Annotated in this window: 38 protein-coding genes, 1 tRNA gene and 1 CRISPR repeat array; of the genes, 19 read left to right on the top strand and 20 right to left on the bottom strand. The window is 47.1% G+C overall.

Annotated elements, in window-relative coordinates; genetic code table 11:
- Positions 1–149: 149 nt before the first annotated feature.
- Positions 150–1,040: direct repeats of the CRISPR family, unit length 47 nt; unit sequence GTTGTGATTTGCTTTCAGATTGTATCTTCGTAATGATTGCTCACAAC.
- A 98-nt stretch (positions 1,041–1,138) separates the two neighbouring features.
- From cas2 to IM638_15095, 7 genes are all read right to left on the bottom strand, one after another.
- Positions 1,139–1,471, bottom strand: a complete 333-nt coding sequence (cas2, locus tag IM638_15125) for a CRISPR-associated endonuclease Cas2 (protein MCA6364368.1) — start codon at positions 1,469–1,471, stop codon at positions 1,139–1,141.
- Entirely contained in the window at positions 1,468–2,400 is a 933-nt protein-coding gene (gene cas1 / locus IM638_15120; protein MCA6364367.1) for a type II CRISPR-associated endonuclease Cas1, read from the bottom strand. Before cas1 ends, cas2 begins: the two co-directional genes overlap by 4 nt.
- Positions 2,393–6,061, bottom strand: coding sequence for a type II CRISPR RNA-guided endonuclease Cas9 (cas9, locus tag IM638_15115; GenBank protein ID MCA6364366.1), 3,669 nt, complete (start codon positions 6,059–6,061; stop codon positions 2,393–2,395). The genes cas1 and cas9 overlap by 8 nt, the downstream gene beginning before the upstream one ends.
- A 357-nt stretch (positions 6,062–6,418) precedes the next feature.
- Positions 6,419–6,489 (bottom strand) — tRNA-Tyr (locus tag IM638_15110).
- Between the two features lie 95 nt (positions 6,490–6,584).
- The gene (locus IM638_15105; GenBank protein MCA6364365.1) at positions 6,585–8,996 is read right to left on the bottom strand and encodes a UvrD-helicase domain-containing protein; all 2,412 of its coding nucleotides are present in this window, start codon (positions 8,994–8,996) and stop codon (positions 6,585–6,587) included.
- Between the two features lie 182 nt (positions 8,997–9,178).
- Positions 9,179–9,859 carry a hypothetical protein gene (locus IM638_15100; GenBank protein MCA6364364.1) on the bottom strand — a complete coding sequence of 227 codons (681 nt, stop codon included), beginning with the start codon at positions 9,857–9,859 and terminating at the stop codon, positions 9,179–9,181.
- Positions 9,813–10,262 carry a YbjN domain-containing protein gene (locus IM638_15095; protein ID MCA6364363.1) on the bottom strand — a complete coding sequence of 150 codons (450 nt, stop codon included), beginning with the start codon at positions 10,260–10,262 and terminating at the stop codon, positions 9,813–9,815. The genes IM638_15100 and IM638_15095 overlap by 47 nt, the downstream gene beginning before the upstream one ends.
- A gap of 156 nt (positions 10,263–10,418) precedes the next feature.
- Between IM638_15095 and IM638_15090 the strand changes: the two genes are divergently transcribed.
- The 8 genes from IM638_15090 to IM638_15055 all read left to right on the top strand — a co-directional run bounded on the left by IM638_15090 (position 10,419) and on the right by IM638_15055 (position 21,279).
- Complete coding sequence (locus tag IM638_15090) at positions 10,419–11,120, top strand: ABC transporter ATP-binding protein (protein MCA6364362.1); 702 nt, start codon at positions 10,419–10,421, stop codon at positions 11,118–11,120.
- A 231-nt stretch (positions 11,121–11,351) separates the two neighbouring features.
- Positions 11,352–12,074 (top strand): Abi family protein, encoded by a 723-nt coding sequence (locus IM638_15085; protein MCA6364361.1) that lies wholly within the window; start codon positions 11,352–11,354, stop codon positions 12,072–12,074.
- A gap of 135 nt (positions 12,075–12,209) precedes the next feature.
- Entirely contained in the window at positions 12,210–12,758 is a 549-nt protein-coding gene (locus IM638_15080; protein ID MCA6364360.1) for a cob(I)yrinic acid a,c-diamide adenosyltransferase, read from the top strand.
- 215 nt (positions 12,759–12,973) lie between these two features.
- Positions 12,974–13,195, top strand: coding sequence for a DUF2795 domain-containing protein (locus tag IM638_15075; GenBank protein ID MCA6364359.1), 222 nt, complete (start codon positions 12,974–12,976; stop codon positions 13,193–13,195).
- A gap of 276 nt (positions 13,196–13,471) precedes the next feature.
- Positions 13,472–16,834: a preprotein translocase subunit SecA gene (gene secA, locus IM638_15070; protein MCA6364358.1), complete on the top strand. Its 3,363-nt coding sequence runs from the start codon at positions 13,472–13,474 to the stop codon at positions 16,832–16,834.
- Between the two features lie 193 nt (positions 16,835–17,027).
- A complete protein-coding gene (locus IM638_15065) occupies positions 17,028–19,709 on the top strand; it encodes a gliding motility-associated C-terminal domain-containing protein (protein ID MCA6364357.1) in 2,682 nt (893 codons plus the stop codon).
- Positions 19,710–19,771: 62 nt separating this feature from the next.
- The gene (locus tag IM638_15060; GenBank protein MCA6364356.1) at positions 19,772–20,521 is read left to right on the top strand and encodes an ABC transporter permease; all 750 of its coding nucleotides are present in this window, start codon (positions 19,772–19,774) and stop codon (positions 20,519–20,521) included.
- Positions 20,518–21,279 carry an ABC transporter ATP-binding protein gene (locus tag IM638_15055; GenBank protein MCA6364355.1) on the top strand — a complete coding sequence of 254 codons (762 nt, stop codon included), beginning with the start codon at positions 20,518–20,520 and terminating at the stop codon, positions 21,277–21,279. The genes IM638_15060 and IM638_15055 overlap by 4 nt, the downstream gene beginning before the upstream one ends.
- A gap of 2 nt (positions 21,280–21,281) precedes the next feature.
- On the opposite strand, the gene IM638_15050 is transcribed toward IM638_15055, so the two are convergent.
- The 3 genes from IM638_15050 to IM638_15040 form a co-directional block, all read right to left on the bottom strand.
- The gene (locus IM638_15050) at positions 21,282–21,497 is read right to left on the bottom strand and encodes a type II toxin-antitoxin system RelE/ParE family toxin (protein ID MCA6364354.1); all 216 of its coding nucleotides are present in this window, start codon (positions 21,495–21,497) and stop codon (positions 21,282–21,284) included.
- A gap of 44 nt (positions 21,498–21,541) precedes the next feature.
- Positions 21,542–21,730 carry a hypothetical protein gene (locus tag IM638_15045; protein MCA6364353.1) on the bottom strand — a complete coding sequence of 63 codons (189 nt, stop codon included), beginning with the start codon at positions 21,728–21,730 and terminating at the stop codon, positions 21,542–21,544.
- A 130-nt stretch (positions 21,731–21,860) separates the two neighbouring features.
- Entirely contained in the window at positions 21,861–23,081 is a 1,221-nt protein-coding gene (locus IM638_15040; protein ID MCA6364352.1) for a hypothetical protein, read from the bottom strand.
- 168 nt (positions 23,082–23,249) lie between these two features.
- On the opposite strand from IM638_15040, the gene IM638_15035 reads away from it, so the two are divergent.
- Positions 23,250–23,738, top strand: coding sequence for a hypothetical protein (locus IM638_15035; protein ID MCA6364351.1), 489 nt, complete (start codon positions 23,250–23,252; stop codon positions 23,736–23,738).
- Between the two features lie 6 nt (positions 23,739–23,744).
- Here IM638_15035 and IM638_15030 read toward each other — a convergent pair whose 3' ends face one another.
- Complete coding sequence (locus tag IM638_15030; GenBank protein MCA6364350.1) at positions 23,745–24,680, bottom strand: LysR family transcriptional regulator; 936 nt, start codon at positions 24,678–24,680, stop codon at positions 23,745–23,747.
- Between the two features lie 235 nt (positions 24,681–24,915).
- On the opposite strand from IM638_15030, the gene katG reads away from it, so the two are divergent.
- Positions 24,916–27,087: a catalase/peroxidase HPI gene (gene katG, locus IM638_15025; GenBank protein ID MCA6364349.1), complete on the top strand. Its 2,172-nt coding sequence runs from the start codon at positions 24,916–24,918 to the stop codon at positions 27,085–27,087.
- Between the two features lie 74 nt (positions 27,088–27,161).
- Here the strand turns inward: katG and IM638_15020 are convergent, their stop codons facing one another.
- The 3 genes from IM638_15020 to IM638_15010 form a co-directional block, all read right to left on the bottom strand.
- Complete coding sequence (locus IM638_15020; protein ID MCA6364348.1) at positions 27,162–27,752, bottom strand: Crp/Fnr family transcriptional regulator; 591 nt, start codon at positions 27,750–27,752, stop codon at positions 27,162–27,164.
- A 5-nt stretch (positions 27,753–27,757) separates the two neighbouring features.
- A complete protein-coding gene (locus tag IM638_15015; protein ID MCA6364347.1) occupies positions 27,758–28,246 on the bottom strand; it encodes a regulatory protein RecX in 489 nt (162 codons plus the stop codon).
- 66 nt (positions 28,247–28,312) lie between these two features.
- Entirely contained in the window at positions 28,313–30,361 is a 2,049-nt protein-coding gene (locus IM638_15010; protein MCA6364346.1) for a M13 family metallopeptidase, read from the bottom strand.
- A gap of 192 nt (positions 30,362–30,553) precedes the next feature.
- Between IM638_15010 and IM638_15005 the strand changes: the two genes are divergently transcribed.
- From IM638_15005 to IM638_14990, 4 genes are all read left to right on the top strand, one after another.
- Positions 30,554–31,276 (top strand): CPBP family intramembrane metalloprotease, encoded by a 723-nt coding sequence (locus tag IM638_15005; GenBank protein MCA6364345.1) that lies wholly within the window; start codon positions 30,554–30,556, stop codon positions 31,274–31,276.
- A 15-nt stretch (positions 31,277–31,291) separates the two neighbouring features.
- The gene (locus IM638_15000; GenBank protein MCA6364344.1) at positions 31,292–32,815 is read left to right on the top strand and encodes an amidohydrolase family protein; all 1,524 of its coding nucleotides are present in this window, start codon (positions 31,292–31,294) and stop codon (positions 32,813–32,815) included.
- A 239-nt stretch (positions 32,816–33,054) separates the two neighbouring features.
- Positions 33,055–33,378, top strand: a complete 324-nt coding sequence (locus IM638_14995; GenBank protein MCA6364343.1) for a hypothetical protein — start codon at positions 33,055–33,057, stop codon at positions 33,376–33,378.
- A 204-nt stretch (positions 33,379–33,582) separates the two neighbouring features.
- Positions 33,583–35,994, top strand: coding sequence for a T9SS type A sorting domain-containing protein (locus tag IM638_14990; GenBank protein MCA6364342.1), 2,412 nt, complete (start codon positions 33,583–33,585; stop codon positions 35,992–35,994).
- A 109-nt stretch (positions 35,995–36,103) separates the two neighbouring features.
- Here the strand turns inward: IM638_14990 and IM638_14985 are convergent, their stop codons facing one another.
- The 3 genes from IM638_14985 to IM638_14975 all read right to left on the bottom strand — a co-directional run bounded on the left by IM638_14985 (position 36,104) and on the right by IM638_14975 (position 39,308).
- A complete protein-coding gene (locus IM638_14985; protein MCA6364341.1) occupies positions 36,104–37,048 on the bottom strand; it encodes a carboxypeptidase regulatory-like domain-containing protein in 945 nt (314 codons plus the stop codon).
- A gap of 155 nt (positions 37,049–37,203) precedes the next feature.
- Positions 37,204–38,655, bottom strand: coding sequence for a glycosyltransferase family 39 protein (locus IM638_14980; GenBank protein MCA6364340.1), 1,452 nt, complete (start codon positions 38,653–38,655; stop codon positions 37,204–37,206).
- Positions 38,655–39,308, bottom strand: coding sequence for an MBL fold metallo-hydrolase (locus IM638_14975; GenBank protein ID MCA6364339.1), 654 nt, complete (start codon positions 39,306–39,308; stop codon positions 38,655–38,657). The genes IM638_14980 and IM638_14975 overlap by 1 nt, the downstream gene beginning before the upstream one ends.
- A gap of 132 nt (positions 39,309–39,440) precedes the next feature.
- On the opposite strand from IM638_14975, the gene IM638_14970 reads away from it, so the two are divergent.
- Positions 39,441–42,761 carry a PD40 domain-containing protein gene (locus tag IM638_14970; GenBank protein MCA6364338.1) on the top strand — a complete coding sequence of 1,107 codons (3,321 nt, stop codon included), beginning with the start codon at positions 39,441–39,443 and terminating at the stop codon, positions 42,759–42,761.
- Positions 42,762–42,767: 6 nt separating this feature from the next.
- A complete protein-coding gene (locus tag IM638_14965; GenBank protein MCA6364337.1) occupies positions 42,768–43,988 on the top strand; it encodes an amidohydrolase in 1,221 nt (406 codons plus the stop codon).
- Positions 43,989–44,046: 58 nt separating this feature from the next.
- Here IM638_14965 and IM638_14960 read toward each other — a convergent pair whose 3' ends face one another.
- Together IM638_14960 and IM638_14955 are read right to left on the bottom strand one after the other, a co-directional pair.
- On the bottom strand, positions 44,047–44,847 hold the full coding sequence (locus tag IM638_14960) for a nucleotidyl transferase AbiEii/AbiGii toxin family protein (protein ID MCA6364336.1): 801 nt from the start codon (positions 44,845–44,847) through the stop codon (positions 44,047–44,049).
- 2 nt (positions 44,848–44,849) lie between these two features.
- Positions 44,850–45,662 (bottom strand): type IV toxin-antitoxin system AbiEi family antitoxin, encoded by an 813-nt coding sequence (locus tag IM638_14955; protein ID MCA6364335.1) that lies wholly within the window; start codon positions 45,660–45,662, stop codon positions 44,850–44,852.
- A gap of 251 nt (positions 45,663–45,913) precedes the next feature.
- Between IM638_14955 and IM638_14950 the strand changes: the two genes are divergently transcribed.
- From IM638_14950 to IM638_14940, 3 genes are read left to right on the top strand one after another with little or no spacing between them, the layout of a single operon-like run.
- Positions 45,914–46,495 (top strand): 7-carboxy-7-deazaguanine synthase QueE, encoded by a 582-nt coding sequence (locus IM638_14950; protein MCA6364334.1) that lies wholly within the window; start codon positions 45,914–45,916, stop codon positions 46,493–46,495.
- Position 46,496: 1 nt separating this feature from the next.
- Complete coding sequence (locus tag IM638_14945; GenBank protein MCA6364333.1) at positions 46,497–48,461, top strand: PD40 domain-containing protein; 1,965 nt, start codon at positions 46,497–46,499, stop codon at positions 48,459–48,461.
- Positions 48,462–48,470: 9 nt separating this feature from the next.
- Positions 48,471–49,244 (top strand): class I SAM-dependent methyltransferase, encoded by a 774-nt coding sequence (locus tag IM638_14940; GenBank protein ID MCA6364332.1) that lies wholly within the window; start codon positions 48,471–48,473, stop codon positions 49,242–49,244.
- 62 nt (positions 49,245–49,306) lie between these two features.
- Here the strand turns inward: IM638_14940 and IM638_14935 are convergent.
- The coding region (locus tag IM638_14935) for a hypothetical protein (protein ID MCA6364331.1) at positions 49,307–49,582 on the bottom strand (276 nt) is incomplete at its 5' end.

Raw genomic sequence — 49,582 nt, 5'->3', positions numbered from 1 at the left:
GATTTGCTTTCAGATTGTATATTCGTAATGATTGCTCACAACCTTTAATCCACTTGCGTTTGTCGGTTTCTTGTTGTGATTTGCTTTCAGATTGTATCTTCGTAATGATTGCTCACAACGAATCGCATAAAGGGTATGCACATGGTTGAGTTGTGATTTGCTTTCAGATTGGATCTTCGTAATGATTGCTCACAACGCGATGCGTTAAGGTTCGATACACGCAGACGTTGTGATTTGCTTTCAGATTGTATCTTCGTAATGATTGCTCACAACTGCGAATTCTTAACCAAGCATCAGGTGCAAGTTGTGATTTGCTTTCAGATTGTATCTTCGTAATGATTGCTCACAACGCTGCAATACTTCAAACAGAAAACGGCAGAGTTGTGATTTGCTTTCAGATTGTATCTTCGTAATGATTGCTCACAACAAATAATCCGTTTGTAAATTACTGGCGCAAGTTGTGATTTGCTTTCAGATTGTATCTTCGTAATGATTGCTCACAACCTTCCTCCTGCAATAAATTTCATATCTGTAGTTGTGATTTGCTTTCAGATTGTATCTTCGTAATGATTGCTCACAACTTAACTAATGAATATACCACAGAATACTTTGTTGTGATTTGCTTTCAGATTGTATCTTCGTAATGATTGCTCACAACATAGCCGCCGAAATCAAAAGGCAAGCAGAAGTTGTGATTTGCTTTCAGATTGTATCTTCGTAATGATTGCTCACAACTACGATGTCAGCGGTTTCATTCAGGTTTTGTTGTGATTTGCTTTCAGATTGTATCTTCGTAATGATTGCTCACAACAGCCGCTGGTCTGTTGTTGAAGCAATTCCGGTTGTGATTTGCTTTCAGATTGTATCTTCGTAATGATTGCTCACAACACTCCATATCCGCAATTGCATTCAGCAGCGTTGTGATTTGCTTTCAGATTGTATCTTCGTAATGATTGCTCACAACAGTACAATGATCTGCCTACTGAGTTAATCGTTGTGATTTGCTTTCAGATTGTATCTTCGTAATGATTGCTCACAACAGAGGTGGGTTTAAAACTTTGAAGATCAAAAGATTAAGGCTGAAAACAGGATTGAAAAATCAGCCTGCCGAACCGGGGTATCCGCCCCGGTTCGGCATTTAAAACAATTCCAGCTGCTGGGAAACGGGTAACGGCGTATGCGGGTCGCGGCCAAAAAACACTTCCATCATCCCAAGTTGTTTATCGGTGATGGTTAAAATTCCCACCTTCCCTTTCGAAGGAAGCATCTTTTTTACGCGTTTTATATGTACTTCGGCATTTTCGCGGCTGGGGCAGTGCCGTGTGTAAATGGAAAACTGAAACATGGTAAATCCGTCTTCCAGCAATTCTTTGCGGAATTTAGCCGCCACCTTACGGTCTTTCTGTGTTTCGGTGGGTAAATCGAAAAAAACAAGAATCCACAATATGCGATAGGCGTTTAGGCGCATCATTTCAATTCGGGGTACACAATTTTTCGGGCCTCACCCATAAAACAACGGGCTAATGAAGCCGTTGTACGTTGCAGACCCACCATGAGCGGACTCGACTCCCCGTCAAGCTCCACGTCAATAACCGGAATACCCAGAAGCTCCTGTTTTATTTCTTTGGTGAGTTCCTGAAAGTCGGTTCCCGAACGGGTAATCTTCACCACTATTTCGTCCACAAAAGGGCGGTAGGGTTCCATAATATCGTCGGCCAGACAATAGGCATTGTATTTATTCCGGTGATGGATGCCCAGTGTGGGTAACAAACCGGAGCTTACCAGACCACGTGCTACCACAGCCCGCAGCAGCGCATAGCCATAATTGAGCAGGTTGTTGGGCGCAATGCCATTCCGTTCGCGCAGAAACCCCCATTCGTGCGGAAAAAGATTTTTCCAGTACCAGGCGGCCGCACGGGCTTCGTGGTTTTGCTGATCGCCCGAAAGCACGTTGCTGCTCCAGTATTTCATATTGTCAACCGGTTTCCCGAGTTTGGCCAGTAATGCAGCCTGATTGGCAATTTTTGCCGATACGGTTTGTTGCCAAAGATTTTTCTTCAACGGTTGGGAGGCGTCAATCTGCGCCCTGAAACGCTCGGTTTGCAGGGTATTTCCCGCAAGCGGAAGCAGCATGCCCGACGGCAGGCGCGTATCATCGCAGGTAATTACTGCTGCATTATTATCCAGAAGTGCGCCCAATAGAGCCTGTGTAATTGTAATTTGTTTGTGATCGAGCACCACTACGCCTATGTCTTCAACCGGAATTGTTTTAACAGCTTCTTTTTTGAACGTTTCGGGCAGTGTGTCGTTTTTTTCCACTTCGGGCAAACGGATTACCAGCTGCGCATGGCGCAGCGAGAGGTAGGTGGGATTACCGAAATAGAGGGTACGTTTAATCATTGGTTAGCGAGATACGGCCGAGCCGGTCGATCTTTACTTTTATACCAGTCATTGTACTTTTGCTGGCTTGGATAGCTCTTCCTGCTTGTTTATCAGCAACAGATTCGCGTGGCTCTGTTTCATAATGATGCTGAAACCAATAATTTCCAGATGTTAGTTTACGTACCCTGAATAAATGTTTAGCAAGTATAGTAAGATCATTACTTCTTAGTGCTTCATTTAAAGCATCCCCGTCTAATCCAAAAACAAAAAGGTCGTTTGCTTTCATACTTAGTTTGTATGACCAGTTTGCATCTGGCAATTTTTCAAGAAACTCCTGCGATATATTTTCTTTCTGAGCAACTTTCTCCCACACATCTGCAGGGTTTTTAATAATTGCAGGAAGTCCTTTCAATTCTCGCTGTACCGCATGAAAGAAAGTAGCGACATGCTCCTGAATGCTGCCGTCTTTATCTATGTATAATGCAATATGGTGATTTGATCCGGGCTTTACGAAACCAATGTATTCGTCCTTTTCATTTTTCCATATTGGCTCTACAACATCAAGACCGGTAAACATTCTCACCCTTTTTACCTGAATATTTTTTTCTTTATTCAGCCAAACCGGGTTGCCTTGGAGGTCACCAAATGCTTTCTTAACGTTGTTTTCGTGCTTTTCCAAATGCTCACGTACAACATCACGTACAGCTTTATCCACAATCCATTTTACATCATCCGGCTTCGTGATTTGTGAAAGCGAGTAGGAAAGTACATACTGCCATTCATTCAGCTCAACGTGCGTTAATTTTTTCGTTTGCTTTTTATCTAACCAAATTGGTTCGGAAAAAGCTTTTGTGGCATTCCCGTTATGTGCTTTAAGTCTGTCCTGAACGAGTTTTTTATGTGCAGCGTTTGCTATTAAATGTGCAAGTTCAAAACGGTGATCAAGCTTCCAGCGTTTAGGAACTTTAATCTTTCCGTAAACACTTTCTTCGTGCAAAGGACCTCTGGGAACCGGAATGTTTTTTTGCACCACCTTTAGTTCACCGGCTACTTTGGCCATGCGTTTGGCTTTTGCCGTTACTTTACGCCCTTGTTTGTAAGAAACTAAAATTTGTTCTGCGGCTGCTGATACTTCTGCGGGTTTAAAAATTCGTTCGCCTGCAATAAATGTTTTAAGCCCCATATCGCCCGATGCTTTCAGTGCATCTTGTTTGCTTTCATTTTTACCGGCAACAACAGTTTGGTTTAAATCATTCAGCCGCTTAATAATTTTTGCATTTGTACAGGCTACAACCAACGCATCAATGGCATGGTGGCGATGATCGTCGCGCTTTGACCAATCTTTTATGCGCTCAACTTTAATAATATTACCCTGTTTGTCTTTTTGGTCGCGCATTTCGGTCTGGCCAACTGCACGGTAGCGTTCAAGCTGAAGCTGTTCAAGTATTTCATTGTAGCCCCATTGGTCGCGCAAATAGTCGGTTACGCCGCCGCTTGATGCATGCACATTGCGACAAACCGCATCTAAAATTTCGCGTGCTTTTTTGGCGATGTATTGGGTTTGTCTTAACTGGCGATCAATAAAACCCGACGGAATTTTATCGCCGGTCATCAATAATTTATCGCGTTTGGCCCGGCCAATCTTTTTGGTTTTATAGGTTTTTTCAACTAGTTCAATAAACTGATCGAACTCCGGTTTCGACTGCATAAATTCATAAGCAGTTTGTTGGTTCTTCCCGTTTTCGCCAGAGTTTAACTCGCGTCTGCAAAATGTTTTGTTTGAATAACTATCGTCAAATAAACGTGAACGCGGAATAATATGTTCGATATCGTATTGATTGCTGAATAATGCAGAAAGAGAAACCTGTTTGTTCGGCTCGTAGGGTGAAATACCTTCAAACTCAAGCCATAGTCTGTATTTATCAAGGTCTCTTTTAGAAACGAATGATTTTTGAAATTCAGGATGCTGTAATAATTGTTTTCTCAACTTTTCATTTTCCCGTTCCCGTTCATTAATTCCATTATAGGCATCATTCCGTTCATCTTTACTTTGTTTCAGTTCACGGGCAAGCTCAACGCGTATTTCATCGGGGCGGCCAAATTCAGGCGCTTCCAAAATTGCATTAACCAAATGAATCATTTGATTCAAAATTTTCTCAACTACCGGCTGCCGCAAACTATTTTTGGGAAGCAGACATAATTTTTCTTCAAGATCACGTTTCAGATTTTCATCTTTCGTTCTGCTGTCCGAATGGTTGTACCCGGCAAGAGCACAAGCCTCGCTGTATTTTTTTCCTTGCTGTAAATAAGGCAAGATGTTTCGAATTGCCCGTGCGCTTTTATTTCCGTGCCCGCCTCGCGTAAAATCGAGTTTTAATAATTGCTCGGCTTCTTCTTCCGAAAGGGGGAAGTCACTTTGCAATTTGAGTTTTAAGTCGGTCAAGTCTTTCTCTTGAGATGAATAAATTAAATGCCAAAGTTTGTACAGCGGCTCCTGTTCATAAGAAGGTGTTATGCGCTGACGATCAATTTTAATGAGTTCACCTGTAGTCGTATCTGCATATTCTTCCTGATACTGCTCAATAGTTAGCTCAAAACGGGTGAGCGATTCAGCCGAAGGATTGTCTTTGAGAATATTCAAGATCGCCGCTTTGGTGGTGTTGCCCTGTATTCCTTTTTTACGAATTTGCTCATTGGGCGTATAACCGTCATTTTTACCAATTTTCAGTAATTTGAACAGTTCCGTTGGTGAAAGATTGGAATTGACATTAAGATAATCGAATAGTATTTTTTTCTGTTCGTTACTGATCTGATATTCTGAACCGGTTTTGTGTTTTATCGTAATATTATTAATGCTTTCCCAGAGTTTACATACTTGAAATAAAGGCGCACTTCGGGGAGTAACCTTAGGTCCGGCAAATAGTTTTTTAGTTCCTTTTTCATACCACTTGCCTTCAAATTCGCATACTGAAACCAGTTCTTTCTTTGATTTTAAAGGTCGCTGATAATAGATAATGCGGTTACGTATTTCGTTTTTTAAAACATCATTCAGCAATTCACCGTAGTATTCCGATTGTTTGTTCCAAATAAGATCAAACTCCTGCATGTAGGCCTCACGCGGAAATACTTCGCCTTTAATTGGTTTGTTGGGATCTTCAAGAAGTTGTTTATGAAAAAACTTACCAACTGTTAACCCCAGTTCAGTAATTGTTTTGAAGCGTGTATTCACTTCGGCAACATACTGCGTTTGCTTAGTATCGTTTGCATCATCAGTTCGGCTTCCTTTATATCCGCGTTTCTGATTCAGGTGCAGCCAAATACGGCCTAATTCCTGAAGTGTTATTTTTTCGGTTACCGCTTTGTGGCGTAAGCCATATAGTTCAACCGATGTTAATGAAAATAATGTCGCATCAGGCACCGCATTTATTTTTTCCAATGCTGCTTTAAGCGCAAATTTCCGAAGTTGGTAGCGGTCGTAGCCTTTACGTTGTGTTCGCTTTAATGTGCGTTTCTGATGTTTTGAAATAGCATTGCCCTGCGAAAACTCATCGCGCTCATCATCAAACAATGGAATGATGCGAACGCCGGTTCCCAGAATTTTAGCCGCGTTTTCTGTTTGTTCAATATATGCCCAGCCAATGGAGGCAACGCCAAGATCGAGACCAAGAATTTTTGTCATAAATTTTATGTGTAGGTGCTGCTAAACTATCACTAATTATTTTAAAAACAATCCATAATTTTATGGGAATAAAAATCCTTTGATTTGGGGATAAGAAAAAGCAAGAATTTTCTTGCTTAATTCATATCAGCTTATAACTTTGTATCACAATCTGAAAGCAATTCACAATAAGGATTATTCCGCTGTGAAAACAGTTTAGGGAGTCCCGGCCAAAAGCCGGGATTGTCTTTTAAATAAAGAGGGGAGAAGTTGATGTAAAATCTGAAAGCAATTCACAACCAACTCACATGAAATCGTAAATCGTCTCCGAGTACATTTCTGTAGTTGTTACTTCTCCGCCTCCTTAAAATATAAAAGTGTTGATTGTAAGATTCGAACTTACATCCTGAGCCTAGATATCCCATATTCTTCCATTAAACTAAATCAACACAATGCAAACATAGCAAAAAAATACGATTTATGTGAGTTGAGGAATGTGTTAAATTTAAAATGTTATATTAAATTGATTATCAGTATTATAAAATCACCCCACAATCTCCAGCTTCGCAAACTTGAGCAGCAGCTGCTTTTGTCCGGCTGCATCAAAATGCACGGTGGCTTTCGTATTCGGGAAAGCACCTTCGAGTCCTGTCACTTTGCCGCGGCCAAACCGGTCGTGCTGCACGGTCATGCCTACGGCGAGGCTTTTGAGGTGGCTGTTGTCGAGCGGGGCGGTGGGAGTGTTTACGGTGCTGGTTACTTTTACCAGGTTCTTTTTGGGAGCGGGGCCATTGCTAACGTTTACCTGTGGCGTAGCTGCGCCCTGCTGCGCACCACGGCGCTGGAACACGGGTGAAGCCTGAGCGCCGCCGCCATTAAACTCGGTGCGGGCGGCGCTGTTGGCGTACTCCATAAAATCCGTGTCAATTTCTTCAATGAAGCGGCTTGGCTCGCAGGTGGTGAGGTTGCCCCAGCGGTAGCGTGTGCTGGCAAAGGTGAGCATGCAACGCTTCTCGGCGCGCGTAATGGCCACGTAAAACAGGCGGCGCTCTTCTTCCAGATCGGCGCGTGAATTTACGCTCATGGCTGAGGGGAAGAGGTTTTCTTCCATGCCCACAATATACACGTAGCCAAACTCAAGGCCCTTGGCGGCGTGTATGGTCATGAGCGATACTTTGTCCATATCGGCGTCGGGCGCTTTGGTGTCGGCATCAGTAAGCAGGGCAATGTCCTGCATGAACTGATCGAGTGTGCGCAGCGGACCTGTATTGGCTTCGTCATGCAACTCGGCCTGCTGTTCCAGTTCAATGCGTTGCAGCTCGGGGTCGTTTTGCTCCACCAGATCAATGGGCGGGGCATTTTCGCCATCCGAAAATTCTTTCAGGCCGTTGAGCAGTTCCTGCACGTTCTCGTAGCGGCTAACGCCTTCGGGCGTTTTGTCGGAATACAGTTCGCGCAGCAAACCGGAGTGGCTGGCAATGTGGTGGCCAAGGTCGTAGGCATTCTGCACCTGCAGCATTACGCCAAAGCTCTTGATCATGGCCACAAAGTCCTGTATCTTCTGTACCGTGCCGCTGTTTACCTGCAGGCCGAATTCGGCAATGTTTTCGCACACGGTAAACAGGCTCACATCATTGTCGCGGGCGGCAATGGTAATTTTATCAAGCGTGGTATCGCCGATTCCGCGCGCGGGATAGTTGATAATGCGTTTCAGCGCCTCCTCATCGTGCGGATTGATGCACATGCGGTAGTAAGCGAGCATGTCTTTTACTTCCTTGCGCTGATAAAATGAAGTGCCGCCGTAAATGCGGTAAGGAATATTGAGCCGGCGCAGGGCTTCTTCCATGCTACGGCTCTGCGCATTGGTACGGTACAAAATGGCGAACTCTTTATTGTGCAACTGGTGCTGCATTTTGAGTTCGAAAATATGCCGCGCCACCAGCTGACCTTCTTCATTGTCGGTGGCGGCTTTCATCAAACCAATTTTATCGCCGTCGGCATTGGCCGTCCATACATTTTTCTCCAGCTGTTCGCGGTTGTTTTTAATTACGGCGTTGGCTGCTTTTACAATGTGTTGTGTGCTGCGGTAATTCTGTTCGAGTTTTACGGTTTTAAGATCAGGATAATCGCGCTCAAAGCTGAGGATGTTTTGAATATTGGCGCCGCGGAATGCGTAAATCGACTGCGCGTCATCGCCCACCACACAAATATTCTGAAACCTGGCGGCAAGCTGTTTTACAATTACATACTGTGAGAAGTTGGTATCCTGATACTCATCCACCATAATGTAGCGGAACTTGTCCTGATACTTGTTAAGCACTTCCGGAAAATCGCGCAGGAGAATATTGGTATTAAAGAGCAGGTCGTCGAAATCCATTGCGCCGGCTTTGAAGCAGCGCCTGGCGTATTGCTCGTAAATGATGCCGATTTTTGGCTTTCCGCTTTGCCGGTCTTCTTCAATTACATTGTTGTTTTGAAGATAGGCCTGCGCAGAAATCAGGTTGTTTTTTGCGGCCGAAATCCGGCTGAGCACCATTGCCGGTTTATATACTTTGTCATCAAGTCCCTGTTCCTTGAGAATGGTTTTGATGAGGCTCTTTGAATCGTCGGTATCGTAAATGGTGAAGTTGGCGGGATAGCCTAATTTTTCGGCCTCTGCGCGCAGGATACGCGCAAACACGGAGTGGAAAGTGCCCATCCAGATATTTCGTGCTTCGCCTTTAGACACAATACGGCCAATACGCTCTTTCATTTCGCGCGCGGCTTTGTTGGTAAAGGTGAGGGCAAGTATGTTAAACGGATCCGCACCGAGGCGGATGAGGTGGGCAATGCGGTAAGTGAGCACGCGCGTTTTGCCTGAGCCGGCGCCCGCCACAATCATCAAAGGCCCGTCGGTAGCAGTTACAGCTTCGCGCTGTATCTCGTTGAGTTCGTCGAGGTAATTATCGTTCACGATGTAAAATTAGGCACAAAAGCCCGATTCGGTTTCATCGTGTGAACATCATTGTGCAGGTTGTGGAAAAATTGGGGAATAAATCACTTGTCGCGGCGTGATGCATCACGCCGCGCCTTTGATGCACTATGCATTGTCTTTGACAATCAATCCCTGTATATATCTACAGGAAAAATCGTGTTTAATCAAGCGCCGTCTTCCAAATCCTCAAAACGTATAGGAGGTCCAATTGGTGGGAGCTTTGATTTTAACGTATCAATTAACGGGCTTTGGGGCAATGAACCATCCTGAGAAGGAATCATAGGATACTGATGATGTAAACTGTAAAAAAAATTTAATATACTGAGCTGAGGCTGTTTGCCGCTGATATTAATGCGGTCAGAATATTCAGTAATGTAGCAACGTGATTTTTTTTGGCCGTTTGGAGTGTAAATATAAATCTCAGCATAAGCAGCATCGATACAAAGTGATGACGTAGTATCGTTATCCAGACAGTATGGACAAGTATAGTTATCGGGTAAAGCAGGAATAAGCGATTTTATTTGATTAAGAATTGAGTCAGGAAAAAGTGTTTTATGAACATAGGCTGAATCTTTGAAATTGGTATATACCTGCGAAAGCCCATTACTGTCAATTATTATTCCCCCATAAGATCCGTGATTATAGATCCACGCAAAATCAATTTTAATAAACGCCTTTTCTTCAGATTTCGCAGGTTGATTTTTTTCTGGATTGCAGCTTAGCGTTACTAATAAAAACAAACACATCACCCCAATTAAACGGGATAATGTGTTTGCATTTATTGTATATGCGAAAAGCTTACCCACGTCCGCCTTCCACCGGCTTGGGCGTCCAGCAGCCTTCATACTTGAAGCTGAGTTTGGCCAGATAATCATTGCAGTAGTAGGAAACACGGTCAAGCGTAGCGTCAATCTCGCTCTGGTCGATGTTTTCCGTTTCGCGCAGGTTGAGCACATACAGCCAGTCGTTGCGTTTGGCAATCCAGCAGCCTACCAGTTTGTAGTTTATTTCCAGAATATCGAGCAGGAACTCTTCGCGGCGAAGATCAGCCACCAGGCAAAGCGGACTCATTACCTGTAAATAATATTTTTCGGGTCTGTCCTGAAAGGTGAATACATCAATCCATACATCTGCTTTCTGGCTGCGGTACGACCATTGGCCGGGTTTTTCGTTGCGGCATTGGGCGGGGTCTAATTTCAAACCGGCTAAGCTGGCTTCGATGAGCGGAGTAATTTGTTCAATGTTCATGTGTGGATTTTTTGTGTGCGTAATGAATGGATTGAATGGCCAAATTAATTGAACGCAACCGGAAAGGCAATGTAAACCGAAATAATTTTAGGTGAAATGTGATAATTTTTGGCCAATAAACCGCTTACCTTTATGCCAATGGCCGATGCACAGTTAATTATCAGTTTGCGCAATATTGCCCGCTCGTATTCGCTGGGCGGTGAAATTATTTATGCGTTGCGCAGCATTTCGCTTGATATTTACAAGAACGAATACGTGGCGCTTATGGGCCCTTCGGGTTCGGGCAAATCTACACTCATGAATGTGCTGGGCTGTTTGGATACGCCCTCAGACGGCGAGTATGTGCTCAACGGCAAATCGGTGGCCAATATGAATGACAATGAGCTTGCGGCGGTGCGCAACAAGGAAATTGGTTTTGTATTCCAAACCTTTAACCTTTTGCCGCGCAGCACCGCGCTGGAAAATGTAATGCTGCCGCTGGTGTATGCCGGTATGAGCCGCAGCGAACGCCAGCAACGCGCCGAACTTGCCCTCGAAAAAGTAGGCCTGAAAGACCGCATGCACCACCGCCCCAACGAACTCTCCGGCGGCCAGCGCCAGCGTGTGGCCATTGCCCGCGCATTGGTAAACGATCCCGCCATCATCCTCGCCGACGAACCCACCGGCAACCTCGATTCACGCACCTCCATTGAAATTATGGGCATGTTTGAAACCATTCATCAGGCCGGCAATACCATTATCGTCGTTACCCACGAAGAAGACATTGCCCGCCACGCCCACCGTATTGTGCGCGTGAAAGATGGTTTGATAGAAAGTGATGAATTGAACCCGCAGATTCAGCGGGCACTGGCGAAATAAAAAGCAAAGACCCGGACGAGCCGGGTCTTTTAAAAGCTGCCGAAGCAACTTGATCTTTTGTCTGATTACGTTGGCCGGAGCCAAGAGGCTTTATCAGATCGCACACACAAATATATAACTTTTTCCGTTTCTTATTCAGAGATGTAAAAACTTTTTAACAGATTTAGTTGATTAAGCATTTGTAAATGACTATATCCCTGCATTCATTTATTATTATGCTTTTAAATCAATATGCAGTACAAGGATTACGAACAATTTCTCTCACAGGAGCGCATGAACCGCTACTTGTTTGCCTGTAAATATGACAAAAATAAGGCAAAAAAACTATATCGCATTAATCTTAAACTAAGTAAATCATTTCTCCCTTTATTCAGTCTTTTTGAAGTAGGCCTTCGCAATGTAATTCACAGGGAGTTAACGATGCATTTTAATGATCCCGACTGGATTCTCAACCAGCAAAACGGGTTTATGATTTCATCTTCTTTAGGGGTGAAAAAAGTAAACGGCAGAGTAATACCAGAGCGTTTTCTTTATGACGAAGTTGAGAAAGCAAAACAACGTTTAAAGCGATCGGCCAGTAAACCTCCGCTTACTTCGGGACGCGTAATTGCAGAGCAAACTTTCGGGTTCTGGACAATTATGTTTGATAAACGCTATTTCCATACACTCAAGCAAGTTCCGTTAAAAGCTTTCCCACATGCTCCGGCCGGAACCAATGAAATCATTCTCATGCCCAAACTCCGGCAGATACGTGATTTCAGAAACCGGATCAGCCATCACGAACCGGTATGCTTTAACCGTATTGGGAATAGTTGTCCGCAGGCCGCTACCGATATACGCAGGTTGATATACGAACTTGGAGGATGGATTAATCCCGGATTCAGAGCCTATCTTTCACGTATTGATTCCGGCTATACTGGCATTCAGCTCAAGCTGCTTACTGATTTGAATTAATTGTTGAAAAGCCCGGATTGTCAGAGACCATAAAACACCGGATTTTTCGGCACTCTCGCCCGCAGTGTATATCTTCGGGGTGCAGAACAGCCGCGGCGAACAAACTGCCGGGCGCTTTGTTGTGCAACAGTAGTTATGAAGATTTACACCAAAACAGGCGATAAAGGCCAGACCTCGCTCATAGGCGGTACACGCGTGCCCAAACATCACATCCGCATTGAAGCATACGGCACGGTTGATGAACTCAACTCGTGGATCGGCGTGTTGCGCGATTCCATTGCGGAAGAAGCCGTAACCGCGTTGCTGATTGAAATTCAGGACCGGCTCTTTACAATGGGTTCGCTGCTGGCTGCCGATCCGGAAAAGTCGAAAATGAAACTGCCCGAACTGGAAGCGGCCGACATTTCACGCCTCGAACAGGCTATTGATGCCATGAACGAGCATTTGCCGCCTATGCGCAGCTTTGTGTTGCCGGGCGGTCACATAACTGTATCGCACTGCCACGTGGCCCGCTGTGTGTGCCGGCGTGCCGAGCGCAACGTTACTCACCTCAGCGAAACAGCCGGAGTAAGTGCCCTGATTACGCAATATTTAAACCGGCTTTCCGACTATCTTTTTGTGCTTTCGCGGAAGCTTACACATGATCTGGGTGCAACGGAAACACCCTGGAAACCAAGAATGTGAGCCGTAAGAAGTACGTGTTTTTGTTGAAAACTACTTAATTGTTTGATTATCATAACAATAGGTATTCGTAAAATTTAGAGGCGGCTGTACTTTCGCCTGCATAAAATTTTACTTTTGCACGAATATTGAGGAGAAACAGCATCTGCTTTTGCATGATGTAACATTTCAATTAAATCCTCGTTGTAACAAAACAAAACATTTAATACCCTTCGCGTATGTATTGGACCCTTGAACTTGCTTCTTATCTTGAAGATGCTCCCTGGCCGGCTACGAAAGAGGAATTAATCGACTACGCCATCCGCTCCGGTGCGCCGATGGAAGTGATTGAGAACCTGCAGGAAATTGAAGACGAAGGCGAAGCCTACGAATCAATCGAAGAAATCTGGCCCGATTACCCGACTAAAGAAGACTTCTTCTTCAACGAAGACGAATACTAACATCTTCTTTTAACTTCTTGAAAATCAGGTTACCGCTGATGCGGTGCAACAGGGAAACCCGTGCAGGTTTCCCTGTCGTGTTTGCTGCCATTTAGGCTTAACCCGATGGCGGAGGCGGTAAGTTTGTCAGCTATTCCACCGAATATCTTACCCGGAACGATCATTGATGAACACCTGCAACGTGTTTTCGCCGGAACGTCCGGCAGAAAATGCTACTTTTGCAATCCTGCGCGCAAGCCGGTGTAAGGCTTTGGCGGCAGTTTACAAGTTACGCTCATGTTCGATAACATCGTTAAAAGTATTTCCAAACTCCTGGGCGGTTCCAAATCGGAACGCGATGTAAAGGAGGTAATGCCTTATGTGACTAAAACCCTGGGTTTTGCCGATGAACTCCGGTCGCTTACCATCGATCAGCTTCGCGGTAAAACAACTGAGTTTCGCAAACGTATCAACGAATACATAGGCACGGAAGAGGCCGAAATTGCCCGGCTCAAGGCAAAGGCCGAAAACCCCGAAACCCCGATCGAAGAACAGGAGCGTTTGTTTGCCGAGGCCGACAGCATTGAAAAAGACCTGCTCAAGAAAATTGAGGAAGTGCTGCTCGAAATACTTCCCGAGGCTTTTGCCGTGGTAAAAGAAACCTCGCGCCGCCTGGCCGAAAACGACGAACTGGTGGTGGCCGCCACCGAACACGACCGCAACCTCGCCGTTAAACGTCCGCACATCCGCATTGAAGGCGATAAAGCCATCTGGAAAAATTCGTGGATGGCTGCCGGCGTGGAAGTGAAGTGGAACATGGTGCATTACGATGTACAGCTTATTGGCGGTACCGTGCTGCACCAGGGCAAAATTGCCGAAATGGCTACCGGCGAAGGTAAAACCCTCGTTGCTACATTGCCCGTTTACCTCAACGCCCTTGCCGGCCGCGGTGTACACGTGGTTACCGTTAACAACTACCTCGCCCGGCGCGACTCCGAGTGGAACGGCCCGCTGTTTGAATTCCTCGGCCTTACGGTTGATTGCATCGACATGCACGAGTCGAACTCGTTCCCGCGCCGACAGGCCTACCTTGCTGATATTACCTACGGCACCAACAACGAATTTGGCTTCGATTACCTGCGCGACAACATGGCCCGCGGACCCGAAGAGCTTGTACAGCGCAAACATCACTTCGCCATTGTGGATGAGGTGGATTCCGTGCTTATCGACGATGCGCGTACGCCGCTCATCATTGCCGGTCCCACACCCAAAGGCGATAACCACATGTTTCACGAGCTCAAGCCGCGCGTGGAAACATTGGTAAACGCGCAACGCTCGTACCTCAACACCATTCTGGCCGACGCCAAAAAACTTTTTGCCGAAGCCGAGAGCAATAAAGAAAAGGAAAAAGAAGCAGGTATGGCCCTGCTGCGCTGCTACCGCGGTTTACCCAAAAACAAAGCCCTCATCAAGTTCCTCAGCGAACAGGGTGTTAAGGCCCTGCTGCAGAAGACCGAAAACTTCTACATGCAGGATCAGCAGCGCGAAATGCATAAAGTGGATGCCGAACTTTATTTCGTGATCGATGAGAAACACAATACCATCGAACTCACTGAAAAAGGCATCGACCTTATTTCAAAAAATCTCGAAGATCATCACTTCTTTGTTCTGCCCGACCTTGCCGCCGAACTCGTGGAACTCGAACGCAAGCACAGCGACGAGAAAGAACGCCTTGTAGCCAAAGAAGAATTCATCCGCGATTACAACATCAAGTCGGAACGCGTACACTCCATGCAGCAGTTGCTCAAAGCCTACTGCCTGTTTGAAAAAGATGTGGAGTATGTGGTGATGAACGGCAAGGTGCAGATTGTGGACGAGCAGACCGGCCGTATTCTTGATGGCCGCCGTTATTCCGACGGATTGCATCAGGCTATTGAATCGAAAGAGAATGTAAAGGTAGAGGCGGCCACGCAAACCTACGCCACCATTACACTTCAGAATTACTTCCGTATGTATCACAAGCTGGCCGGTATGACCGGTACGGCCGAAACGGAAGCGCAGGAATTCTGGACAATCTATAAACTCGACGTAGTTACTATTCCCACCAACAAGCCCATTGTGCGTAAAGACCGCGAAGACCTGGTGTATAAAACCAAGCGCGAGAAGTACAATGCGGTGATTGATGAAATTGTGAAGTGTGTGGGCGAAGGCCGTCCGGTGCTGGTGGGTACTACCTCGGTAGAAATTTCGGAGTTGCTGAGCCGTATGCTCAAACTCCGCAACATCAAGCACAATGTACTTAACGCCAAACAGCACCAGCGCGAGGCCGAAATTGTTGCCGAAGCCGGTTTGCCGGGCACGGTAACCATTGCCACCAACATGGCCGGCCGTGGTACCGACATTAAGCTCGGGCCCGGTGTGCGCGAGGCGGGTGGTTTGGCCATTATTGGTACGGAGCGCCACGAAAGCCGCCGTGTGGACCGCCAGCTGCGCGGCCGCGCCGGTCGTCAGGGCGATACCGGTACTTCACAGTTCTTTGTGTCGCTTGAAGATGATCTCATGCGCTTGTTCGGTTCCGACCGTATTGCACGCATGATGGACCGCATGGGCCTGAAAGAAGGCGAGGTGATCCAGCACAGCATGATTACCAAATCAATTGAGCGCGCGCAGAAGAAAGTGGAAGAAAACCACTTCGGCACACGTAAGCGTTTGATTGAGTATGATGATGTGATGAATGCGCAGCGCGAAGTAATTTATAAGCGACGCCGCAATGCCTTGTTTGGCGAACGCTTGCAGCTCGACATTGCCAACATGGTACACGATGTGTGCGATGCAATGGTGACTGAAGCCCACGACGCGCAAAACTTCAGCCAGTTTGAGCTCGACTGCCTGCGTTTGTTCGGCATCGAAGCGCCCATGACAGCCGATGAATTCATGGCCTCGAAACCGGCCGATGTTACGGCAACCGTTTACGAACACGTGCTTGAGCATTACCGCAGGAAATCGGCCGAAATGGCTGCGCAATTCTGGCCGGTGGTGAAAAACGTGTACGAAACACAGGCCGCACAATACGAGAACATTGTTACACCCGTAACCGACGGCATCAAAACCATGCACGCCGTAGCCAACCTGAAAAAATGCTACGAAACGCAGGGCCGCGAAATGATCACCACCATTGAAAAAGGCACCATCCTTTCAATGATTGATGATGCCTGGAAAGAACACCTGCGCGAAATGGACGACCTGAAGCAGAGCGTGCAGAATGCGGTGTACGAACAGAAAGACCCGCTGCTCATTTACAAGTTCGAATCATTCGACCTGTTCAAACGCATGGCCGGCGAAACCAACCGCGAAATAGTATCGTTCCTCTATCACGGTGCGCCGCCAAAGAACGATGCCGATGTGATTGAAGAGCAGCAACTGCGCAACGCACCTCCGCGCCAGCCGCAGCAGCCCAAACTTCAAACCACCCGCGAAGAAGTTGGAGCCGCACAGCAGCAGCAGCAACAGCAACCCGTTCAGCAAGGCGAAAACGGAATGCCGCAGCAACGTCAACAGCCCGTTGTGCAGCAGGTAGTGCGGCAAGATCCCAAAGTAGGTCGCAATGATCCTTGCCCCTGCGGATCTGGCAAGAAGTATAAAAACTGTCACGGACAGTAAACAGAAAAACGGGAGCCAAAATCGGCTCCCGTTTTTTGTTTAAGTTGTTTGCAACACCAGCCAAGTGTTTTTCAAGATCAGGCAAATTTTAATCTAAAACGAACTTTTTCATAATAGGCTTGTTCTATTTTGGTTGTATAATCTAACTGCGATTATGAACATAAGCGGCTTTCGTTTTTTTGCATTCTTGATAATGCTCACCGCAGGTATCGGCCTGCAGGGGCAAAATGGTACTTGGACGTGGATGAAGGGCAGTAGTGTAAATAACGCAGCAGGGAATTTCGGAATTCAGGGTGTTCCTGCGCCCACCAACGAACCTCCGGCTCTTTATCAGGCAGCTAAATGGACTGACCTGCAAGGTAATTTCTGGATCTTTGGCGGGTTAACTGCAGTTACTGCTCAAGAAGCATCGGCACTTTGGAAGTTTGACCCGATCACCAATAATTGGACTTGGGTTAGCGGAACAACAGGATTACAGCAAGCAGGCAACTACGGCGTTCAAAGTGTGCCTTCGCCAACAAATATACCCGGATCGCGTTCGTGGGGAGCGGCTACCTGGGTCGATACCGCTGGCGATTTATGGCTTTTCGGAGGGCAAGGCTGGGATGCAGTTGGAAATTTTGGTGTACTTAATGATTTGTGGAAATACTCGATTGCTACCAATGAGTGGACATGGATGAAAGGGCCAAATTTAGCTAACAGTGCAGGTAATTATGGAACATTGCAAGTGCCCGCCGCTACAAATTTGCCGCCCCCCCGCAGCGAGGCGTGTGCAAATTGGGTGAGTAATTCGGGCGAGTTATGGATTTACGGCGGGATGGATGGCAATAATGGCACGTTTTATAGTGATATGTGGAAATACGATCCGGCCACAAATTGGTGGACGTGTATGAGCGGGAACGGTACACCCAATGTCCCTGCCAACTTCGGAACGCAGCAAGTGCCGGCTACCACAAACACCCCGGGTGGACGTGGCACCTTCTCAAGCTGGAAAGATGCACAAGGCCGTTTTTGGCTTTATGGCGGTCTTGCTTTTCCAATATTTACAATGTCGGACATGTGGATGTATGATCCGGTCACAAATTTGTGGACGTGGATGGCTGGTGCCAACTTCCCTGATCCACCATCCACTTTTCAAACCCAATGTCAGTTCACATCAGCGTATCCGCAAGGGCGATATGAAAGCCGGGCTTGCTGGACTGATGAGTGTGGATATTTTTGGTCATGGGGCGGCTTGAGTTTAGCCGGTGAACTTGAAGACCTTTGGGTGTTTGATCCACTTACTAATCAGTTCAATTGGATTAGCGGTACCTTGGCACTTAGCCAGCCCGGTAACTATGGAATCTTGCAAGTTCCTGCAGCCACTAATTACCCCCAATCAGCAGGTGGCAGCGCCAGTTTTCAGGATCTTGCTGGAAATTTATGGATGTTTGGCGGCGGGATGAATTTAGGGAATACCACCAATGCATTGTGGCGCTATCAGCGCGACCCGAATTGCCCTGTAAATCAAGCCATCAATGCTTCATTTTCGCCGACACCTGCAAGCGGTTGTGCTCCTTTACCTGTAGTATTTTCACCGCTTAGTGCGAATACGCAAGTTCAATACAACTGGAATTTTGGTGATCCGAATACCACTGCTGATACGAGTAATTTACAGCAACCTAGCTACACCTTCACACAAGCAGGAACATATACCGTAACGCTTATTGTTACCGGCACCCCCACCTGTGGCCCAAATACAGATACATCTACCTTCGTAATCACCGTACAATCTGCTCCCGTAGTTAATTTGGGCAGTGATACGATCTTATGTGGTTCGGCAACGCTGCAGCTTGACGCTGGCGCACCTGCTTCCACTTACACTTGGTCAACCGGTGCTACTTCACAAACCATTACGGTTTCGGCATCGGGCATCTATTCGGTTGTAGCGGCCAATGGCACATGCAATGATACCGATAGTGTGCAAGTGCAGGTTGTGCCTCTGCCTGCAATTGGCAACGATACAAACATTTGCCAAGGGCAAACTGTTCAACTCAATGGTGGTGTGGGTGCAACTTGGTTGTGGAGCACCGGTGACACCGCGTCAGTAATTACGGTTACTACTCCCGGACTCTATTGGGTTGAAACTACCACGCCACCATGTGTACTTCGTGATTCAATTATAGTGCAGGTTGATCCTGTGCCATTAGTAAATCTCGGGCCAGACTCGTTGGTTTGCCCTGATAATGTGCTGGTGCTGGATGCCGGAAATCCCGGTGCTGTTTTTGCCTGGAACACAGGCGAACAAACGCAAACTATTTTACCGGATAGTTCAGGCATCTACGCGGTGCAAGTAAGTTTGGCGAACTGTTTGGCTTCCGATACGGTGAATGTTTTTTACCTGTTGCGGCCGGGGCTGCCATCTGAGCTCACGCTCTGCGGCGGTTTACGACTTGAGCTTGATGCTTCGGTTGCGGGCGCAACGGCATGGCTTTGGAATACGGGTGCCACCACAAGCAGCATTGTCGTTAGTGAGCCGGGTGTTTATACTGTGCTTGTAACTGCCGGTGTTTGCGTTATTGCTGATACTGTAGAAATAACAGGCATTGCGGGTGAAGGCTCTTTGTATATTCCCAATACATTCACCCCCAATGGGGATGGCAACAACGATAGGTTTACGGCATATGGAGAAGGTATTACAGATTTTCGCCTCCTCATTTTTGACCGCTGGGGTCTGCTTCTATACGAAACTACCGATATCGTGAACGGCTGGAACGGAACGTACAAAGGCAATACCGTTCAAATCGACACGTATGTTTATCAGATCGAATACCGATCAATCTGCACAGGTGGCGCACTTATCAGACAATACGGACATGTGAATGCGATTCGTTGAGCGATAGTCAACAAAAGGACAACACTTAGCCCCGAAATAATCGCTATTTTTGCCTCTCTCGAATGAATCCGGTCCGACTCTTTTATCATATAGGCCGCTACTGGCTGCTGATGAGCCAGGTTTTCCGCCGTCCCGAAAAGCGGAAAATCTTCTGGCAACGCTTCTTCCATGAAGTGGATGCCATTGGCATCGGCTCATTGGGCATTGTGGCTATTATTTCGGTGTTTATGGGCGCGGTAATTACCATTCAGGCTGCGTTTGGTTTTGAAAGTCCGTGGATTCCGCTTTACGCCGTTGGTCTTGCCGCACGTGATTCCATCATTCTCGAATTTTCGCCCACCATTGTTAGTCTTATCCTTGCCGGCAAAGTAGGTTCGAGCATTGCTTCCGAAATTGGCAACATGCGCGTAACCGAGCAGATTGATGCGCTGGATGTAATGGGCGTAAATTCGGCCAGCTTTCTGATACTTCCCAAGGTAGCGGCTTCGGTGGCTATTTTCCCGTTCATTGTAATGATTTCGATGTTTCTGGGGCATATAGGCGGCTTTGTGCTGGGCGTTGCGGCTGGTGTAGTTACGCCTTATGAATTCATCTATGGCATTCAGTATGAATTCCGCCCGTACAATGTGTTTTATGCGTTGATCAAAACAGCTGTGTTTGGCTTCATCATTCCTTCTGTTTCAGCTTATCACGGCTACTACACCAAAGGAGGCTCGCTGGAAGTAGGGCAGTCGAGCACGAATGCCGTGGTGTACAGCATCATCGCCCTGCTTTGTTTCAACTTTCTGCTCACCCAACTCCTGCTGGCATGATCGAGGTAAAGAATCTGAACAAAGCATTTGGTGAGAAAGTCGTGCTGCGCGATTTCTCCTTCACCTTCGAGCAGGGCAAACCCAATCTCATTATTGGCGAAAGCGGAACAGGTAAATCGGTGCTTTCAAAATGCATGGTAGGTCTCATCACGCCCGAAACCGGCGAAGTACTTTACGACGGTAAAGACTTCCTGCACATGGATTTTGAGGCCCGCAAGGATGTGCGCCAGCAAATAGGCATGCTGTTTCAGGGCGGTGCGTTGTTTGATTCGATGACGGTGGAGGAAAACGTAAAGTTTCCGCTCAAGATGTTTACCAACATGACCGAGGCCGAACAGCTTGACCGCGTGATGTTTTGCCTTGAGCGTGTAAACCTGCCGCATGCCGCCAAACTTTATCCTGCCGAAATAAGCGGCGGTATGAAAAAGCGTGTAGCCATTGCCCGCGCCATTTCGCTCAAACCGCGTTACCTGTTTTGCGACGAGCCCAACTCCGGCCTCGATCCGCTTACTGCCATCCGCATAGACGAACTGATTCAGGAAATTACCGAGGAGTATAAAATGACAACCATTGTCATTACTCACGATATGAACTCGGTGCTTGAAATAGGCGATAAGATTGCCTTTTTACACAAAGGCGCAAAACTATGGGAAGGCAACCGCCACGAAATCCTGACGGCTGATGTGAAAGAGCTTTCGGATTTTGTGTATGCCACCAAGTTCCTTAAATCATTCCGCGAGCAGTTGCGGAAGATGTAACGTTATCCGTAAACATCCCTGCGATGTCCGATGCGAATTACAGTAACAGTCAGAATATTATCCTCAATAGAATAAATTATTCTGTAATTGCCTGAGCGTACTCTCCAGAAATCAGATTTCTGACCCGCCAGTTTCTTACAACCTTGTGGTCTGGGACTTGTGGCTAGATCTTCAATAAGCTGAATAATTTTCTGTCTGTCACGCGCGTTAATATCCATTAATTCTTTCAACGCACGTTTATCGATATTGATGATGTATTTACTCACTTCTTACGATTCAATTGTTTTTTTGCCGATTCCCAGGCGATAACTTCTCCGCCTTGTCTGGATTCGGCAATCAATGTGTCGATGAGCTCATACACTTCTTCTTCGTGTTTTGCGATTGTACGAAGATCAATCACCACAGATTTTTTTCTGTTTTTTTCGTCAATAATAAAACTAATGCCTTTCATGATATTAATTATTGGATATCATAAAGATACAGATTCGTTTGACAGGTAAAACAGTAGCGGCAGATCAGGTGAATTTTGGATATTGTCTATCTTTAATCAGCAGCGGAAGATATAATTTCTGCTTTTTTCGCTATTTAATGAATGCCCATATTGCATCTATAACAGTGATGTAGCTGCCTTGCAGTGTACCTGTGTCTGAATAGTTGTGACTATTATTATTTGCCTGTACACTTTTCAGATTTACACCTTCCTGATAACCTGCTGCTTTGGCCTTGGTAATTATTTCGCTGAAAATAGAAAACGGTTTTTTATTTGAGCAACTAAATTTCGTTTCTTCTAATAGTGGAACCAGTCTCTCGTCATTATCATGACCGAAAACAAATAAACGAGGCCCGCCTGCTTTTATACTTACCAAATTGGGGAATCCGGAACAAAGTAAAGCCACATTTTTTACTGATGAATTATATGTACTGGTGTTTCTTCCTTCTATACTGCCCAAATCGATTCGGGGAATAGGATTGGGGAATGTAGTGGGCAAGTTATTTATCGGATTACAGTATTTTACGCGGTTTAGTTTGACTTCTAGTTTGAGTAAACCTAATAATAAATTGAATCCCTGAGCAGGAAATTGATTTGTTGAATTGTATGTGATTGAAGTTTGTACATACGACCAGACTGGCCGGAATGCGGTATCGGTTATGAAACCCGTACCAGCAGCAATTCCACCTCCGGCGCTGAATCCCACCAATGTGATATTGTTTATATCAATATTATACTCTGCATGTTTCGATTTAAGGAAACGAACAGCATCTTTCCCCTGAGAGATTGCAAAATAGGTATTGCGCTTCTCTTCCAATGTATCAACTAACGGTGCTATATCCATACCATTAACTTTACATGGTATGTTATTATGAAAATTTAATGCAAAATCATCCCATTTAAGTGTAGTTGTAACATATTGAACTAATGCCACTACACAATGATGCTTTCTGGCAAATTCGAGCATCAAATGACTATGAGCATCCTGCTTGTAATATTTATATGATTCGGATCCGTGCTTGAAATATTCAATAGGATTGAATCCATGAAAGAAAATAATTAACGGCCTCGGTGTGCCATTAGCAGGATCGTCCCGGTGACAAACAATATCCATTTTTAACTGAATAGTTATCGGCTGTTGCGTTCTTAAATCGATTACCTGCCGTTCTGTATAAATTACATCGTCACCCAGAACTTTTACAGGGACTTTAATATCGTTTATCGCTTTTGCCACATCGAGTTCTTTACACTTACAGCCGCAATACCCATAAATAAGAGCAAGGGTAACAAAAAGAATAAACCGGATTTTCATATGTGAGGTTTAAGGTGTTTACATATTTAACGATATTGTTTGTATTTAGTTTATAGTTTCTGTTTTTAATTTATAAACAGTTATAGTTTACACGAATTTCAATAGTCGCTTGTAAGCACTTGCACGCCTTAATTTAGTTTGTTGCAAAGTGAGTCTTACCTTTGCCCCATGAACGAACCGCAGCATCCGCATTTTGTACTGGCCGATGGTATGTATTGCCATGTGCTGGCCGACAGACTTGTAGTAGCCAAAAAAGAACTTCCGGCCGTGCTTCCACAGCCCAACAGTAAAAAGCTCTGGTTTGAAGTAATTGGTATGTCGGTGGCGGCGTTGATCATGCTCTTTTTCTGTGTAGTGATGATCATGTCTGACTATTACCTGCTGGCGGCTTTAACACTTACGCTTGCCGGTTTTTCGGCATTTGCAGCATATCGTATGTTTGGTTTTACGGATACGCCTGCTATTTTGCGCGATGATATTCTGAGTGTTAAGTATCACCGCCGTGCCATTGGCAACGATGCATTTATTGTGTATTACACCGATGCACAGGGCAAAGCTGCCCGCCGCCGTTTCAGTATTTACGATTCGAAAGAATGCTTGCTGCAGGCGCTTGAAGCAATGAAAAACGAAGGCTTTTTTGATATGCCTTCCAAATAGCGCCCATTAGTTTTCAAGCACCAGTGCATTGGCCTTTTGCTGCATGCTGCGCGGAATACAGGCTAAAATGGCTTCTTTCAGAATTCCGGTAAGCCGTTCTTTTACATAAGGCTGATGCGTAACCAGACTTATTTCCCTCACCGGCACCGGCCCTCTGAAACTTTTTATCTGGTGCTGCTGTTTTTTTGATAGTTTTTGAGCCGCCAGCTCGGGGATGATGGTCAGGCCGTAATTATTATCTACCAGATTAATCAACGTTTCAATGCTTCCGGCTTCGTAATGCACAGCATGTTTACTGTGGCTTTGCTTTTTCAGTTCGCAGAGGTTGAGAATCTGATTGCGCAGGCAGTGACCTTCTTCCAGCAACCAGAGTTTATTGAGGTCAATATGTTCGGGCAGAATGTACTTTTTGTTGTATTGAGGCTCGTTTTCGTTTACGTACAAAAAGTATTTCTCATAGTAAAGTACTGTTTCGTGTATTGCTTTGGTGTGCAGCGGTGTGGAGAGAATGCCCACATCAAGTTCGCCCGATTTTAGTTTTTGTACCAATGTATCGGTGGTGAATTCGTAAATGGATAAACTGAGTTTGGGATAATCCTGCCCGAGTTTACGTAAGAACAAAGGAAGCAGATACGGTGCAATTGTTGGAATGATACCTACTTTAAGCGTGCCCGAAATCTCTCCTTTTTCAAGTTGAAGCATTTCCTTCAGGTATTTTGCTTCGCTGAGTATCCGGCGCGCCTGTGCAATTATTTTTTCGCCCACAGCTGTGGGCACTACCGGCTGTTTGCTCCGGTCGAATATTACTTCGTTAAGTTCTTCTTCCAGCTTTTTTATCATCATACTCAGCGTGGCCTGTGTTACATTGCAGGCCTGCGATGCACGCAAAAAATGGCGGTAATTGTCAACGGCAATGATGTATTCGAGCTGCTGCAGATTCATTTTACTGATAGATTTTATCTATACAAAGATAGAAACATTCAGTTTGATTGAATTTAGGGGAATTCCCACATTTGCTTTGCACCTGAACAATGGTTGATTTTGTGTTTGTTTTCGATTAGCCGGAATGCGGGTTGTAAAGCGTAAATTAAATTATACCGAAAGGTGAGATAAATCAGCTAAAGCTGTTTCAGCATGCCAATCAAAGCACTTAACTTGTAAAAATAAATTCACACACATGGAAGCAAAAACCGGAAAATGTCCGTTCGGACATGGAGCCAACACCGAAACTCAGAAATCGGTTTACGACAAATGGCCCAAAGCCTTAAATCTTGATATTTTGCATCAGCATGATGTAAAAACAAAACCTACTGACACCGGTTTCAATTACCGCGAAGCGTTTGCCAAGCTCGATCTTGAAGCACTGAAAGCCGATCTCAAAAAAATGATGACCGAAAGTCAGGACTGGTGGCCGGCCGACTGGGGGCATTACGGCGGATTGATGATTCGTATGGCCTGGCATGCTGCGGGTACATACCGTGCAGGCGACGGACGCGGCGGCGCAAATACCGGCAACCTGCGTTTTGCCCCGCTCAACAGCTGGCCCGACAACGGCAACCTCGACAAAGCCCGCCGCCTTCTTTATCCCATCAAAAAGAAATACGGCAACAAAATTTCGTGGGCTGATCTTATGATTCTGGCCGGCAACATGGCTTACGAGTCAATGGGCTTCAAAACATTTGGTTTTGGCGGCGGCCGCGAAGATATCTGGCATCCTGAAAAAGACGTGTACTGGGGTGCCGAAAAAGAATGGCTGGCAAAAAGCCGCTACTCCGAACCCGGCAACAGTGAGTCGCTTGAGAATCCGCTGGCGGCCGTGCAAATGGGGTTGATTTATGTAAACCCCGAAGGTGTTGACGGGAAATCTGATCCGCTGCGCACCGCGCAGGACATGCGCACCACATTTAAGCGCATGGGCATGAACGATGAAGAGACGGCCGCGCTTACAGCCGGCGGGCACACGGTGGGTAAAGCACACGGCAACGGCAATCCGTCAAACATCGGTCCCGAACCCGAAGCTGCCGCCATTCACGAACAGGGCATGGGCTGGATCAATGCAGGCGGCAAAGGAAATGCCGAGCACACTGTAACCAGTGGCCTTGAAGGCGCCTGGACCACCACACCCGATAAATGGAACCGTACTTACTTTCACCTGCTCCTCAACCACGACTGGGCGTTGACCAAAAGTCCGTTCGGTGCCTCGCAGTGGGAGCCGGTGAACATGAAAGAAGAAGACAAGCCGTTTGATGCCCACATACCCGGCGTGCGCCGCAACCCGATTATGACTGATGCCGACATGGCATTGAAAATGGATCCGGAGTACCGCAAAATTTCTGAACGTTTTTACAACGATCCGGCTTATTTCGAGGAAACATTCGCGCGTGCATGGTTCAAACTCACACACCGCGATATGGGCCCGAAAAGCCGCTACCTCGGCGCCGATGTGCCCAAAGAAGATCTCATCTGGCAGGATCCCGTTCCGGCAGCCAGTTACACACTTTCTGATTCAGAAACAGACGCGCTGAAGCAAACGCTGCTCAACAGCGGCCTCACTGCTGCTGAACTCATTGTGACTGCCTGGGACAGCGCCCGCACGTTCCGTCAGTCGGATTACAGAGGCGGTGCAAACGGTGCACGCATTCGTCTTGAGCCGCAGAAAAACTGGCAGGCCAACGAACCGGCGCAGCTCGATAAAGTGCTCCGCAAGCTCGAAGAAATTCAGGCCGGACTGAACAAAAAAGTAAGCCTTGCCGACCTGATTGTGCTTGGCGGCACCGCAGCGGTTGAAAAAGCAGCACGCGATGCCGGCTTCAATGTAACTGTTCCTTTTGCACCCGGCCGTGGCGATGCCACACAGGTAGCTACAGACGCAGAATCATTCCAGTATCTGGAGCCTGTGCACGACGGATTCAGAAACTGGCTCAAGAAAGATTACGAAGTGAGTCCCGAAGAACTGCTCATTGACCGCGCACAACTCATGGGCCTCACTGCGGCCGAAATGACTGTGCTGGTTGGCGGTATGCGCGTGCTGGGCACAAACCACAGCGGCACCGCACATGGCGTGTTTACCAGCAATCCCGGTAAGCTCACTACCGATTTCTTCGTGAACCTTACCGATATGCAGTATGCGTGGAAACCGGCTGGCGACAATATGTACCGACTTGTAAACCGCAAAACCGGCGAAACAAAATGGACAGCCACACGCGTTGATCTTGTATTCGGCTCGAACTCAATTCTGCGTGCCTATGCCGAGTTTTATGCGCAGGATGATAACCGTGAGAAGTTTGTTCACGACTTCATCAATGCCTGGACAAAAGTGATGAATGCTGATCGTTTTGATCTTCACTAAGCGTAATAGTTAACCGGAAACAAGTGCTGCAAGAACCGCTGAGAGGCGGTTTTTGCAGTTTATACCACATGGTGTTATCCGGTTTGCTGATTGCCGGAGTTTTTGCGGATGCGGCTCATGCTTTCGGGTGTGATGCCGAGGAATGAAGCAATGTGCTTTGAAGGTGTGCGGAGAATAACCTGCGGTTGTTTTTGCATGAGCATGAGGTAGCGTTCCTCGGCTGTACGTGTAAGCAGGTCGATTTGCTGGTTTTGTTTGTGGATGTAAAGCCCTTCCGCAGCGAGACGCCCTATTTTATTACCTATGGCCGATTGCTCATACACCTGCTGCAATGCCTGAAAGGGAACCGAGAGCAGCTGCAAGGGTTCGAATGCCTGTGTGTAAAGGGGCGTAGGTGTTTGTGTAAGAAACGACATGTAGTCGCAACATACATCCTGTTCGTAGCAAAGATCAAGGCAAACCGTTTGTTCGTTGCGCAATGCAAAGATGCCGGCTGATCCGCTGACAATAATATTGAGATATTCTTCGTGTTTTCCGGCTTCCTTGATAAGCTGGTTCCGTTTGAATGTTCTTTCGGTAAATGCTTCGGCAAATACCGCCCACACCGATTTGTCGGCTTCAAAATAAGGATCGAAGATGGATTTGATAAAGGCGGTTTTATCCATATTAATTATTCGTCCTGCAGCAACTCTTCTACCACTTCACGCACAAGATCCTGCTCAAACCCCCGCGAAATGAGGTAGCGCATGAGTTTGTACTTTCTTTTCTGCGGGTGTTTTTCTTTCTCAGTACGTGCTTTTTTTTGTGCGGTTTTTTGAAGTGTGCGGTAATATTCGCCACTGTCAATTCCGGAAAGAGCTTTACGGATAATGGGATCGCTGACGCGGTGCTGTTTGAGTTCCTGTTTTATTTTTACGCGCCCCCATTGTTTGATGCGGAATTTTCCGCTCACAAATGCTTCTGCAAAACGTTCTTCGCTCAGGAAGTTGGTGCTTATGAGTTCGGCAATGATGTGTTCAATCGCCTCAGGCCACAGGCCCCATTGGTAGAGCTTGTCGCGTGTTTCCTGCTGGCTGCGTTCCTGAAAGGCGCACCAGCGTTGTGCTTTGGTTAAAGCCGCAGCAGGATCGGTGATTTTTTTTTCGGGCGTTTCACTCACAGCCTCTAAATTACAACGCGCAACTGTACGTTGTACAATTGCGCGTTGTAAAATGTGTGTGGCAGGTTACCAGATCTGAACCCGCAGCGAATCGGGGCGCCACATAGCCTGACCTTCTTTCACGCCAAACGCGGCATAAAATTCAGGGATATTGGCAAACGGACCGTTAACGCGCCACTCGGCAGGCGAGTGTACATCGGTCATCAGGCGTTTGGTGAGCTGCTTCTCGGTTTGGTGGCCCAGCCAGCCTAATGCGTAACCGAGGAAGTAACGCTGCACGGGTGTGTAGCCCGAAATTTTTTCACCTTTCTTGTATTGCTCCGTCTTTTTAAATGCTTCAAGGCCGAGCAGGATGCCGCCGTAATCGGCAATGTTTTCGCCCAGTGTGGCTTTGCCGTTAATGTGTTTTCCAGGCAGCGGCTCATAGCCGTCAAACTGGTCAACCATTACCTGTGCTCGTTTTACAAACTTTTCGGCATCTGATTTTGTCCACCATTCTTTCAGGTTGCCGTAGGCATCAAACTTACGGCCTTCATCATCAAAACCGTGGGTGATTTCGTGCCCGATGGTTGAAGCGCCGCCATAGCCATACACCACTGCGTCGTCGATGAGTGAATCAGGCATTCCCGGTATGGCAAAGATGGCCGCAGGCAGCACAATTTCATTGTTCGACGGGTTGTAGTAGGCATTATAGGTTTGCGGTGTCATTTCCCATTCGGTGCGGTCAACCGGTTTGCCGTATTTCGAAATCATGTCGTTAAACATCCAGCGCGAAGCATTCATCATATTTTCGCAGTAAGAGTTGGTGCCAATAATGAGCTTCGAGTAATCTTTCCACACATCAGGATAGCCTACTTTTTTCTTCATGGTGCTGAGTTTGGAAAGCGCCTTCTGTTTGGTGCTGTCGTCCATCCATGTAAGCGCCTTAATGCGTTCGGCATAAACTTCGCGCACGGCTTCCACCATGTCGCTGTACCGTTTTTTGGCGCGTTCAGGGAAATATTCTTTCACAAACAGTTTTCCCAGCACCATACCCATTGCATCGCCTTCCGAATCCAGCACCCGTTTCCACCGCGGACGTTGTTCGCGTGCGCCGGAAAGGATTTTGCCGTAGAAATTGAAATGCTCCGTGTCCACAGGCTTTGAAAGATAATCGGCATATGAAGTTACCAGGTGGTAGCGCATGTAGTTTTGCAAAACCGGCACAGGTGTCGATTTCAGGGCTTTTTCGAGACCGCTGTAAAATTCGGGCTGGCCTACAATTACAGAGTCCACATTTTTCAGACCGAAGCCTGTAAACGCCGTTTTCCAGTCGATGGAAGGGGTGAGTTTTTTTGTCACATCTTCCACGGCCATTTTATTGTAGTTTTTCTCCGGATCGCGTCGGTCTTCAAGTTTGCGCGATACTTGTGCCAGTTTGGTTTCGAAAGCCACCACATCAGCGGCTGCTTTCGAAGCGTCGGCTTCGGGCTGGCCCAGCAGCACGAGCATACGCCCGATATGAGCCTGGTACTCGGTGCGTATTTCTTTGGTGGCCGAATCATTATCGAGATAATATTCGCGCTCTTCCAAACCAATTCCGCCCTGATACAGTCCAACAGCCATTACTTCGCTGTTGCGTGCATCCTGTCCGATATAACCAGCCCAGAAAACACCTGTGCCCAGCGGCTCCAGCGCCAACGCCGCATTAATGATGCCCTTGAGGTCAGCAGCTGCGTTTATCAGGCCCAGTTCGTTTTGCAGCGGAGTAATACCCAGCTTATCCGCTTTGGCCGAATCCATGCCGGTGCTCCAGAAATCGCCGATTTTTCGGGTATCGCTGCCCTCAGCAGCACCGGCTTTCGCCGCATCTTCATTTATCCGGCGCAAATTGGTGTTTATTTCATCACGCACCAGATGACCAATGGTCCAGCTGTTTTCCGAACCCGGAATCGGGTTGTTTTTAATCCAGCGACCGTTGGCAAAACGGAAAAAATTATCGCCGGGATTAACCGTCGAGTCCACGTTTTCGGCCACAATATCGCGGGCCGGACCCTGATTTTTTTTATCAGCCGCAGCTTCAGAGCAGGCAATAAGCAAAGCCAGAGCAGCGGACGACCAAATAAATTTTTTCATTTAGGAGTGTATTTAGAAGCTGCAATATACAGCCATTTTTTTGTGTCAAAGTCTTTGCCCGTAAGCTAACGGAACCGTTTGTAAAAAAAATCAACTCCTCTGTAACAAACGAATACCCACTGTTCGTCATACCCTGAAATCAAATTCACATCTAATGCGATGCTTTGTTTAGCTCATACTAATTGATTTTCCATGATAAAATCTTTTCTCGAACTACTTCTTCATCTCGTCGTGATAATACCACTTGCAATCGGGTTGATGAATATCCGAAGCCGGGAAAATTATATGCGGCTGGCTTTGTTTTCGGTACTTTATATCATTAATCAACTTGCACTATCATTACCTAATTATGTGCCTGCGTTCGATTTTATAGGAGGGAACTGGAATTGGGACGGAAAAGTACTGGGACTGGTTGTGGGTATTTTGTCCGTAATCCTTTTCAAAAATCACTTCAACGGCAATAATTTTTTCACACTCAGGCAAAATCCGGCAACCATTCGCAGCACAGTTGTTGCGGTTTCATTACTGACAATCACATCGCTTGCGCTTTCCTTTTTTATGGGTAATCAACAGTGGGATACGGAGACGCTGATTTTTGAATTTACAATGCCCTCGATTGAAGAAGAAATTATGTTCCGCGGGGTTTTGTTAGGCTTGCTTAGTACTGTGCTGAAGCCTTCTGTTCCGAGGGCTGGAAATCCTTCTGTATTGATTACGGCATTGCTTTTTGGGTTCGTACATGCGTTTGGATTAACCAACGATTATTCAATACATTTTGATCCCTTTTTCTTTCTTATGACAGCACTTGCCGGATATGTATGGGGTTGGGTAACTGTAAAAAGCAGAAGCATATTGCTTGCATATTTATCGCACAACGTATGTAACTGGCTGGGAACGTTGTTAACAATGCTGTAATCCAAAACCTGCAATATGAAACGCCTGAAAAAAATTCTGAAGATTATTGGCCGTGTTATCTTACTGCTCATCGGAGTTGTGCTTGTTGTTTTTATTATCGGAGTAAATCTTCCGCTTGATACTTATTCTCAAAAAAAGGAAGCCGTTCCTGATTTCGTATTAGTGAATTGTCGGATAGCCGATTTTATGCAAGATACGGTTGTGGGTCAGGCATATATAGAAGTAAAAAACGGGCGGATTGTCCGTATCGGGAATATGCAGGACAGCCTGTTGCCAGTAAATAAGGTTACGATTGATGCAAAAGGAAGTTTTGTTCTCCCGGGATTGTGGGATATGCATGTGCATACGCTTTCACTTTCGCCGCAGCTGCACTTTCCGTTACTGATTGCCAATGGAGTTACCGGTGTGCGCGATATGGGCGATGGCGAATCATGGATAAGCGATATTGATACTCACGAGAAAAAGGATGCTGATAAGTGGAAATTACAAATGCAGAAAGAAAATCTGCTTGTTCCAAGAATTCAGGAATCTTGTAGTTTTCATGTGGAGGGGCTTGATGATATAGAGGGAGCATCATTGAAAACAAAGGCAAACTATCTGGTAACGAAACTGAAGGGAAGAGGAGAGCCGTTTATCAAACTTCAGATGGAAGGTGATGAATTTTCTCCGGAGGCATTTATGCAGGTATTGGAGGAGGCGAAACGACTGCAAATGCCTGTGTTGGGGCATTTGCCCGAAACGGCCGATATACAAACGACGTTGAAAACCGGTTTTAAAAGCGTTGAACACGCCTGGGCATTTATTCCGCATTTTTCCTCCATAAAGAGTACCGATGAGCATGAACTAATACGTCAGGAATGTTATCTGCGCAACCAGAGTGCTCAGATTGAAGATACTGTTCTTTCGCTTATGGCAGAAAACAATGTGTGGTATGTGCCTACTCACGTTACGTCTAACAAAAAAGAAGCTTTTGCTTTTGATACGGCTTTTGTAAACCGAGCAGAAAATAAATACATCGAAGGAACACAGTTGTGGATATGGGAAACATGGGCCGGTTTGCATACTTCAGGAGTTGAAACGGAGGCGCAAAAGGCAACACTGATGAAATACTATAAAAGAGGCCTTGAAATAACCGGAGAAGCACATCGTAAGGGGGTTAAAATTCTTGCAGGTACGGATGCGCTTGATCGTTATGTGTATCACGGATTTAGTTTGCACGATGAACTGGAAGAACTGGTAAAAGCCGGACTGACTCCTGCTGAAGCCATTCAAACGGCAACCATTAACCCCGCATCCTATTTCGGGATCACAAAAGATTATGGGACTATCGAAACAGGAAAAGTGGCTGATTTTATTCTGGTGAGCGAAAATCCGCTGACTAAAGTGGGGAATACCCGAAAAATTAATGCGGTGTATTATAATCAACGTTATTACCAGCAGGCAGAGCTGAATGCGATGAAAGCCTATTCCGAAAATCAGGCCAATAGCTTTGGTGTTACCTGCAAATTTATCTGGAATATGCTGAAAGGGCTTTTTTAACTCATTTTATGCTTTTTCGTGCAGCGGTGAGTTTCAGCTTCGCGCATGAAGGCGGGCGTCCGGCAGTAGTGGCCGGGCGCTTTTTTGTTTTTGAAGCCCCCGTCTTTATTGGTCTTAAGTGTTTTTTTACCGGGGGATGAAATTTTTTTCACCATCACCTGTAACAAACCGGTACCCCCTGTGCGTCTTATTCATGAAACTCACCAAGAACAACACTACACACATAAAAACACTGCATCATGAAAAAGCTCGTACTCCTCTTCGCCCTCCTGCTTGGTTTCACCTTTACCGCCGCCGCCAACAACGGCAACCGCGACCTGATGAAACGCATCAACAACCGCCTTGGCTTCAGTGCCACTGAAAAAGCACAACTGGGCAGCGGAGTAGCCGTAGTGACTTTCACTATTGACGGCAACGGACAAATCAACATCCAGCACTGCGATGCCACCACCGAAGCACAAAAGCAGGCTGTAATTGAACGCCTCAACAAATTCTATGTACACAACGCGCCCGTATCAACCGATGCCGTGTACATGATTAAAATAGACTTTACACAGCGCTGATTGCTGGTCAGGGCTACATCCCCGGAAACGGCTTCGTCAGGTTGGCGAAGCCGTTTTTGATTTTACCACGTTTAATCAGTTGAAAAAGACACAAAGTTGTTAGAGAGAAAAATCCTAACAGCCTCTTTAACTTCTGGAAATTAATACGCTTCTGTGCTGCTAAGTTTTTTGTATTCATTATCTTACCCCTGCTTAATACATCATATGAAACCCAAATCTTACCACCGGCTGGCAGCACTGTTGTGCATTTTAGTGTCTGTTCTATTACAGGCTCAGCAAATTCAGGAATCAGCCACAGGCAATTATCCCGGCTTTCCTGACAGGCCGCCCCGTCAGGATATTCAACCTTACTCGGGAGCCGATATGCGTGAATTATGGACGACAACGGCTCGTTCGTACCGGATTTTTTCAACCGCACAGCAGCCGTGGAGCTATATTGGCCCAGGCAATGCAAATGCGCTTTGCGGGGCAGGCCGGGTAAACTGTGTGGCTGTTGACCCGCTCGACAGTAACACAATCTGGTTAGGCTCGGCAAGTGGAGGTTTGTGGAAAAGTAGTAATGCCGGACTGGCCTGGACACCAGTATCCGATTTTTTCGCTTCGCTTGGTGTAACTAAAATTCTTTACGAGCCGCTCAATCCCCAAACCATTTACCTTGCCACCGGCGATGCGAATGGTGGTGATGCTTATTCTTTCGGCCTTTTGAAAAGTACCGATGGTGGTGTTACATGGGATTCTACTGCACTTTCATTTACGTTGCAAGCCAATGAATATATCCGTGATTTTGTGGTACATCCTTCATTGTCAGGACACCTTGTCGTTCTTACCAATCGCTACATCTATCGTTCAACCGATGGCGGGGCGACGTTTAATTCAGTGCTTACAGGTGATTTTTACAGTGTTGTACGCGATCCGCAAAATGCAGCGTTACTTTATGCGACATCATATCCTGATGTGAATTATGCATATGCGCGCATACGCTCAAGCAACAATAACGGACTGAGCTGGAGTTTTTGCGACATTGGATTGCCGCCGGTGTATTTTAAAATCAAACTCGCTGTTTCGCCGGCTCAGCCGGGCTACCTCTTTGCTGCAGGCATAAAGCTGGGCACTGATTCCATGAATGTTATCCAGACTTCGGATGGTGGACAGACGTGGTTTTCTGCACCATTTCACAACATCGGTCAGCAAACGTGGTTTAATCTGTATTTTGATGTATCACAGAGCCAGCCGCTGCGGTATTATTTTGGCGCAGTGTGGAGCTGGAAAAGTACAGACGCGGGTTTTTCATGGAATACAATGTCGCAATGGGCTCCGGTACATTGCGACCATCATGGTATTTTACAAACCGGGAACGGACGTTTTTTTGACTGCAACGACGGAGGGATCTGGAAAACCAACGATGACGGCGCAACCTGGATTAATCTGAATAATAATTTAGGGGCATTGCAGTTTTACCGCATGGATGTGTGTAAAACGGATACTTCGGTAATTGGCGCGGGGGCGCAGGATAATTGTTATGTGGTAAAAAGTCAGGGCACAGGCAACAACTGGCATTCAGATGTGGGCGGTGATATTATGGAAGTGCTTATTGATCCGGTAGTTTCCAATAATCATTATGTAATGGGTATTGGTGGTGCAATGGCAGCCTCGGCGACCGGCGGAGCAAACTGGTATTCCATCCCGGCATCAAACAGTCCGTTGCCTGTGTGGACCGGTTACTGGGTTACGCCTTTTGCAATGAATCCGCAAAATACCCGTTCGTTCATTGCTGGTTTTACGGAAGTGTGGAAATCAAACGATGCCTGTATGAACTGGGTGCCTCTTTCTTCGGCATTAAACAATGGGAATAATCTCAATTGTGTAGCCTTTGCCCCCTCTGATACAAACGTAATTTATGCCACAGATTTTAACCGGTTTTATGCAACGTTCAACTCCGGGCAGAACTGGCAGAATTATTCGGCCGCGCTTCCCGCGGGTGTACCAGTGCATCGTGTGTTTGTGCATCCGCAGCAACCACTCGAAGTGTGGCTTGTGTGTGGTGGCTATTTGTCGGGAAGTAAAATATACAAATCGGTTAACGGTGGTGCATCATGGATAAATCTTTCCGCGGGCTTACCCAATATTCAGTTTAACTGCGGACAATTAACGGCTGATGCTCAGAATACGGTATTTCTGGGCTCTTCGGCGGGTATGTATATGCTGGCCGATTCGCTTAGCGGATGGGTAAAAATGCAGAACGGATTTCCTAATGCCAATGTTTCGGATATTGAATTTGTGCCTGCCGTGAGAACTGTATTCTGTTCTACTTATGGACGAGGAATGTGGAAATTTGAATTGCCGGCAATAAATACCGGGCTACCGGCCGGAAATGATGCGGGGATCGTTTCCGTTTTTCCATCGCCGGCTTCAGATCATGTGCAGGTTTATTTTTCCGGGTCATTCGCCCAATCCTCCAGCTTAGTGGTGTTTGATGCATTCGGCAGGCAGATCTTTTCACAGGCGATTAATCGTTCAGCTGTTATAGCCACTTCCGATTGGGCTTCCGGGCTTTATTTCTTTCAGCTGGAAGTGGGTGGCCGGAGAATTGTACGACAAGTAGCAATATCACATTAACGGGTGGCATGAATTATATCAATCGCAGTAAACAAAAAAGCCCCTTCGCATAACAGTGGCGAAGGGGCGGGGATTCAGCGGTGCGCAGCGTCAATGCACCGCTGTATCTTTAACGGGGATCATTATTGAGTGCCGGTGCAGCAGCAGGAGCCTGAGGCGGGGTTTGCGGCAGCTGAGCCGGGGTGCTTTCGCTGCTTTGCGGCTGTTGAGGTTGTGCCTGTGTGCTGTCGGCCGGGGCTTGTTCAATAATTACATCGCCGGTTTGGGTTTTGCCGCGCTTGGCATCTTCGGCTTTCTGCTTTTCGGCGGCTTCATCAGCAGCAGCCTGATACATGTTTTGTTTATCGAGCCAGCCGCTTACATAGTTTTTGGTGGTAATGATTACCGCGCCGCCCGAGAGGTCGCCATACTCGGCAGGAATACCGCCCGAAAGCACGGTTACCTGTCCAACAGCCAGCCCCGGAACCGATGCGCTGCCATATATCTTTTCGCCATCCACAAACAACTGCGACTGGCCGGGACGTGAGCCGCGCATAACAAGCTGGCCTGATTGAGTCTGGCTGCAGGAAGAGCATACGTTTGTAACCATATCGTTTATGTTACCACGTTCTACAGCCATGTGTTTTACCTGATCGGCAGTGATATTGGTGAGTGTAGAATAAGAAGGGTCAACCGGTCCTTTAATATAGGTATCCACTACTTCTGCCACCTTACACGTATCACAGGTTTTAATTTGCATCGGATAGGTGATGTAGGCCGTTTGTCCGGCGCTCACCATTACACTGCGTTTAGTATATGATTTATAGCCCACCATGCGGGCCTCTACATCATACGTGCCGGCTGATACGGCGCGGAGGAACACAATACCATCCATATCGGCAGTGCCGCCAATGTTGGTGCCCACTATGCGTACCACTGCACCGGGCAGGGCCTGACTATTTTCGTCGAGAACAGTAGCTTTGATGGTGCCCGAACCATCGGCCTGTGCGGCAAGGGCTATACTGAAAAGGAAAGCCGGAAGAAACAGGGCAAAACGGAGAAGTTGCGTTTTCATAACAATGAGTTTTATCGGATGTGCATTTCGTTTATTGAGCGGCTCACATACTGAAAACGCAGTGCGCTCCGAAATTCCACACATACCTGATCAATTTCTCATAAACTGGTACTGAAAATGCAATAAGTGGTAGTGATAATAACGTATCTGGCCCTTTACTTTTTTACGGGGGCAGCAATAATCAGCTTCACGTTGTTTTTTTCAAATGTTTCGAGCACCCGGAAGTTTGCCGTGTCTTTCAACAGCAGTTCCATTTCGTCGCCGGTTTCAAAACTGCTTAATGCAATGTAGTCGGCAGTGGTTCTGTCGCTTGTCACATTCGCACGCACTGAGGCGGCATCTACATAGCCTTGCCTCGGGTCTGTCAAGGCATTTTTTATCAGAAACGGGGCATATAAAACAGGTGTGCGGTGTTCGGGCAAAGTGAGCCAGTGGCTGGCCTGCTGCATGACCAGTACCGCATCGGCATACCCTCGCTCGCTGTCGTCTTTGCCGGCATAGGTGATGAGATTCACAAGCGAGGGAACCGGCAATACAAGAAAACAAAGCCAGAGTACCCACCGGGGTATGCTAAACGATGAAATGAATGCTGCTACGGTGATTACAAGCAATACAATCAGCACCAGCACATAGCGTCCGGAGTAAAAATTAATTATACTCAGCAGCAGAAAAACCAATGCAAAAAGACCAAATGCGGCAAGCAGTTTTTTGGATGCCGGCTGAAGGGAAAATTTTCCGGAATAACCCAGCGCAGCAGCGATGGCAAGCACAGCTACAAAAATGTTTCTTCCCTGATAAATGAAAATGAAGTTGGTGTATTGAAGAAACTGATGCTTGATGAAAAAGAATTTCAGGTGCATCAGTTCGAGATGGTAGGGAAAGAACATCCACCCGCGCACCGCTTTCTGCCAGAGGAGAAAAGCAATAAACACAAGTGCAGGACTGTTTATTTTAAGCAGTATCTGCAAATGCTTTTTCAATTCGTTTCGTTGTTTGAGTAAACAAAGAAAGCGATGTAGCGAAAGCGCGGCAAACAGTGCTACTGCAGTTTCTTTGGTGAGTACAGCGGCAGCCGCAAACAGGGCATACTGCCACCATTTTTGCCGTGCATAGGCATCAAGCGCAAGCAGCAGCCACATCGAGAGCATAACTTCAGGCAGCACAAGTGCCGATTGTGCAAAAAACAAGGGCTGCACGCACAGCAGCAGCACACCCAGCAGCCCGGCCGTAAGGTTAAACCAGCGGCTGAGTATGCGGTACACACTCCACAAAAGCAGCAATGAAATACTCAGCGCATAACTATGCAGCGATAGTTCCGAAAGTCCGAAAATACCCGCCCAGAGACTGCCGAAAAAATGAAACAGCAACGGATGTCCGCGCGTAAGTTCGGCCGGAATAGCATCGGGTGCAAGTGAAGGCCCGGCCGCCGTCATTTCGTGAATGGCCGGCGCATACACCCAGGCTTCATCCCAGTAATAGGGCAACTGCAGGTAAGGCAGTTTTGCCACCACGAATATCACGCAGCATAGCGCAAACAGTAAATGCGCAGCAGCCGGTTTCAATGCAAACCGGCTTGGTGTGTTGTGTGACGGCGGTGTTTCCTGCATCAGTAGCCTGCTTTCTTCCCGGCAAAGGGATTGTGTATTTTTTCGTGTCCGATAGTGGTGTACGGGCCGTGCCCCGGATACACCGTGGTATTTTCGGGCAGCACGAAAAGTTTTTCGCGTATGCTTTGCATGAGTTGTGCGGTATTGCCACCTGGCAAATCTGTGCGCCCCACGCTTTCGCGGAAAAGTACGTCGCCACCTATGAGTGTGGCTGAAGGCGCATGATAATAGCAGAAATGTCCCGGCGAATGCCCCGGTGCGAAAATGATTTCCAGCGTGGTATTGCCAAATGAAATGTGCTCATGTGCTTCAATATGTTTTGCCACCGGCGGCTGTAAATCGCCCGGCACACCGTATAGCTGACAGCTGAGTTCGTAGCGGTCAAGCACACTTTGCTCGTTTACCGGAATTTCCAGGCCGAGATTCCAGCGGCTGCTTACAAAATGATTCCCCAGCACATGATCGAGGTGGCAGTGTGTGTTGATGAGCCGTACCGGCTTCAGGTTGTTTTTCTCAATAAAATCAGCCAGTTCCTGTTGTTCATCAGCATTAAAACACCCCGGATCAATAATGATACACTCCGAAGTATCGTCGAACAGTAAATAGGTGTTTTCGTAAAACGGGTTGAAGACAAATGTGTTAAGCTGCAGCATGCTGCAAATATAACCGTTCGGGGCAAGTCTGGATTTACGGTTCAAAAAGCAAAAAACATGGCAGCCGGGAGTGCATTTTCCTTAACTTTAGCTGCCGAGCCATAATTCAGGCGCGCAAGCTGATTTAATCGTATGCATCGTTTTCTGTTGCCGGTTTTGTTTTGTTTACTTCCGTTTATGGCGGAAGCTCAGTTTTACAATGGTTCGCAAACTGATTTCGGAAAAAACCGGTTGCAGTTTCAGGACTTTAAGTGGAATTACCTGCGCTTCCCGAAATACGATGTGTATTATAACACAGGCGGCAAGGAAATGGCTATTTATGTGGCGCGCACGGCAAAAAATCACCTGGCCGATATTGAACGTTTTTTCGACTATCCGCTCGAAAGCCGCATTGAATTTGTGGTGTACAACAAGCAGGAAGATTTTAAGCAAAGCAATGCGGGGTACACCAACGACGATAATGCCAATGTGGGTGGCACCACGCGGCTGGCCGGCACCAAAGTGTTTTTGTACTACGAAGGTGATCATTTAAGGCTTGAAGAACAGATTCGTGCAGGCATTGCCGAGATTATTCTTAATCAGATGATGTATGGCGGCAATGCCCGCGACATGATTAAGAATTCCACACTGCTTTCGCTGCCTGAGTGGTACACCAAAGGTTTGATTTCTTATGTGGCGCAGGGATGGAATACCGATATCGACAGCCGCGTGCGTGATGGTATTCTCACAGGCCGTTTCCGCAAGTTCAATCACCTCACCGGCGAAGACGCCCGGCTGGCGGGACATTCTATCTGGTATTACATTTCCGAAAAATACAGCCCCGGTGTTATTCCGAATATTCTGTACATGACCCGCGTGAGCCGCAACGTGGAAAGTGCCATGCTCTTTGTAATCGGCACCAGCGTGAAAGTGCTGGCCATTGAATGGCAGGGGTATTTTCGCGAACGTTACCTGAGTGAAGATACTACGCGTACACTTCCGGGCGGATTAAAACCTGTTGCCAGGCCTAAAGCAGCCTATCATTACAGTCAGGCACGCATCAGTCCCGACGGAAAGCAAATTTGCTATGTCACCAACGAACTCGGTCAAACAAAACTCTGGCTGCAGGATCTGCAAAGCGGCAAACGTAAACGCCTGCTCAAGCTCGGACACAAAATTGATCGGATTAACGACTATTCCTATCCGCTGGTAAGCTGGCATCCCGGCAGTAAATTGCTTTCGTGGATTTATGAAAAAGCAGGCGAAACATTTCTTGTAATCTACGAACCCGAAACCGGCGATATTATTGAAAAGCCGATTTACAGTTTTATAAAGATTATCGACTTCAGTTACTCGCCAGACGGGACGCAGTTTGTCATGTCGGCCGTACAGAATGGTCAAACTGATATTTTTCTTTATACCATTTCGGGCGGAGCCATTACACCGCTGACAAAAGATGTGTACGATGATCTGAATCCGCGTTTTGTGGATGGCGGACGAAGTATTGTGTTCAGTTCGAACCGGGTGTCGGATTCGCTCACGGCATCGGTGAAAGGCCGTGAAGTTATACAGTTGCATACGTACGATTTGTTTTTGTACAATGTAAAAACGCGGTCGCCATTGTTGCGTCGTATTACCAACACGCCCGGTGTGAGTGAAACACAGCCTATGGCGTGGGACGATACCCATTTTACTTACCTGAGTGATCAGAATGGTGTGCGCAACCGGTTTGTCGGTTATTTCGACAGCGCCATTGCCTTTGTAGATACCGTTGCACATTACCGTTACTTTGCGCGTGCAGTGCCCGTTACCAATTATCAGTATTCGATTGTTGCGCATGATGTGGCACCGGCCTCAGGGCAGTATGCCGAAATTGTGTTTCATTCCGGACGATGGCATGTTTACACGCAGCAGCTTAAAAGCTTTACCGAACTTTCGCCGCAAAAACTGCGCAACACCATTCACCGCGACCGTGTAATTGAGATTGCCCGCATTGATGCCGAAATTGACTCCATAGCCAAAGCCAATCCACCCAAACCGCTTATTCCCCAGCAGAAAATGCAAATGCTGGAACCCGCTCCAACTCCCCGTTCCGATTCTTCTTTCATCGATATAAACAACTACACCTTTGGCAACAAACCGGTGCCAAAAACAGTAAAAGATTCTGTACCGCAAACTGCCACACCTGCAACAGATTCCGTTCCTAAATCAACTCCGGATCCGTTTCTGCTTCCCATCGTGCGTAACTACTACGTGCAATATTCGATTGAATATTTAACGGCACAACTCGATAACAGTTTCCTCAACATCGGCTATCAGCGTTTCACCGGCGGTAACTCGCCTGTGTATCTTAATCCTGGTTTTACCGGTTTGTTTAAAATCGGCCTCACGGATTTGCTCGAAGATCGTAAACTCACCGGTGGCGTACGTTTATCAGCCAGTTTGCAAAACAACGAATACCTGCTGATGTACGAAGACCGCACCCGGCGTTTAGACAAAACATGGATTTTGCACCGGCAGGCATTTCAGCGTGTGAATGGAACCGGTGGTTCTTCGAAAATTCTCACGCAAGAAGCGCGTTATGGAGTGAAATGGCCCATCAGCGAGGTGGCGTCCGTTCGCGGTCTGGCCGGCTACCGCAACGACCGCCGCGTGGTGCAGTCTGTTGATAATTCGTCACTCAATGCGCGCAATACGTATTTCAATGCAGCGAATTTAAAAGTGGAGTTTGTGTATGATAATACTATCAAACGCGGACTGAATCTATACAACGGAATGCGATTTAAAGTGTTTGCCGAAACCTTTCAGGGTCTCGATAGTCTTTGGGGAGCAAACAAAAAATCAAACCGATGGTTTAAGAATGATCTGTATGCTGTGGGTGTTGATTTCAGGTATTACCTGCGCATACACCGCGAGTTTATTCTTGCCACACGGATTTCGGGCGCTACTTCTTTCGGACGTGAAAAGCTGGTGTATTACATGGGCGGCGTAGATAACTGGCTGTTTCCGAAATTCGATCAGAGTGTGCGGGTGAGTCCTGATGAAAATTATGCCTATCAGACACTGGCCACACCCATGCGCGGCTTTCAGCAAAATATACGTAATGGGCACAGCTTTGCATTAATCAATGCCGAATTGCGCATGCCTATTTTCCGATACCTGCTTAACCGTCCGCTGCGCAGCGACTTTATCAATAATTTTCAGATCATCGGCTTCGGCGATCTGGGCACGGCATGGACGGGCAAGAGTCCGTATGATCCGAGCAATTCGTTAAACACGACTTACATTGGTGCCCCTGGCAACCCCATTGTGGTTGTGCTTCAGAATCATAAGGAGCCGCTGGTTGGCGGGTTCGGCTGGGGATTACGCAGCCGCATCTGGGGATATTTTGTACGGTTTGATGTGGCCTGGGGCGTGGAAGACCGTTTGATATTGCCGCGCCAGATGTACCTCTCTTTCAGCCTCGATTTTTAAACGTATATGAACAGGCAGGAATTAAAACAGGCCGTGCAGGATGCATCAAAAGCACTCCTGCCTAAACTTACAGTAATGCGTCGTCATTTGCATGCACACCCTGAGCTTTCGTTTCAGGAGCACGCCACGGCCGCATTTGTGGAAGAACAGCTTGCGGCTATGGGCATTCCTTACTTGCGCCTTTCAGGCACAGGCGTGGTGGCACTGATTGAAGGTATTCATCCGCATAAAAATGTGGTCGCTTTGCGAGGCGATATGGACGCGCTGCCTATTCAGGAGGCAAATACCACGGAATATCGTTCAACTGTGCCGGGTGTGATGCACGCCTGCGGGCACGATGTGCATACTACCTGCCTGCTGGGCGCAGCGCATATTTTGCAGCAGTTGCGAAATTCATTCAGCGGCACGGTAAAACTTATTTTCCAGCCCGGCGAAGAACTTCTGCCCGGCGGCGCATCGCTAATGATCCGCGATGGTGTGCTGGATGCACCCAAGCCGCAGGCCATCTTTGCGCAGCATGTGTTTCCCTCGCTGCCTGCGGGCAAAGTAGGTTTCCGCAGCGGCATGTACATGGCTTCTACCGATGAACTTTATATGACAGTAAGCGGCAAAGGAGGTCATGCCGCCATGCCGGCCGAGTATGTAAATCCGCTGCTCATTGCTTCGGCCGTACTGCTTAAACTGCAGGAACAGTTTATGAATGATGCCACCCGTTTGCCGCAAACACATGAAACACCGACCGTGCTGGCCTTTGGTAAAATAGAAGGCAAAGGCGCCACCAATGTCATTCCCGCCGAAGTAAAACTCGAAGGCACATTCCGCACCATGAACGAAAGCTGGCGTAAAGAAGCACATGCACTCATGCAACAGCTTGCAGCCGATACCGCACAGCAAATGGGTGGCCGTTGCGAACTGCGCATTGAACACGGCTATCCGTTTCTGGTAAACGACGAAACGCTTACCGGCCGCGCCCGTGCAGCTGCAGAAGAATATCTCGGCAAAGAAAATGTAACCGAACTCAGCCTGCGTATGACGGCAGAAGACTTTGCCTTTTTCTCGCAGCAAATGCCCGCCTGCTTTTATCGCCTCGGCACCGCCTCACCCGACGGACGTTTTACACACGGCGTGCATCATCCCAATTTCGACATTGATGAAGCCGCCCTCGAAACCGGCGCAGGATTATTGAGCTGGCTGGTACTTGAAGAGTTGATGGCTTTAGCCGGTTGAGAGAAATGTTTTGCGATAAGTAGCAGAAAGCAATACCTATCGCAAAATATTTCTTTCCTCATTTCTCAAGTAATTTCCTCAGTATTTTCTCATTCACAACTTCGAAAGCCTTAGTGGCATTATATTCTTCGTCGGGTCTGAGCAGGGCTTGAGTATCGCCCAGAAATTCGTCATCCAGCATTTTCTGTTCGATATTCTTTATTACCATTTTTCCTGTAGGAGGTGTGTCAACAGAATGCTTCATATACATTCTGTAGCAATAGATTATTTTATCATAATCCAGCTCCGGATAATTTACAATTGCCCGATACAAGTCAAACAAATCCCGGCCTTTTCGACGTTGATATAATGCTCTTAGTTTTGTGCCCAGCAATTCCTCAATTGAGTAGGTTTTAATATTGCATGATCCACTAAACCACGATGAATTAACAATAAATGGTATCTGTTGATGGCCATACACAGTAAAATGCTCACGGCAGTTTGTTTCTACCTTTAAACGTAATTGCTGCACAGGCGGGAACTCAGATTCAAAACGGAATTTAAGAGTGGTATTATTTGCCTTTTGTTCTACCGATGATTTGCCCAGGAACGAAAGTTGTTTTTGAATTCGTTGAACAGTTTTTTTAATCGGTTCCGGTTTGATCTGCACCAGATCAATGTCTTCCGAATACCTGGGCTGTGGTTTGATGTATAGCTTATGTAAAGCTGTTCCGCCTCTGAACGCCAGAGAGTCAAATAAAAAGTCATCCGTAAATAATTCAATAAGTGATCTGCAAATCACTAAATCCTGTTCAATCTGTTCGTTTGTTTGCCACGGTACAAACTCCGACCATTCTGTTATATATGCTCTCGGAATCATAGTTATATTTCAATATTTATATTAACAATTATTCTCCATCTGTTGCCTGAGCGGTATCCTTTTACTTTTCCCGATCCTTTGAGCGGAATCCGATAAAAGCGTTTTCTGCTTTTCATAAGCGAGCGATATAATGCATTGGCAAGACGTGGCTTATCCAGTACATTTTCCAGTAAATAACCCAGTCGCTGGATAGATGAAACAGGCTGGCTTTTGATTAGCCTGACCGTAAACAAGCTTACTTTGAACAGATCTGCCAGTTCAAGAATTATTGCAGAAGCTCTGTTTATCCCCCCAATACTCGTGGAATAGTGAATTAAATCCAAGGCTGTTTGTACTGGTGTGGAGACATTCATATAACCGGTTTCCGTTTTTAGTTTTACGTACATCCCGCTTGATATTTGTTTTTTGCCGATATAATTAATTCGCAGTCCGTTTTTAGTAGTTCGTCTTAAGGCGGGAAGAGTAGTAGTTACAAAAAATTCTTGCGGTTGCTGGTGAGCCGCTCCATGATATGCAGCGGCGCTGAGAAGACTTACATAATATTGGCGATTCAGAGACTTCATCAGCTCATCAACAAACATTGATGGGGGGAGTATTTTTTTTGACTTATACTGAGGTGCAATGATTATGTAGAAACCTCTATGAAAAGACAGAATACGTCCTTTTTCCGTGAGTCTGACAAGTGCAAACTTGATCGCTGTTTGAGAATGTCCGTTAAACGCTTTTCTCAGCTGATCAAGCGTAAAACTATATCTCCCTTTCGCAAGTTGTTCCGTTATCCAGTTCTCAACTGCGTTTTTTCGAAGAGTCCCCATAAAAGAATTATTTCACGAAAAGTAGTGAATAATAATACTTAACGCAAATTATTTCTTTCTACTTCCCATTGTAACTTCTCACGCCCCCGCGCATTATGGAAATAGCATTGCGGGCTGCCAGCCATTGCCTTTTGCGTACCTTTACGCACCATTAACAGCCATTTTCAGTGAAATTTCTCGGAAACGTTACCCCCACTTCATTAACACCCGAACAGCAACGCGAACTGGATGCCGGTCGTCTTTTGCCGATTATGGAAGAATTCTACACCATTCAGGGCGAAGGCTTTCATACCGGCAAGGCGGCCTATTTCATCAGGCTGGGCGGGTGCGATGTAGGTTGCCACTGGTGCGACGTGAAGGAAAGCTGGGATGCCTCGGCGCATCCGCTCACGCCGGCTGATCAGATTGTGGAAAATGCACTGAAACATCCGGCCAAAGCCGTGGTAGTTACCGGCGGCGAGCCTTCTGCTTTTCAGCTCGACTACCTTACCGCCCGGCTTCGAGAACATGGCATTGCCACGTTCATTGAAACTTCCGGAGCTTATCCGCTTACCGGAAACTGGGACTGGGTATGCCTTTCACCCAAAAAAACAAGTCGTCCGCAGCCCGAAAACTACAAAAGGGCACACGAATTGAAGGTGATCGTTTATAACAATGATGATTTTAACTGGGCCGAGGAAAATGCGGCGCTGGTTCCGGATAGCTGCATGCTTTTTCTGCAGCCCGAATGGAGCCGCGCAGAGCGCATGATGCCTCAGCTTGTGGACTACGTAATGCAGCATCCGAAGTGGAACATGTCGCTGCAAACACATAAATACATGCACATACCCTGATATGGTGAAACATTTGTTTATTCTCCTTCTTGCTGTGGCCGGTATCTTTACCTCGTGCCGCGCACAGCCGCTTTCTACCACCAACAAGAAAGCCGAAAAAGCGTTCCGGCTGGCGCAGCAATACCGCGATGCGTACAAGTACGAAGATGCGCTGAAAGAAATTGCCAAAGCGGTGGAAGCTGATCCCACGTTTGCCGAGCCGTATATTCTCAAAGCAAACATTCATGGCGAACGCAGGCAGTGGGCTGAGTGCGCAGATGCGTTTAACAAAGCATTTGCAGTAAATCCGAATGTGAGCTCGTACAGCTATTTCGACTGCGCCACCATAGAAATGAAAGTGGGCCGCTATGCTGATGCACGCAGGCATTTTCAGGAATTCATAAACCGTAAGCCGCCGGGGGTAAAGCAATCGTATTTCGACAAAGCCGAAAACGGTATTGCTTCCTGCAACTTTGCCGAACAGGCCATGAAAACACCGGTGCCGTTCAATCCTGTTAATGCCGGCAACGGAATTAACGGGGCCGATTGCGAATACTTCCCCAACATTACGGCCGATGAATCCATGTTCCTTTTTACCCGCAACAGCCGCCGTGCCGATGAAAACGGCGTGATGCGCGTGAGCCAGGAAGATTTCTTTGTGAGCTACCGCAACAACGGCGGCGAGTGGAGTGTGGCCACAGGCCTCAGCCCGATGGTAAATTCTGACCGCAATGAAGGTGCCCCCAGCCTCTCGCCCGACGGACGTTTCCTCTTTTTTGCAGCCTGCGAAGAATACGGCGATTACGGCAATGGCCGCATGGGTTTCGGGAGCTGTGATATTTTCTTTACCAAAAAAGTAAACGGACAGTGGACACGCGCCACCAACGTGGGCGCGCCACTCAACACCCGCCATTGGGAATCACAACCTTCGTTTTCGTCTGACGGGAAAACACTTTACTTCGTAAGCAACCGACCCGGCGGCTATGGCGACGGCGACATCTGGATGAGCCAGCTGCAGCCCGATAACACATGGACGCAGCCTGTCAATCTCGGCGAGGTAATAAACACCCCCGGCCGTGAAGAAGGTGTGTTCATCCATCCCGATAACCAGACACTTTACTTCGCATCCAGCGGCCACATCGGCATGGGCGGACTTGATCTTTATGTATCGCGCCGCATGCCCGACGGAAACTGGGGCAAGCCTGAAAACCTCGGTTATCCCATAAACACATTCAAAGACGAAAGCGGACTTATTGTAAACAGCAAAGGTAACTACGCTTATTTTTCGTCAGATCGCGCGGGTACGCTGGGTTGCGAAGATATTTACATGTTTGAACTGCCCAAAACCGCGCAGCCCGTGCAGGTGACCTACATGAAAGGTAAAGTGTACAATAAGCGCAACAGCAAGCCGCTTGGCGCTGCGTTTGAGCTTATTGATCTGGAAACAGGCATTACTGTTGCATCGTCGGTTTCGGATCCGGTGTCGGGCGAATTTCTGGTGTGTATTCCGGTAAATAAAAATTACGCACTCAATGTAAGCAGTGCGGGCTATTTATTTTTCTCCGAAACCTTCCAGCTCAAAGCAGCTGCCGAAGCCGGAAAGCCGGTGCAGCGCGATGTGCCCATGCAACCCATTGAAGTGGGCGGTACGGTTGAACTGAAGAACGTATTCTTTGAAACCGGCAAGTTTGATTTGCGTCCCGAATCGAAAGCCGAGCTGGATAAACTTATTGCATTCCTCAATGCCAACCCGAATATGCGCATTGAACTTGGCGGACATACCGACAATGTGGGTGCTTCGGCGGCCAATCTTACCCTTTCGCAAAACCGCGCCAAAGCCGTGCTCGATTATCTCGTAAAAGGCGGCATTCATGCGTCGCGCTTAGTGAGCAAAGGCTACGGCGATACCAAGCCGAAAGTAGCTAACGATACGCCGGAGAACAGGCAGATTAACCGCCGCACGGAATTCACCGTGTTGTCAAATTAAGGCTGCGCAATGTCGGGTTGGTTCAGGGCAAAAGCATGGCTCATATACAAGCGCGATGCAAAAAACCGTCACGGTGTGCATTCGCCGTTTGTATATGCACTCAACGACAAAGTTTTTCCTGAGGAGCGCGGGGCCGATTTCAGTAAGCACCCGGCCGAGGCGTGGCGCACACTTTGCCTCAACAACCACGATACAATTGATGTGGTTGATTTTGGCACCGGAGCCTCAGGCCCGCGCGTAGTGGCCGACATTGCCCGGAATGCCGCCAAATCGCCGCGTGCGGGGCAGTTTCTGTATCGTTTTGTAAAACATCTTGCGCCCGCCACCATGCTTGAGCTGGGTACATCGCTGGGCATTACCACACTCTATCAGCAAACCGCCGCACCCGATGCGAAGTTCATTACCATTGAAGGCTGCCCGAATATTTCGGCAATGGCAAAATCGGTATTTGAACAACAACACCTGAAAACCGAACTGCGTAACGGCACATTTGAAAACGAACTGCTGCCCGCGCTGCACACGCTCAGAAGCGTGGACTATGTGTATTTCGACGGCAATCACCGCAAGCAACCCACGCTCGAATACTTTCACGCCTGCCTGCCCTTTGCCCGTGAAAATTCAGTATTTGTGTTCGATGATATTCATTGGTCGGCAGAAATGGAGGAGGCTTGGAAAGAGATAAAAGCACATCCGCAGGTTACTGTAACGATTGATGTGTTTGATTTTGGTCTGGTGTTTTTCAGGAAAGGACAGGTGAGAGAAGATTTTGTGATTACGTGGTAAAATCAAAAACGGCTTCGCCAACCTGACGAAGCCGTTTCCGGGGATGTAGCCCTGACCAGAAATCAGCGCTGTGTAAAGTCTATTTTAATCATGTACACGGCATCGGGTGATACGGGTGCATTGTGTACATAGAATTTATTGAGGCGTTCAATTACAGCCTGCTTTTGTGCTTCGGTGGTGGCATCGCAGTGCTGGATGTTGATTTGTCCGTTGCCGTCGATAGTGAAAGTCACTACGGCTACTCCGCTGCCCAGTTGTGCTTTTTCAGTGGCACTGAAGCCAAGGCGGTTGTTGATGCGTTTCATCAGGTCGCGGTTGCCGTTGTTGGCGGCGGCGGT

The sequence above is a fragment of the Bacteroidota bacterium genome (assembly GCA_020402865.1).
In the GTDB taxonomy this organism is placed as follows: Bacteria; Bacteroidota; Bacteroidia; order Palsa-965; family Palsa-965.
Note: the sequence above shows the minus strand (reverse complement) of the source record. Positions and strands in the feature narration are given on the sequence as shown.

Coding starts and splice junctions, on each gene's coding strand:
- cas2 (MCA6364368.1), bottom strand. CDS start 1,471: ATGATGCGCCTAAACGCCTATCGCATATTGTGGATTCTTGTTTTTTTC.
- cas1 (MCA6364367.1), bottom strand. CDS start 2,400: ATGATTAAACGTACCCTCTATTTCGGTAATCCCACCTACCTCTCGCTG.
- cas9 (MCA6364366.1), bottom strand. CDS start 6,061: ATGACAAAAATTCTTGGTCTCGATCTTGGCGTTGCCTCCATTGGCTGG.
- IM638_15100 (MCA6364364.1), bottom strand. CDS start 9,859: ATGAAGGCTGCTGGACGCCCAAGCCGGTGGAAGGCGGACGTGGGTAAG.
- IM638_15095 (MCA6364363.1), bottom strand. CDS start 10,262: ATGAACATTGAACAAATTACTCCGCTCATCGAAGCCAGCTTAGCCGGT.
- IM638_15085 (MCA6364361.1), top strand. CDS start 11,352: ATGCAGTACAAGGATTACGAACAATTTCTCTCACAGGAGCGCATGAAC.
- IM638_15080 (MCA6364360.1), top strand. CDS start 12,210: ATGAAGATTTACACCAAAACAGGCGATAAAGGCCAGACCTCGCTCATA.
- IM638_15075 (MCA6364359.1), top strand. CDS start 12,974: ATGTATTGGACCCTTGAACTTGCTTCTTATCTTGAAGATGCTCCCTGG.
- secA (MCA6364358.1), top strand. CDS start 13,472: ATGTTCGATAACATCGTTAAAAGTATTTCCAAACTCCTGGGCGGTTCC.
- IM638_15065 (MCA6364357.1), top strand. CDS start 17,028: ATGCTCACCGCAGGTATCGGCCTGCAGGGGCAAAATGGTACTTGGACG.
- IM638_15060 (MCA6364356.1), top strand. CDS start 19,772: ATGAATCCGGTCCGACTCTTTTATCATATAGGCCGCTACTGGCTGCTG.
- IM638_15055 (MCA6364355.1), top strand. CDS start 20,518: ATGATCGAGGTAAAGAATCTGAACAAAGCATTTGGTGAGAAAGTCGTG.
- IM638_15050 (MCA6364354.1), bottom strand. CDS start 21,497: ATGGATATTAACGCGCGTGACAGACAGAAAATTATTCAGCTTATTGAA.
- IM638_15045 (MCA6364353.1), bottom strand. CDS start 21,730: ATGAAAGGCATTAGTTTTATTATTGACGAAAAAAACAGAAAAAAATCT.
- IM638_15040 (MCA6364352.1), bottom strand. CDS start 23,081: ATGAAAATCCGGTTTATTCTTTTTGTTACCCTTGCTCTTATTTATGGG.
- IM638_15035 (MCA6364351.1), top strand. CDS start 23,250: ATGAACGAACCGCAGCATCCGCATTTTGTACTGGCCGATGGTATGTAT.
- IM638_15030 (MCA6364350.1), bottom strand. CDS start 24,680: ATGAATCTGCAGCAGCTCGAATACATCATTGCCGTTGACAATTACCGC.
- katG (MCA6364349.1), top strand. CDS start 24,916: ATGGAAGCAAAAACCGGAAAATGTCCGTTCGGACATGGAGCCAACACC.
- IM638_15020 (MCA6364348.1), bottom strand. CDS start 27,752: ATGGATAAAACCGCCTTTATCAAATCCATCTTCGATCCTTATTTTGAA.
- IM638_15010 (MCA6364346.1), bottom strand. CDS start 30,361: ATGAAAAAATTTATTTGGTCGTCCGCTGCTCTGGCTTTGCTTATTGCC.
- IM638_15005 (MCA6364345.1), top strand. CDS start 30,554: ATGATAAAATCTTTTCTCGAACTACTTCTTCATCTCGTCGTGATAATA.
- IM638_15000 (MCA6364344.1), top strand. CDS start 31,292: ATGAAACGCCTGAAAAAAATTCTGAAGATTATTGGCCGTGTTATCTTA.
- IM638_14995 (MCA6364343.1), top strand. CDS start 33,055: ATGAAAAAGCTCGTACTCCTCTTCGCCCTCCTGCTTGGTTTCACCTTT.
- IM638_14990 (MCA6364342.1), top strand. CDS start 33,583: ATGAAACCCAAATCTTACCACCGGCTGGCAGCACTGTTGTGCATTTTA.
- IM638_14985 (MCA6364341.1), bottom strand. CDS start 37,048: ATGAAAACGCAACTTCTCCGTTTTGCCCTGTTTCTTCCGGCTTTCCTT.
- IM638_14980 (MCA6364340.1), bottom strand. CDS start 38,655: ATGCAGGAAACACCGCCGTCACACAACACACCAAGCCGGTTTGCATTG.
- IM638_14975 (MCA6364339.1), bottom strand. CDS start 39,308: ATGCTGCAGCTTAACACATTTGTCTTCAACCCGTTTTACGAAAACACC.
- IM638_14970 (MCA6364338.1), top strand. CDS start 39,441: ATGCATCGTTTTCTGTTGCCGGTTTTGTTTTGTTTACTTCCGTTTATG.
- IM638_14965 (MCA6364337.1), top strand. CDS start 42,768: ATGAACAGGCAGGAATTAAAACAGGCCGTGCAGGATGCATCAAAAGCA.
- IM638_14960 (MCA6364336.1), bottom strand. CDS start 44,847: ATGATTCCGAGAGCATATATAACAGAATGGTCGGAGTTTGTACCGTGG.
- IM638_14955 (MCA6364335.1), bottom strand. CDS start 45,662: ATGGGGACTCTTCGAAAAAACGCAGTTGAGAACTGGATAACGGAACAA.
- IM638_14950 (MCA6364334.1), top strand. CDS start 45,914: ATGGAAGAATTCTACACCATTCAGGGCGAAGGCTTTCATACCGGCAAG.
- IM638_14945 (MCA6364333.1), top strand. CDS start 46,497: ATGGTGAAACATTTGTTTATTCTCCTTCTTGCTGTGGCCGGTATCTTT.
- IM638_14940 (MCA6364332.1), top strand. CDS start 48,471: ATGTCGGGTTGGTTCAGGGCAAAAGCATGGCTCATATACAAGCGCGAT.